The 57,671-nt window shown below is 34.4% G+C and carries 53 protein-coding genes (2 of these 53 running past the window's edge); 20 read left to right on the forward strand and 33 right to left on the reverse strand.

Features of this window, described 5'->3' with window-relative positions:
- From ACNFIH_RS13095 to ACNFIH_RS13105, 3 genes are all read right to left on the reverse strand, one after another.
- On the reverse strand, nt 1-119 hold the start of the coding sequence (locus tag ACNFIH_RS13095) for a metal-dependent transcriptional regulator (protein ID WP_035652653.1). It extends 535 nt beyond the left edge of the window; 119 of the gene's 654 nt are visible here — the first part of the coding sequence; the start codon lies at nt 117-119; the stop codon falls past the left edge of the window.
- Nucleotides 120-230: 111 nt separating this feature from the next.
- Complete coding sequence (locus ACNFIH_RS13100) at nt 231-2,099, reverse strand: Nramp family divalent metal transporter (protein WP_426483486.1); 1,869 nt, start codon at nt 2,097-2,099, stop codon at nt 231-233.
- Nucleotides 2,100-2,173: 74 nt separating this feature from the next.
- Nucleotides 2,174-2,566 (reverse strand): Fur family transcriptional regulator, encoded by a 393-nt coding sequence (locus tag ACNFIH_RS13105; RefSeq protein WP_081909399.1) that lies wholly within the window; start codon nt 2,564-2,566, stop codon nt 2,174-2,176.
- A 94-nt stretch (nt 2,567-2,660) separates the two neighbouring features.
- Here ACNFIH_RS13105 and ACNFIH_RS13110 point away from each other — a divergent pair, with 94 nt between their 5' ends.
- The 7 genes from ACNFIH_RS13110 to ACNFIH_RS13140 all read left to right on the forward strand — a co-directional run bounded on the left by ACNFIH_RS13110 (nt 2,661) and on the right by ACNFIH_RS13140 (nt 9,692).
- Nucleotides 2,661-3,014: a MerC domain-containing protein gene (locus tag ACNFIH_RS13110; RefSeq protein ID WP_426483487.1), complete on the forward strand. Its 354-nt coding sequence runs from the start codon at nt 2,661-2,663 to the stop codon at nt 3,012-3,014.
- 10 nt (nt 3,015-3,024) lie between these two features.
- Complete coding sequence (locus ACNFIH_RS13115; RefSeq protein ID WP_426483488.1) at nt 3,025-3,930, forward strand: NAD(P)/FAD-dependent oxidoreductase; 906 nt, start codon at nt 3,025-3,027, stop codon at nt 3,928-3,930.
- A 247-nt stretch (nt 3,931-4,177) separates the two neighbouring features.
- Nucleotides 4,178-6,430: a TonB-dependent receptor gene (locus ACNFIH_RS13120; RefSeq protein WP_426483489.1), complete on the forward strand. Its 2,253-nt coding sequence runs from the start codon at nt 4,178-4,180 to the stop codon at nt 6,428-6,430.
- A 182-nt stretch (nt 6,431-6,612) separates the two neighbouring features.
- On the forward strand, nt 6,613-7,077 hold the full coding sequence (locus ACNFIH_RS13125; protein ID WP_035652668.1) for a thioredoxin family protein: 465 nt from the start codon (nt 6,613-6,615) through the stop codon (nt 7,075-7,077).
- 18 nt (nt 7,078-7,095) lie between these two features.
- On the forward strand, nt 7,096-8,265 hold the full coding sequence (locus ACNFIH_RS13130) for a lycopene cyclase family protein (protein ID WP_426483490.1): 1,170 nt from the start codon (nt 7,096-7,098) through the stop codon (nt 8,263-8,265).
- A 17-nt stretch (nt 8,266-8,282) separates the two neighbouring features.
- On the forward strand, nt 8,283-9,080 hold the full coding sequence (locus ACNFIH_RS13135) for a tetratricopeptide repeat protein (protein WP_426483491.1): 798 nt from the start codon (nt 8,283-8,285) through the stop codon (nt 9,078-9,080).
- Between the two features lie 201 nt (nt 9,081-9,281).
- Nucleotides 9,282-9,692 (forward strand): BrxA/BrxB family bacilliredoxin, encoded by a 411-nt coding sequence (locus tag ACNFIH_RS13140; RefSeq protein WP_035652677.1) that lies wholly within the window; start codon nt 9,282-9,284, stop codon nt 9,690-9,692.
- A 153-nt stretch (nt 9,693-9,845) separates the two neighbouring features.
- Here the strand turns inward: ACNFIH_RS13140 and ACNFIH_RS13145 are convergent, their stop codons facing one another.
- From ACNFIH_RS13145 to ACNFIH_RS13155, 3 genes are read right to left on the reverse strand one after another with little or no spacing between them, the layout of a single operon-like run.
- Nucleotides 9,846-11,213: an efflux transporter outer membrane subunit gene (locus ACNFIH_RS13145; RefSeq protein WP_426483492.1), complete on the reverse strand. Its 1,368-nt coding sequence runs from the start codon at nt 11,211-11,213 to the stop codon at nt 9,846-9,848.
- A complete protein-coding gene (locus tag ACNFIH_RS13150; protein WP_426483493.1) occupies nt 11,206-14,379 on the reverse strand; it encodes an efflux RND transporter permease subunit in 3,174 nt (1,057 codons plus the stop codon). The genes ACNFIH_RS13145 and ACNFIH_RS13150 overlap by 8 nt, the downstream gene beginning before the upstream one ends.
- Nucleotides 14,380-14,399: 20 nt before the next feature.
- Nucleotides 14,400-15,545 carry an efflux RND transporter periplasmic adaptor subunit gene (locus ACNFIH_RS13155; RefSeq protein ID WP_426483494.1) on the reverse strand — a complete coding sequence of 382 codons (1,146 nt, stop codon included), beginning with the start codon at nt 15,543-15,545 and terminating at the stop codon, nt 14,400-14,402.
- Nucleotides 15,546-15,793: 248 nt separating this feature from the next.
- Here ACNFIH_RS13155 and ACNFIH_RS13160 point away from each other — a divergent pair, with 248 nt between their 5' ends.
- Together ACNFIH_RS13160 and ACNFIH_RS13165 are read left to right on the forward strand one after the other, a co-directional pair.
- Nucleotides 15,794-16,753, forward strand: coding sequence for a polyphosphate kinase 2 family protein (locus tag ACNFIH_RS13160; protein WP_426483495.1), 960 nt, complete (start codon nt 15,794-15,796; stop codon nt 16,751-16,753).
- Between the two features lie 108 nt (nt 16,754-16,861).
- The gene (locus tag ACNFIH_RS13165) at nt 16,862-18,220 is read left to right on the forward strand and encodes a rhodanese-related sulfurtransferase (protein WP_426483496.1); all 1,359 of its coding nucleotides are present in this window, start codon (nt 16,862-16,864) and stop codon (nt 18,218-18,220) included.
- Nucleotides 18,221-18,280: 60 nt separating this feature from the next.
- Here the strand turns inward: ACNFIH_RS13165 and ACNFIH_RS13170 are convergent, their stop codons facing one another.
- Entirely contained in the window at nt 18,281-19,717 is a 1,437-nt protein-coding gene (locus tag ACNFIH_RS13170; protein WP_426483497.1) for a hypothetical protein, read from the reverse strand.
- 226 nt (nt 19,718-19,943) lie between these two features.
- Between ACNFIH_RS13170 and ACNFIH_RS13175 the strand changes: the two genes are divergently transcribed.
- From ACNFIH_RS13175 to ACNFIH_RS13195, 5 genes are all read left to right on the forward strand, one after another.
- Nucleotides 19,944-21,296 carry a PSP1 domain-containing protein gene (locus ACNFIH_RS13175; protein ID WP_035652688.1) on the forward strand — a complete coding sequence of 451 codons (1,353 nt, stop codon included), beginning with the start codon at nt 19,944-19,946 and terminating at the stop codon, nt 21,294-21,296.
- The gene (locus tag ACNFIH_RS13180; RefSeq protein ID WP_142451367.1) at nt 21,280-21,759 is read left to right on the forward strand and encodes a gliding motility lipoprotein GldH; all 480 of its coding nucleotides are present in this window, start codon (nt 21,280-21,282) and stop codon (nt 21,757-21,759) included. Before ACNFIH_RS13175 ends, ACNFIH_RS13180 begins: the two co-directional genes overlap by 17 nt.
- Nucleotides 21,760-21,767: 8 nt before the next feature.
- Nucleotides 21,768-24,074, forward strand: coding sequence for a penicillin-binding protein 1A (locus ACNFIH_RS13185; protein WP_426483498.1), 2,307 nt, complete (start codon nt 21,768-21,770; stop codon nt 24,072-24,074).
- A gap of 166 nt (nt 24,075-24,240) precedes the next feature.
- A complete protein-coding gene (locus ACNFIH_RS13190) occupies nt 24,241-24,942 on the forward strand; it encodes a CoA transferase subunit A (protein ID WP_426483499.1) in 702 nt (233 codons plus the stop codon).
- A gap of 82 nt (nt 24,943-25,024) precedes the next feature.
- Nucleotides 25,025-25,681 carry a 3-oxoacid CoA-transferase subunit B gene (locus ACNFIH_RS13195; protein ID WP_426483500.1) on the forward strand — a complete coding sequence of 219 codons (657 nt, stop codon included), beginning with the start codon at nt 25,025-25,027 and terminating at the stop codon, nt 25,679-25,681.
- 133 nt (nt 25,682-25,814) lie between these two features.
- On the opposite strand, the gene ACNFIH_RS13200 is transcribed toward ACNFIH_RS13195, so the two are convergent.
- Both ACNFIH_RS13200 and ACNFIH_RS13205 read right to left on the reverse strand, forming a co-directional pair.
- A complete protein-coding gene (locus ACNFIH_RS13200; RefSeq protein WP_035652704.1) occupies nt 25,815-26,345 on the reverse strand; it encodes a DUF6646 family protein in 531 nt (176 codons plus the stop codon).
- Between the two features lie 47 nt (nt 26,346-26,392).
- Nucleotides 26,393-27,127 carry a metallophosphoesterase family protein gene (locus ACNFIH_RS13205; RefSeq protein ID WP_426483501.1) on the reverse strand — a complete coding sequence of 245 codons (735 nt, stop codon included), beginning with the start codon at nt 27,125-27,127 and terminating at the stop codon, nt 26,393-26,395.
- Nucleotides 27,128-27,266: 139 nt separating this feature from the next.
- On the opposite strand from ACNFIH_RS13205, the gene dinB reads away from it, so the two are divergent.
- Both dinB and ACNFIH_RS13215 read left to right on the forward strand, forming a co-directional pair.
- Nucleotides 27,267-28,349, forward strand: a complete 1,083-nt coding sequence (gene dinB / locus ACNFIH_RS13210) for a DNA polymerase IV (RefSeq protein ID WP_142451372.1) — start codon at nt 27,267-27,269, stop codon at nt 28,347-28,349.
- A 97-nt stretch (nt 28,350-28,446) separates the two neighbouring features.
- On the forward strand, nt 28,447-28,947 hold the full coding sequence (locus tag ACNFIH_RS13215) for a PAS domain-containing protein (protein WP_426483502.1): 501 nt from the start codon (nt 28,447-28,449) through the stop codon (nt 28,945-28,947).
- A 106-nt stretch (nt 28,948-29,053) separates the two neighbouring features.
- Here ACNFIH_RS13215 and ACNFIH_RS13220 read toward each other — a convergent pair whose 3' ends face one another.
- From ACNFIH_RS13220 to ACNFIH_RS13265, 10 genes are all read right to left on the reverse strand, one after another.
- The gene (locus tag ACNFIH_RS13220) at nt 29,054-30,658 is read right to left on the reverse strand and encodes a fumarate hydratase (protein ID WP_426483503.1); all 1,605 of its coding nucleotides are present in this window, start codon (nt 30,656-30,658) and stop codon (nt 29,054-29,056) included.
- Between the two features lie 234 nt (nt 30,659-30,892).
- Nucleotides 30,893-31,354, reverse strand: coding sequence for an IS200/IS605 family transposase (gene tnpA / locus ACNFIH_RS13225; protein WP_426483504.1), 462 nt, complete (start codon nt 31,352-31,354; stop codon nt 30,893-30,895).
- A gap of 209 nt (nt 31,355-31,563) precedes the next feature.
- Nucleotides 31,564-33,003 (reverse strand): nucleoside recognition domain-containing protein, encoded by a 1,440-nt coding sequence (locus ACNFIH_RS13230; protein WP_426483505.1) that lies wholly within the window; start codon nt 33,001-33,003, stop codon nt 31,564-31,566.
- A 110-nt stretch (nt 33,004-33,113) separates the two neighbouring features.
- Nucleotides 33,114-34,187: a winged helix DNA-binding domain-containing protein gene (locus ACNFIH_RS13235; RefSeq protein WP_426483506.1), complete on the reverse strand. Its 1,074-nt coding sequence runs from the start codon at nt 34,185-34,187 to the stop codon at nt 33,114-33,116.
- A gap of 107 nt (nt 34,188-34,294) precedes the next feature.
- Complete coding sequence (locus ACNFIH_RS13240; RefSeq protein WP_426483507.1) at nt 34,295-35,008, reverse strand: 3'-5' exonuclease; 714 nt, start codon at nt 35,006-35,008, stop codon at nt 34,295-34,297.
- A gap of 90 nt (nt 35,009-35,098) precedes the next feature.
- Nucleotides 35,099-35,575, reverse strand: a complete 477-nt coding sequence (locus ACNFIH_RS13245) for a methylated-DNA--[protein]-cysteine S-methyltransferase (protein WP_426483508.1) — start codon at nt 35,573-35,575, stop codon at nt 35,099-35,101.
- Nucleotides 35,576-35,656: 81 nt separating this feature from the next.
- On the reverse strand, nt 35,657-37,534 hold the full coding sequence (locus ACNFIH_RS13250) for a DUF2207 domain-containing protein (RefSeq protein ID WP_426483509.1): 1,878 nt from the start codon (nt 37,532-37,534) through the stop codon (nt 35,657-35,659).
- A 67-nt stretch (nt 37,535-37,601) separates the two neighbouring features.
- On the reverse strand, nt 37,602-38,417 hold the full coding sequence (locus ACNFIH_RS13255; protein ID WP_426483510.1) for an SDR family NAD(P)-dependent oxidoreductase: 816 nt from the start codon (nt 38,415-38,417) through the stop codon (nt 37,602-37,604).
- Between the two features lie 108 nt (nt 38,418-38,525).
- Nucleotides 38,526-38,975, reverse strand: coding sequence for an N-acetyltransferase family protein (locus ACNFIH_RS13260; protein ID WP_426483511.1), 450 nt, complete (start codon nt 38,973-38,975; stop codon nt 38,526-38,528).
- The gene (locus ACNFIH_RS13265; RefSeq protein WP_426483512.1) at nt 38,963-39,862 is read right to left on the reverse strand and encodes a LysR family transcriptional regulator; all 900 of its coding nucleotides are present in this window, start codon (nt 39,860-39,862) and stop codon (nt 38,963-38,965) included. The genes ACNFIH_RS13260 and ACNFIH_RS13265 overlap by 13 nt, the downstream gene beginning before the upstream one ends.
- A 147-nt stretch (nt 39,863-40,009) precedes the next feature.
- Between ACNFIH_RS13265 and ACNFIH_RS13270 the strand changes: the two genes are divergently transcribed.
- Nucleotides 40,010-40,405 carry a rhodanese-like domain-containing protein gene (locus ACNFIH_RS13270; protein ID WP_426486725.1) on the forward strand — a complete coding sequence of 132 codons (396 nt, stop codon included), beginning with the start codon at nt 40,010-40,012 and terminating at the stop codon, nt 40,403-40,405.
- 138 nt (nt 40,406-40,543) lie between these two features.
- Here the strand turns inward: ACNFIH_RS13270 and ACNFIH_RS13275 are convergent, their stop codons facing one another.
- From ACNFIH_RS13275 to ACNFIH_RS13300, 6 genes are all read right to left on the reverse strand, one after another.
- The gene (locus ACNFIH_RS13275; protein WP_426483513.1) at nt 40,544-40,963 is read right to left on the reverse strand and encodes an SRPBCC family protein; all 420 of its coding nucleotides are present in this window, start codon (nt 40,961-40,963) and stop codon (nt 40,544-40,546) included.
- A 1-nt stretch (nt 40,964) separates the two neighbouring features.
- Entirely contained in the window at nt 40,965-41,603 is a 639-nt protein-coding gene (locus ACNFIH_RS13280) for a tetratricopeptide repeat protein (protein WP_426483514.1), read from the reverse strand.
- 66 nt (nt 41,604-41,669) lie between these two features.
- Nucleotides 41,670-41,834 (reverse strand): hypothetical protein, encoded by a 165-nt coding sequence (locus ACNFIH_RS13285; RefSeq protein WP_426483515.1) that lies wholly within the window; start codon nt 41,832-41,834, stop codon nt 41,670-41,672.
- 32 nt (nt 41,835-41,866) lie between these two features.
- Complete coding sequence (locus ACNFIH_RS13290; RefSeq protein ID WP_426483516.1) at nt 41,867-44,260, reverse strand: M28 family peptidase; 2,394 nt, start codon at nt 44,258-44,260, stop codon at nt 41,867-41,869.
- Between the two features lie 10 nt (nt 44,261-44,270).
- The gene (locus tag ACNFIH_RS13295; protein WP_035652746.1) at nt 44,271-44,618 is read right to left on the reverse strand and encodes a hypothetical protein; all 348 of its coding nucleotides are present in this window, start codon (nt 44,616-44,618) and stop codon (nt 44,271-44,273) included.
- The gene (locus ACNFIH_RS13300; protein WP_035652749.1) at nt 44,615-46,144 is read right to left on the reverse strand and encodes a bifunctional GNAT family N-acetyltransferase/carbon-nitrogen hydrolase family protein; all 1,530 of its coding nucleotides are present in this window, start codon (nt 46,142-46,144) and stop codon (nt 44,615-44,617) included. The genes ACNFIH_RS13295 and ACNFIH_RS13300 overlap by 4 nt, the downstream gene beginning before the upstream one ends.
- A 184-nt stretch (nt 46,145-46,328) precedes the next feature.
- On the opposite strand from ACNFIH_RS13300, the gene ACNFIH_RS13305 reads away from it, so the two are divergent.
- Nucleotides 46,329-46,652: a single-stranded DNA-binding protein gene (locus ACNFIH_RS13305; protein ID WP_035653503.1), complete on the forward strand. Its 324-nt coding sequence runs from the start codon at nt 46,329-46,331 to the stop codon at nt 46,650-46,652.
- A 68-nt stretch (nt 46,653-46,720) separates the two neighbouring features.
- Here ACNFIH_RS13305 and ACNFIH_RS13310 read toward each other — a convergent pair whose 3' ends face one another.
- The 8 genes from ACNFIH_RS13310 to metG all read right to left on the reverse strand — a co-directional run bounded on the left by ACNFIH_RS13310 (nt 46,721) and on the right by metG (nt 55,927).
- Entirely contained in the window at nt 46,721-47,413 is a 693-nt protein-coding gene (locus ACNFIH_RS13310) for a DUF2461 domain-containing protein (RefSeq protein ID WP_426483517.1), read from the reverse strand.
- A gap of 352 nt (nt 47,414-47,765) precedes the next feature.
- Nucleotides 47,766-48,284 (reverse strand): ferritin, encoded by a 519-nt coding sequence (locus tag ACNFIH_RS13315; RefSeq protein ID WP_142451389.1) that lies wholly within the window; start codon nt 48,282-48,284, stop codon nt 47,766-47,768.
- 91 nt (nt 48,285-48,375) lie between these two features.
- Nucleotides 48,376-49,827 carry a hypothetical protein gene (locus ACNFIH_RS13320; protein ID WP_426483518.1) on the reverse strand — a complete coding sequence of 484 codons (1,452 nt, stop codon included), beginning with the start codon at nt 49,825-49,827 and terminating at the stop codon, nt 48,376-48,378.
- Nucleotides 49,828-49,982: 155 nt separating this feature from the next.
- Nucleotides 49,983-51,119, reverse strand: coding sequence for an OmpA family protein (locus ACNFIH_RS13325; protein WP_426483519.1), 1,137 nt, complete (start codon nt 51,117-51,119; stop codon nt 49,983-49,985).
- 107 nt (nt 51,120-51,226) lie between these two features.
- The gene (locus ACNFIH_RS13330; RefSeq protein WP_426483520.1) at nt 51,227-51,856 is read right to left on the reverse strand and encodes a CatA-like O-acetyltransferase; all 630 of its coding nucleotides are present in this window, start codon (nt 51,854-51,856) and stop codon (nt 51,227-51,229) included.
- A complete protein-coding gene (locus tag ACNFIH_RS13335; RefSeq protein WP_426483521.1) occupies nt 51,856-52,563 on the reverse strand; it encodes an HAD family hydrolase in 708 nt (235 codons plus the stop codon). The genes ACNFIH_RS13330 and ACNFIH_RS13335 overlap by 1 nt, the downstream gene beginning before the upstream one ends.
- Nucleotides 52,564-52,800: 237 nt before the next feature.
- Nucleotides 52,801-53,688, reverse strand: coding sequence for a DMT family transporter (locus tag ACNFIH_RS13340; protein WP_426483522.1), 888 nt, complete (start codon nt 53,686-53,688; stop codon nt 52,801-52,803).
- A gap of 103 nt (nt 53,689-53,791) precedes the next feature.
- Nucleotides 53,792-55,927 carry a methionine--tRNA ligase gene (gene metG, locus ACNFIH_RS13345; protein ID WP_426483523.1) on the reverse strand — a complete coding sequence of 712 codons (2,136 nt, stop codon included), beginning with the start codon at nt 55,925-55,927 and terminating at the stop codon, nt 53,792-53,794.
- A 346-nt stretch (nt 55,928-56,273) separates the two neighbouring features.
- On the opposite strand from metG, the gene ACNFIH_RS13350 reads away from it, so the two are divergent.
- Nucleotides 56,274-56,501: a CDGSH iron-sulfur domain-containing protein gene (locus tag ACNFIH_RS13350; RefSeq protein ID WP_142451396.1), complete on the forward strand. Its 228-nt coding sequence runs from the start codon at nt 56,274-56,276 to the stop codon at nt 56,499-56,501.
- Nucleotides 56,502-56,634: 133 nt separating this feature from the next.
- Nucleotides 56,635-57,671, forward strand: partial view of a DinB family protein gene (locus tag ACNFIH_RS13355; protein WP_426483524.1) — the 5' portion only. 91 nt of this gene lie beyond the right edge of the window; the window shows 1,037 of its 1,128 coding nt (coding positions 1-1,037); the start codon lies at nt 56,635-56,637; the stop codon falls past the right edge of the window.

The following is a 57,671-nucleotide window of genomic DNA, read 5'->3' on the forward strand; positions in this document are numbered from 1 at the left end:
GTTACAGAGGAAGCTTTTGTTTCCATGATTTCAGCAATAGCGTTAGTGCTGACTTCAGTTTCCAAAGCTGCTGTAAGGTGGTATATCGATTTTAAGTAGTTTTCTTCTGAAAAGGTCATTTTTTTAAGATTCTAAGGTTCTAAGATACTAAGGTTCTAAGATACTAAGGTTCTAAGTTTTAAGAATCCAAAAGAAAACCTCAGAATCTTAGTGTCTTAGAACCTTAGCAACTATTTTACTATCAACAAAGGTATTGAAATTTTATGTCTCAATTTATCTACCGTTGTGCCAAAAAGAATGTCTTTTAATCCTGTGTGGCCGTGGGTTCCCATTACTAAAATATCAAAGTTGCCTTCGTTTATTATTTTCGGAATTACTTTGTTTGGTTTTCCAAAACCAAGTTCAGTTTCAATATTGAATCCTTTTTCTGAAAGCATTTTTTTGTATTCTAAGAGAAGCTTTTCATCAATAGTGGTTTCGTGGTCATGTATATTCACACCGTACATTAAAGCGCCAACAGTTTCTACAATGTGAATAAGCGTGTATTTTGCGTCCATTCCGCCGAGTTCAAAAGCGCGATTGAGTGCGGCTTCATCGGCATTTGAGAAATCTACTGAAATAGCGATATTCTTTACAGCGTGGCTTTCCTGTGGCGTAAATTTTAATTTTAAATTGTGAGGCGAATGATTGATTGTCTTTAACTTCGCTTTTGCAATAAAAGGTTTAAAAACAATGTATAACAATAATCCAGCAAAAGCAAAAGCAAGCGGAACAACAGTTAACCAAAGAACTGTTGGATGGTTTGAACTTTCAAGCCATGAAGTAATTTCGTCGTAAACTAATTTTGCGTTTAAAGAAACAATGATTGCGGCGATAATCCAGGAAATGATCTGTGTGGTTTTTGAAATATGAAAACCATTCATTTTTGATTTATCACTCACGAAATGAATAAGCGGAATAATCGCAAATCCCAGCTGAAGACTCAGAATAACCTGGCTTAAAATCAATAATTTTCCCGTGACGCTTTCGCCATAAATGTAAATCACGATTAAAGCGGGAACAATTGCAATTAAACGTGTTATAATTCGGCGGACCCAAGGCTGAATGCGCAAATGCAAATAACCTTCCATAACAATTTGTCCGGCAAGCGTCCCGGTTACAGTCGAACTTTGTCCTGCGGCGATTAAGGCAATTGCAAATAGTCGAGGAGCCCATTTGTTTCCTAACAAAGGTTCCAGAAATTTATGTGCATCCTGAATTTCAGCGACTTCAAACATTCCGTTTTTGTGGAATGTTGCGGCGGCGAGAATTAAGATTGCGGCATTAACAAAGAATGCCAGGTTTAGCGCAATAGTTGAATCTATAAAATTGTATTTTAAGGCCTGTTTAATACCCGCTGGAGTTCGGTCAAATTTTCTGGTTTGCACCAAAGAAGAATGTAGATAAAGATTGTGAGGCATTACCGTTGCACCAATAATCCCGATTGCAATATATAAAGCAGCCGAATTTGGGATAGAAGGAATAAGTCCGGCTAGGATTTTTGGAACCTCAGGTTGTGCAAAAATCATTTCGAAAATAAAAGAAAAGCCAATAATTGCGACCAGTACAATTATAAACGCTTCCATCTTGCGAATTCCTTTGTTGATCAAGAATAAAAGAAGGAAAGTATCCAGAACGGTAATTAAAACACCTTCAAGCAACGGAATTCCAAATAAAAGATTAATTCCGATCGCCATTCCGAGAACTTCTGCCAAATCACAGGCAGCAATGGCAATTTCTGCCAAAAAATATAAGATGTAATTAATGTATTTCGAATAAGTCTCTCTCGAAGCTTGTGCCAAATCGCGTTGTGTGACAATTCCAAGTCTAGCACTTAAGCTCTGCAAAAGCAAAGCCATTAAATTACTCATTAATAAAACCCAGACAAGCGTATAACCAAACTGACTTCCTCCGGCGATATCTGTTGCCCAGTTTCCGGGATCCATATAACCAACGCTGACTAAATATGCGGGGCCTAAAAAGGCTAAAATTTTCCTGAATCCTGTTTTTTTATGTTCTGTAGCAACCGATTGGTTTACTTCTTCTAAAGATTTGGTCATTGTAGAAATGTTGTTTTAACAAATATATGTAAAAATTATATTCGCTGAACAATATTTTTAGGCGAGTCTAAAACTTAGATGTTAGAATTTAAACAATTTGGGCACAATCCAGATAATGTAAAATTGATTTCTTTCACTTTATAATTATGAGGCATAATATAACTCGGTTTTACATTTTCGAGACAGGTAATTTCATGACAGTTTTCACAACTAAAATGAGCATGATTATGTATGTGAACACGCTGATTAGAATGATTGCATTTTGCATATTTTACCGTTCCGTCAAGGTTCGAAATTTTGTGCACGATATCGTCGTTAACCAAACGGTCGAGGATTCTATAAATGGTGACGCGATCGCAAACATCATTCAATTGTTTTTGAATTTCGGTGTGCGAGAGCGCAGTTCTAGATTTCTCAAAAACCTCTAAAACCGCCGTCTTTGCTGTTGTGTTACGTGTAGTTTTCATTTTTTTTAAATTAAAAATTTTATCGCAACAATGTTGCAATTGATAAAATTGTGATATATTTGCAACTAAATTGCATTAAGCAAATCTACAAAATATGAAGAAAACGACACCATCTTTTTACGATATTTTAGGAATTTCAAGCGCGACATTTTGCCTCGTTCATTGTTTGATTTTTCCTGTTCTAACAATCCTTCCTTTAGGGCTAATTCATAACCCAATAATCGATTTGATTTTTGCTTCTTTTGGTTTATTTGCAATAATCAAAATTATGAAAAAATCGTCGCTTTTAGTGTCGTCAATTTTGGTTGTTTCGATGAGTTTAATTTGGATCAGTATTTTGAGTGAAATAGTTTTTGAAATGCATCTTGACTTAATTTACTTCGGCGGAATCGGAATGATAATCGGACATTTATTGAATTACAATTTACACAAGAAAGAAAATCATTAAAAATAACATTATGAAACAGAAAGATTTTGAAGTGATTATCATTGGCGGAAGCTATAGTGGACTTTCAGCTTCTATGAGTTTAGGACGTTCGCTTCGTCAGGTTTTGATTATTGACAGTGGTTTGCCTTGCAACAGACAAACACCACATTCTCATAATTTCATTACACAAGATGGTGAAAAGCCGGCTGTTATTTCGGCGAAAGCCAAATTACAAGTTGATCTTTATAAAACAATTCATTTTTATAACGGTCTTGCAGTAAAAGCAATCAAAAAAGAAAATGGATTTGAAGTTTCAACCGAATCTGGTGAAGTTTTTAATTCCAGAAAAATCTTGTTTGCAAGTGGCGTCAAAGATTTGTTTCCAGATATAAATGGTTTTGCAGATTGCTGGGGAATTTCGGTTTTGCATTGCCCGTATTGTCATGGTTATGAAGTGAAAAATGAGAAAACAGCGATTATTGCTAATGGCGAAATGGCTTATGAATACGCAAAATTAATTTCAAACTGGACAAAAGATCTTCGATTATGCACGAATGGAAAATCAACTTTGACTTTGGAACAAACCCAAATTCTCGAGAAAAAAGGGATTCAAATTTTCGAAGAAGAAATAGATTCGTTTGAACATAAAGACGGATATGTTTCAAATATTATTTTCAGAAATAAAGAAAAAATAGAAGTGAAGGCAATTTATAGCAAACCGCCATTTGAGCAACATTGCTCGTTGCTAGCCGATTTGGGTTGCAATATAAATGAACAAGGTTTAGTAAAAGTCGATGCGATGCAAAAAACGAATATCCCAGGAATTTATGCGAGTGGCGATTGTACAACACAAATGCGATCTGTTGCTATTGCGGTTTCTACCGGTTCTTTCGCCGGAGCTGTAATTAATAAAGATCTTATAGATGAAGATTTTTAGCAATGCGCTGAAAATCTCTCGCAAAGTCGCGAAGTCGCAAAGTGAAATTAGAAAAAAACTTCGCGTCTCTGCGTCTTTGCGAGATTAAATAATTAAAGCATTTAATAAAAACAACTTTGAGACTTTGTTTTGTGTGATAAAAACAAAAATCTAACACATTGAATTCAATCTGTTTAAAATTATTACAACTAGAAACAATATTTGTCGAATTTAATTTTTAGCTTTGTCTAAATTTAATTTTATAAGAATGAAATATTTATTTTTGACAATATTAATAATTTCTGCTACACGCCTTTATTCACAAAATATCACGGGAAAAATTGACGGATTAATTCCTGCTGGACAGGAAATTAATATCAGCCTATTAAATACAAACTTTAAAGCACAAACCGATTCAATCGGATTTTATAAATTAGAAAATGTCCCAAAAGGAAATTATAAAATTCACGTGACCTCGACTGGATTCAAACCAATAACCCAAAAAATTTCAGTTTTAGAAAATCAAAACCTAAATCTTGATTTTGAATTGAACGAAGACCAAAATGAATTGAACGAAGTTGTAGTTTCCGGAACTTTAAAACCTGTAAAACGTTTGGAAAGTGCCGTTCCGGTTGAGGTTTATTCGCCGGTTTTCTTCAAAAAAAATCCGACGCCAAGTATTTACGATGCGCTTCAAAATGTAAATGGCGTTCGGCCTCAGCTTAATTGCGGTGTCTGCAACACGGGCGATATTCATATAAACGGATTGGAAGGTCCTTATACTTTGATTTTAATTGACGGAATGCCAATTGTAAGTAGTCTTTCTACTGTTTATGGTTTGTCCGGAATTCCGAATTCTTTGGTCGAAAGAATCGAAATTGTAAAAGGTCCGGCGTCGTCTCTTTATGGAAGTGAAGCGGTTGGTGGTTTGATCAACATTATTACCAAAAACCCAACAAACGCTCCAATGTTTTCTGCCGATTATTTTACGACGACTTATTTGGAAAACAATCTTGATTTGGGAATGAAGTTTAATGTCGGGAAAAAAGCCAATGCGCTTTTGGGACTGAATTATTTCAATTACGATCAGGTTATTGATAAAGACAAAGACAATTTTACGGATGTGACGCTTTCTGACCGAATTTCGGTTTTTAATAAATGGAGTTTTCTGCGAAATAATAATCGCCTTTTTACAGTCGCGGTGCGTGGAATGTATGAAGATCGCTGGGGCGGAGATGTGCGCTGGGAAAAGAAATTCCGCGGAGGCGACGAAATTTACGGCGAAAGTATTTATACCAAAAGAGCTGAATTAATAGGGAGTTATCAATTGCCATTTGAAGAAAAACTGATGCTTTCTTTCTCTGGAAATGTGCATTATCAGGACAGCCGTTACGGAACGACTTCTTATATCGCAAATCAGAAAATTGGTTTTTTGCAATTGACCTGGGATAAAAAAATCGGAAGAAATGATTTATTGGCCGGAATCGCCAGCCGATATTCGTATTATGATGACAACACAACGGCAACCAAAGAAGCAGAAAGCACTTGGCTTCCGGGAATTTTTGTTCAGGACGAAATTACATTTTCGCCAAAAAGTCAAATTTTGCTCGGAATGCGTTATGACTATAATTCGATTCACGGTTCTATTTTTACGCCGAGATTTGCGTATCGATTCAAAGCCAATGAAAACACAATTTTCAGATTAAATGCCGGAACCGGATTTCGAGTTGTGAATTTATTTACCGAAGATCACGCCGCGTTAACAGGTTCAAGAGACGTTGTAATTGCGAATGATTTGAAACCGGAACAATCTGTAAATGTGAATTTGAATTATATTCAGAAAATTAATTTTAGCAACGGAACTTTTATGGGCATCGAAACAACGGCTTTTTACACCCGTTTTAGCAATAAAATCATTTCTGACTACGAAAGTGACCCAAACAAGATTATTTACGATAATATCGACGGATATGCTTTGAGTCAAGGAATAAGCACGAATGTCGATCTTAATTTTCCTTCCGGATTAAAGTTTATTGTCGGAGCAACGGTTTTAGATAATAAAAATGTCCAAAACGGAGTTTCTGAAAGACCTTTTCTGACAGAGAATTTTACGGCAACTTGGAGTGTTTCATACAAAATACAACCTTGGAATCTATTAGTTGATTATACTGGAAATGTTTATAGTCCTATGAAATTGCCTTTGCTGAGCGAAACAGATCCGCGAAGTCCAAATTCGCCTTGGTACAGCATTCAGAATATTCAGTTTACGTTTACGGGCTGGAAGAATTTTGAACTTTATGGCGGCATCAAAAATTTGCTGAATTTTACGCCAATGCAAAAGAATCCGTTTTTGATTTCGAGAACCAATGATCCTTTTGATAAAAATGTGCAATACGATTCGGCCGGAAAAGTTTTGGTAACGCCTGATAATCCTTATGGTTTGACTTTTGACACGACTTATGTTTATGGGCAAAACCAGACGATTCGTGGGTTTTTGGGATTGCGATATATTTTGAGGTAAATTTTATAGCCACAGATTTCACAGATTAAAAGGATTTTTTTGTGATTTGTCACCCTGAGCGAAGTCGAATGGCGCGCCAATTGGAACGGGGCTTCGACTTCGCTCAGCCTGACAATTGCAAATCAAGATCTAAAGAAAAATCCTTTTAATCTGTGAAATCTGTGGCAAAAAACAAAAAACAAATGAAAAAGCTATTTCTATTAATCTTCTTCTTCGGGATTTCAGCAACAGGTTTCTGTCAGCTGAAAAGCAATTCTTTTGAAGAAATTGATCGCTTACAGCAAATTCAAAAACGAAAAATAATCGTTTTCATCCATACCGATTGGTGTCAGTTTTGCCAAAGAATGAAAGCGACAACATTCAAAAATCAGGAAATCATTCAAAAATTAAATTCTGATTTCTATTTCATTGATTTTAATGCCGAGGAAAAACGAGATATTTCGTTTAATAATCACGTTTTTAAATTTCAGCCTTCCGGAAATAATGTCGGCGTTCATGAACTGGCTTTACAACTCGGAACAATTAATAATCAAATTACATATCCGACTTTATGTGTTTTGAATGAGAAAAACGAAATCATTTTTCAATATAATATCTATTTGAGTGCAAATGATTTTAAAATTCTTTTAGAAAAACTGGAAAAATAAAATTCCTTATTTTTGAGAATGAATTCTTCACAAATCAAACATTTCGATTACATTTTTACCGGCACAGGATTGGCTTCTTTAATGACCGTTTATAAAATGGTTTTATCGGGCAAATTCTCAGATAAGTCAATTTTATTGCTCGATAAAGATTCAAAGAAAACCAATGACAGAACTTGGAGTTTTTGGGAAAAAGAAGAATCCATTTGGAATTCGATTATCTCCAAAAAATGGGATTCGGCTCTGTTTGCCAATGAAAATTTCAAACGTGATTTAGAGCTAAAACCTTATTCATACAATAAAATCAATGGTTTAGATTTTTATAATTTCGTTTTTGAGAAGATTTCAAATCAGCCGAATATTACTTTTCTAAATGAAAAAGTAACCGATATCAATGAACTCGAAACCCATGTTTTTGTTGGAACAGAAGAAAATAGATATACTTGTAATTATTTATTCAACGGTATTTATACAAAGGCTTTCGCCGAAAGTCAAACGAAATATCCTGTTTTGCAACAACATTTTTTGGGTTGGTTTGTGAAAACGGAAATTGAGATTTTCAATCCGGAACAAGCCACTTTCATGGATTTTTCGGTAGAACAAAAAGGAAATACGAGATTTATGTATGTTTTGCCGATTTCTAAAACCGAAGCTTTGGTTGAATATACATTGTTTTCAGAAAAATTGCTTCCGAAAGAAGCATATGAAAATGAGATTCAAATTTATCTGGAGAAACTCGGAATAAATCAATTTGAAATTCTGGAAAAAGAGCAAGGAAGCATACCAATGACAAGTTATCCTTTTTGGAAAAAGAATACCAAAAGAGTTTTAAATATTGGAACTGCCGGCGGTTGGACAAAAGCCAGCACAGGTTATACATTTAAAAACTCAGATAAAAAATCTTCACAATTGGTTGAATTTCTTCAAAACGAAAGTTTGAAAATGAAGGATTTTCATAAAAAAAGTCGTTTTTGGTTTTATGATTTATTGCTTTTGGATATTCTGTATCGTCATAATGAATTGGGAAGTTCCATTTTTTCTTCCTTATTCAAAAAAGGAAATCCAGCTTTGATTTTTAAATTTTTGGATGAAGAAACTTCTTTAATTGAAGATTTTAAAGTAATCTTGAAATGTCCTAAAATTCCATTTATAAAATCGTTATTTAGGGTGATTTTCTTTCGAAATAAATAAACATAAAAACCACAATTTTGAAAAACACTATTCTTGGATTTAGTTTCCTTTTTACTTTTTTGTCATTTGGGCAAGTTTCTACTAATAAGGCACAAGACGCGATTATCGCCACATATTTGACGAAATGTGCTGAACAACATAATTATATTATTGAAATGACCGAATGGCAAGATTGTTTAGACCAAGGTTTGAAAAAAGACAGTACGGTTGCTTATTTGTGGCAACAGAAAGCGATGCCGTATTTTAAATGTAAAAAGTACGAAATTGGAATGCCTTATTTAGATAAAGCGGTGCTATATGACAAAAAAGAATGGTTGCCGTATCGTGGTTTTATGAAATGTATATTTTCTAAAAACTATAAGGAAGCCATCGTCGACTTGGAAGAATCTATCAAGCTTTACGGTAATAATTACAGAATGGATCATACCTATAGTTTTTATATCGCACTTTGTTATTTGCAACTTAATGAATATGAAAAAGCAGAAAAGCTTTTGGATGATTATGTCGCTGATATTTATAAAAACAGGCAACAATTAGAACATCCAACGGCTTATTTTTATCAGGGAATTGCTAAATATGAGCTTAAGAAATGGGATGTAGCAATTGCTATTTTTGATAAAGCTCTAAAAATCTATCCTGAATTTTCAGATGCAAAGTTTTATAAGGCAGTGTGTTGGCTAAAACAAGGGAAGACTAAAGAGGAAGTAATGGCTTTAATAAAAATTGCAAGAGAAGATGCTGCAAAAGGTTTTTCTATTAATGAGGACAATGCTTTTTATGAGACATATCCTTATCAAATGAAGTTTGGTAAATAATGTTGAGAAATAGATTTTTTGTTGGATTTTAATCCATAAAAAAGCAGCTTTTTTAAGATTTGATTTGACTTTCGACTTTATGACTTTCCAACTTTCGACTTTATCAATCGAACTATAACAAAAGTTTATACTTCAAATTAAAGAGTTGCGACTAAACTTTGTAACTTTGCAACTCAAAAGTTAATTTAAAAAAACAAGAATATGTATCCACTAGACATGGTAAGACCAATGGAAGCTGAATTGACTTCTGCAGGTTTTCAAGATTTACATAGTGCCGAAGCTGTTGAGAATGCTATCAAAGCTGAAGGTACCACTTTAGTTGTTGTAAACTCTGTTTGCGGTTGTGCTGCAAGAAATGCACGTCCGGGAGCAAAAATGAGTTTAGAAGGCGCTAAAAAACCAGATCACCTTATTACAGTTTTCGCTGGTGTTGATAAAGAAGCGGTTGATGCTGCAAGACAACATATGTTTCCTTTTCCTCCATCATCGCCATCTATGGCTTTGTTCAAAAACGGAGAATTGGTTCACATGTTAGAGCGTCACCACATCGAAGGACGTCCAGCTGAAATGATCGCTGAGAATTTGCAAGATGCGTTTAACGAGTTTTGCTAATTTTTGAAGATCCTAAGACTCTAAGTTTCTGAGATTCTAAGATTTTTAAGGAGCAAAGATTTAAAACAAAAAGCACTATTTTTATAGTGCTTTTTGTTGTTTTATGCATTTAGTAAAAAACTTAGTATCTTAGAATCTCAGCAACTTAGTATCTCACAGACTCCATCCCCCGCCAAGTGCTTTATATAACTCAACCATTGAGCTTAATTGTCTTTCAGATAATTGTGCCAGGCTTAATTGTGCATTGAACAAGTTGGTTTCGACATCCAAAACTTCTAAGTAAGAAACGTAACCGCTGTCATATCTTTCGCGGGAAAGTTTAAAGTTGATTAAAGCCGCCTGAACTTGTCTGTCGCGGGCTTTCCATTCTTCTTTGTATGTTTTGATGTTTTGAATAGATTGTTCGACTTCGGAAACGGCGCCAATATAGGTTTTTTGATAAATGAACTTAAATTGTTCCGCTTGTTGTCTGTTGATTTCGACTCTTCTTTTGTTTTTTCCGAAGGCAAATATTGGACCTGCAATTCCGGCTGATGCATTTTGCGAATACGAACTTCCCAAAAATAAATTGCTTAAATCGGCACTCGCGAAGCCGGCAATTGCGGCTAGATTTAGAGAAGGAAAACGCATCGCCTGCGCTGCGCCAATTCTTTCATTTGCTGCTTTGTATCTTAATTCGGCTGCTTTTACATCCGGTCTGTTTTCTAATAAAGCTGATGGAAGTGAAAGCGGAATTTCACTAACAATTCGTAATTCAGTATTGCTTTTTCCTCTCGGAATTTCAGTCGGAAGTTGTCCGGTAAGCAAAGCAATTGTATTTTCCTGATAGGTTATTTGTCTTTGAATGTTCGGAATCGCAGCTTCTGCAATTGCTACTTGCTGTTCAATTTGTACTTTATCAACTTCAGAGATATAACCGCTTTTAAATCTTTGATTTATAATTTCATAGTATTTCTCTCTTGTTTCAAGCGTTGATTTGGTAATTTCCAGTTGCTCATCCAGATTTCGCATTTGAAAATAGGCATATGCAATATTGCTGACGATATCGGAGAGTACCACTTTACGGGCTTCTTCAGTAGCTAAGAGTTCGGCTTGTACAGCATTATTTTCATGACGGTATTTTCCCCAAAAATCAAGTTCCCAAGACATACTTGCTCCGGCAGTTGAAGGCGTAAAGTTTTTATCGTTACTGTTTATTGTTGCTCCGTATTGAAAACTTGGAAATAAATCGGCTTTTGCATAACCTAATTGAGCACGAAGCTGATCGATTCTGGAAACTGCGATTTTTAAATCGTAATTGTTTTCCAATCCTTTTTTAATCAGATCTTTCAAAACGTCATCATTAAAAAGATCAAACCATTTTAAATTGGTTACGTTCGCCAGACTGTCTAAGTTTCTTTCGTTTTTATACGAATCTGACTTTTGTTGTTCTGGTTTGCTATATTTTGGTCCAACCATACAGCCCAATGGAAATAGTATCAGGATAAATATAACAACGATTATTTTATGTCTCTTAATCATGGTCTGTAGTATTTGGTTCCACATTATCTTCCGTAGATACGACTGCATCATCTTTCTTTTTTCCGATGTTTTCAATCATTACAAATAGACCAGGTACAATTAATACACCCAAAACCGTGGCGATTAACATACCGCTGAATACCGCCATTCCCATTACAATACGAGCTTGCGAACCCGCACCAGTTGCTGTCAATAACGGAACTACTCCGAGAATGAATGCAAAAGCCGTCATTAAAATTGGACGGAAACGGAGTTTCGCCGCCACCATCGCCGATTCGTACAGCGGTTTTCCTTTTTCATATTCTTCTTTGGCAAACTCCACAATCAGAATGGCATTTTTGGCGACTAATCCAATTAATAATACGAGTCCAATCTGGGCAAATACATTGTTGACGTAGGCATCGCTTCCAAATCTGGCGAGCATTAATCCTAAAAAGGCACCAAATACAGCAAAAGGAGCTCCAAGCAATACACTAAAAGGCAGTTTCCAGCTTTCATATTGTGCAGCAAGAATTAAGAACACAAAGACTAATGCCATTATGAAAACCGAACCTCCTCCCGGTGAATGTTTTTCTTGATAAGACAAGTTGATGTAGTCGAAACTCATGTCTGCGGGTAAAGTTTGTTTGGCGACTTCTTCGAGCGCTGTCAAGGCTTGCGCACTACTATATCCGTCATTTGGGCTTCCACCGATTTCTGCCGATCGGAATAGATTTAAACGATTGGTAAAATCGGGACCTGTTACTTTTGTTGCTGTGACGAGTGTTGATATTGGCAACATATCGCCAGCATTATTTTTGACATAAATTAAATTTAAATCTTCTGGTCGTACGCGATCAGCCGCTTCACCTTGAAGATAAACTTTATATTGACGACCAAATCGGTTGAAGTCGTTTACATAACTTCCTCCCAAAAAGGCTCCCAATGCTTCTGTAACTTTAGAAACCGGAATGCCTAATTTCATTGCTTTGTCATTGTCAATATCTAATTTAACCTGCGGTGTTCCGGCATTAAAAGTGGTGTAAATTCGTTTTATTTCTGGGCGTTGTTGTGCGGCGGCGATAAAAGCCTGAGTTTGTTCCGCAAGATATTGAGGCGTATTTCCACCTCTGTCCTGCAACATTAAACTAAAACCTGCCGATGCACCTAAACCTTGAATTGCGGGAGGACCAAATGAAAAACAGGTTGCCGTTGTAATTTGAGTGGCAAGTTTCATGTTAAATCTGTCCACAAATTGTTTGGCCGTTTCTTCTCTGTCTTCCCAAGGTTTTAATGAGATGAAAATAAAAGCGTTGTTAGGTTGATAAGAGTTAGTAAGCATACTAAATCCGTTTATCGTGGTATAAGACAAAATAGATTTTTCTTCTTTTAGGAAACTGTCTACTTTTTTAGAGATTTCATCAGTTCGCTGTAATGAAGATGCTGGAGGTAATGCAATATTTACCAAAACATAACCCTGATCTTCTTCAGGAATAAAACCTAACGGAATTTTCTTTCCTAAAAATGCGGTAGCTACTAATATTACTACTAATAAAAGGACAATTCGAATTGCTTTTTTAGCAAAAAATGTTGCTCCGCTGATGTACTTTCCGGTAACTTTTTCGAAGATTCTATTAAATCCGGCAAAGAATTTCGCAAGCCATCCCGTTTGTTCTTCAATTGGTTTTGTTGGTTTTAATAACATGGCGCAAAGGGCGGGACTTAGAGACAATGCACTAAAGGCCGAGAACGCGACCGAGACGGCAATCGTTATGGCAAACTGCTGATAAAAACGTCCGGTAATTCCTGGTGTCATCGCAACCGGAATAAACACAGCGCATAAAATCAAGGCAATCGCAATTACAGGACCAGATACTTCTCGCATCGCCTGAACGGTGGCATCTTTCGGACTTTTGCCATGTTCAATATGATGAATAACGGCTTCCACAACCACAATCGCATCATCGACCACAATTCCAATTGCAAGTACTAATCCTAAAAGTGATAATGTATTGATGGAAAATCCTAATAACGGAAAAACCGCAATGGTTCCGATAAGTGAAACCGGAACGGTAATCAACGGAATTAAAGTAGCACGCCAGTTTTGAAGAAAAATGAATACTACTAAAATTACTAATATAATGGCTTCAAAAAGTGTGTGAACAATATCATCAACTCCCGCGGTAATCGCTAAAGTGGTATCTAAAGATTCCTGATATTCGATATCTTTTGGAAACTTCTCAGACAAAAGCTTCATGGTGCTTTTTGCAGTTTCAGCTACATCAAGAGCATTACTTCCGGGCATTTGGTACACTGCTACAACGGCACTTGGCGAACTGTTTCTTCGGGCGGTTGAACTGTAATTTTCTGTTCCCAATTCAATTCGGGCAATATCCCCCATTAAAACTTGTGCTCCATCTTCCTTGCTTCGAACTACGATATTTCCAAATTCTTTTTCGGTAACTAATCGGTCCTGAAGTGTTACACCGTATGTGAATTCGGTATTAGCAGGAGCTGGTTCAGCGCCAAATTTTCCTCCGGGGCTAATCATATTCTGGGCATTCAATGCATTTTTTACATCTTCAACTGTAATGCCGAGTTTGCTCATCATATCGGCTTTAAGCCAAATTCTCATTGAATAATCACTTCCTCCAAACAGCGTAACTTCTCCAACTCCTTTGATACGAGCCAATTGATCTACAATATTAATGCTCGCATAATTGTTCAAAAATTTGGCATCATATTTTGGATTGGTTGAGGTAACCGTAAACAACATCATCGGGAAAGACAAAGATTTTTTTACCACAACCCCTTGTTGTTTTACGCTCGAAGGCATAAAAGGAGCCGATTGGTTTTGTCTATTTTGGGTAAGCATATTGGCATTATCCAGATTGGTTCCTACATCAAAAGTTACCTCAATGGTACAAGCTCCATCAGAAGTGTTGATGGATTTCATGTACAACATGTTTTCAACACCGTTTACTTTTTGCTCAATTGGTGTTGCAACTGCCTGCTCAACATTCAGCGCATTTGCTCCTGTAAAAGAAGTTGTAATTTTTACAACAGGAGGATTAATATCCGGATATTGCGAAATAGGCGTTTTTTGTAAAGCCAGTAATCCAAGTATCACAATAATAATACTGATTACAATAGCAACGATTGGTCTTCGAACGAAAAATTCTCCCATAATACTATGTATCTAGATTATTATTTAGTAACTGCAGTTTCTGTATCGCCTAATTGCCACTGTGTGACTTTTGGTGTAATAACGCTTCCATTTTTCAATAGTGAAGTACCTCCCATGGCTATCTTGTCGCCAGGTTTTAAACCTTCTTCAATAATATATCCATTTTGAACCGCCGGTCCTGGTTTTACAATTTGCATTTGTACTTTGTTGTCATTTCCTAAAACATAAACCTGATAAATACCTTGTACTTCTATAACAGCACGCTGCGGAATTACAATGGCATCTTTTCGAATGTCGGTAAGCAATGCAATTTTTGCATATTGTCCCGGACGAAGTAATTTATCGGGATTTGGAAATGCGGCTTCAAATGTGATGGCGCCGGTTGCGGGATCTATTTGTCTGTCGGTAAAACTTACTTTTCCCGTTTGAGGATAAATCGAACCATCCGACAATTTTAAAGTTACGGATGCTCCGGAACCTTTTAAAGCCGAATTCGGTTTATTGAATTCTCTGTAAAGACGTAAAAATTCCTGCTCACTCATGGTGAAACGAACTCTGACATCTCCTAAATCTGAAATAGTATTTAAAATTGAAGCTGCACCGGGACGTACATAATCGCCAACTCTCACTTTCGAAATTCCGATTAATCCGGAAATTGGTGCAACGATTCGGCAATAGCCTAATTCAATTTTTGCATTTTGTACTGATGCATCAGACGCTTTGATTTGAGCGACAGAAGCAGTGTATGCTGATTTAGCCGAAACTAATTCTCTTTGGCTGACTGCATTCATTTTTGCCAATGGAGCAATCATGTCCAGATCTGATTTGGTTTTTGATAATCGTGCCTGCGATTCTGCGGCGCCACCTTCAGCTTCATTAAGTTTGGCTCTGTATGGCAGTGCATCGATGGTATATAAAAGCTGTCCTTTGGTAACAAAACTTCCTTCCTTAAAATTTATACTTTCGATAAGGCCATCAACGCGAGGGTTAATTTGAATATCGGATTGACCAAAAGTTTGTCCAGTATATTCAGATTCTATTTTGACATCTTGCTGTAAAACGGTCGTAACTGAAATCTCAAGTGGCTTGGGTTGTGGTGGGGCTTCTTTTTTGCAGGATAACAATAAAAAAAGTAAGAAAATTGCTGGAGGGTAGATTTTGTTCATTTTTAATTTTTTATTAAATTTCATTAAAACTCAACTAACTAAAAACCAAATAATTCCTTAGCTAAGTTAGCATTTTTTTAATTAAGATTTGAAATATTATTTTCATTTTGATTTTTTATTAAATTTATATCTAATTGATATTCAAATGTTAATAAAACCGACCAAATGATGTAAAACATCGCTAAACTGCACTTTTTGTAAGAATGAATTTTTATAGTGTCCAGTTTTAATTCTAAAAAGCTCCTATTATGTCAAAAAAAAATAAAATAAAATCGAAGAATTTGAATAGCGCTTCAAGCGATCTAAAAGCATTAAGTAAAAAGGAATTACTTCATAAGGCCAAGAAGTTTTCAGAGCAATTTTGTGTAGGTGACGATAAAAATTTTACATTAAAGGACAAACCGACTTCTTATTTTGGTGATGAATCGAAATCAGCGATAAAAGAAGCTTTGCAAATGGGAGTAAAAGCATTGGCCGCAATGCAGGACACTCTATATGCGCAGGATAAATGGTCGGTTCTGATAATATTTCAGGCAATGGATGCGGCGGGAAAAGACGGCGCCATTAAACATGTAATGTCTGGTATCAATCCGCAGGGCTGTCAGGTTTCTTCTTTTAAAGGTCCAAGTTCTGAAGAATTAGATCATGATTATCTTTGGCGTTGCCAAAAACATTTGCCGGAAAGAGGTCGCATCGGAATTTTTAATCGCTCTTATTATGAAGAAGTATTGGTAGTTCGCGTACATGAGCAAATTTTAAGAGGACAAAAAATCCCTGAAAAATTGATTACCGAAGATATTTGGGACGAGCGTTTTCAGGATATTCGAAACTTTGAAAAATATTTAAACAGAAATGGAACGGTTGTAATCAAGTTTTTTTTAAATCTTTCGAAAGAAGAACAAAAGAAAAGATTTATCGAAAGAGTTGATAATCCTGATAAAAATTGGAAATTCAGCGCCGCCGATGCCAAAGAAAGAGGCTATTGGAACGATTATATGTTCGCTTATGAAGAGTTAATCAAAAATACTTCAACCAAAAAATCACCTTGGTATGTAATTCCAGCTGATAATAAATATTATGCCCGAATTGCCATTGCTTCAGCCATTATTCACGCTTTGGATGAAATGGATTTGGAATATCCAAAAGTAAGCGAAGAAAAAATCGCGGAATTAAATACAGTCAAACAAGCATTGCTTAATGAAGAATAAATGTCTTATTATGTCAAACCTTTGTCGCTTTGTGCCTTTGGAACTATGAACCTTTTTCCGTATTTTTGCCGCTCAAAAAAATATTCTTAACTTAAAACTGTTTATAGCATGCAACTGTATAACACTTTGAGCGCAGAAGAAAGAGCCATCATGATCGATGATGCTGGACAACAACGACTAACGTTGTCTTTCTATGCGTATGCCAAAATTGAAGATCCTAAAAAATTTCGCGATGATTTATTTGTAGCCTGGAATGCTCTTGATGCATTAGGCCGAATTTATGTTGCCAACGAAGGAATAAATGCTCAAATGAGTATTCCTGAAGAAAATTTGGAAGCTTTTAGAGCAACTCTTGAAGTTTATGATTTCATGAAAGGCATTCGTTTAAATGAAGCTGTAGAACATGATGATCATTCCTTTTTAAAATTAACTATTAAAGTGCGTCACAAAATCGTTGCCGACGGTTTGAATGACGAAACTTTTGATGTAACTAATATTGGGGTTCACTTGAAAGCCAAAGAATTCAATGAGATTCTTGACGATCCAAACACAATTGTAGTTGATTTTAGAAATCACTACGAAAGTGAAGTTGGACATTTTAAAAATGCGATTACGCCAGATGTTGAAACTTTCAGAGAGAGTTTACCAATCATCAACGAACAGCTTCAAAATCATAAAGAAGATAAAAATCTGGTAATGTATTGTACCGGAGGAATTCGTTGCGAGAAAGCAAGTGCTTATTTTAAACACCAAGGTTTTAAAAATGTTTATCAATTAGAAGGTGGAATCATCAACTATGCGAAACAATTAAAAGAAGAAGGTTTAGAAAGCAAATTCATTGGTAAAAACTTTGTATTTGATAATCGTCTAGGCGAAAGAATCACAGATGATATTGTTTCACAATGCCACCAATGTGGAAAACCTTGCGATAATCACACCAACTGTGAAAATGATGGATGTCATTTATTGTTTATTCAATGTGATGAATGTAAAGCCGCAATGGAAAACTGCTGTTCTACAGAATGTTTAGAAATCATTCACATGCCTTTGGTTGACCAGGTTCGTTTGAGAACTGGGAAACAAGTTGGAAATAAAGTTTTCAGAAAAGGAAAATCGGAAAACTTGAAATTCAAACATTCAGGTGAATTGCCAGAAACTGCTTTGGGCACAGCACAAAAGCCAGCGGATATTCGTCAGAAAATAAAAGTAAAGAAAGTACTTCTTGGAAAAGCGGAACATTATTATGTAAAAGCGCAAGTGGGACAATTCACAATAGAAAATCACGAATTAAAAAGCGGTGATAAAATCCTTATTTCTGGCCCAACAACAGGAGAGCAAGAATTGATTTTGGATAAAATTATTGTTGATGGTGCAGAAACCCAATCTGCAAAGATTGGTGATAAGGTTACTTTTGAGGTTCCATTCAGAATTAGATTATCTGATAAAGTATATAAGATTTTAGAATAGTTCCATCATATATAATCGAACATAAAATAAAAAGAGTCGCAATTGCGACTCTTTTTATTTTTAAACTTCTTGAATATTTTCAGGTATTATGTTTTCTTCGATTTCACCCCATTCTTTGGCTGTCCAAAATAAAGCAATGTGTAGATTGTATAAGCCGATAGCACCATAAAGCAATATGCAAGTGTAATACAAACCGGTTTCCATATCTTGAAATAAAAAGAATAGTATCGCTATACCTACTAATGCAAAAGCAATCCAAATACCAAATCTAAAATATAATATAAAAACATACAGTAAGACAGCAGGTAAAACTAGGCAAATTAAGTATTCGCGACTTAATCCTATCTTAGCAATCGTGTGTATCGCATATATGGTTGCTAAAAATAAAATAAAGAACTGAAGCAAAGATCTATTTTGCTGATCTTTATTCTGCACTTCAAAATATTGAGTATCAGTTAAGGGAATACTTTTACGAAAAAATAGAAATAGCGGAATCAAATTAATTACCGGGATAAAACTAAAAAAGTAAATCCATAAAGGTTTTCTTCGTAGTGCACTCAATTGCAATAACAATAACTGAGAGAATAATAAATATACAAATGCAATTTGTAAAATAATGCGAAAAAACGTTAATAAAGTATATAAAATAGTCGAAAAAGTAGGGTCTACAACTGCAAATGCATATTGTGATACGTTTTCCGTCAAGTTCAAATGAAGAGCAAACAAAGAAGTGAATAAAATTATAAAGTGTGCTGTAAAATTTTTGTTTGTTAATAATGAAGTAGCAGGCATTTTTATAAAATTCTTAAAAGAGATTCCAGAATCTGATAGAAATATAAAATAGAAAAAAGATAATGGTATAAAAACTTTTATAAGCGCATTTCCATATGAGTAAAGAGAAGTAAGGAAATCGTTAATCAGTATCACGGATCCAATTTTCTGATATATTGTACTTATGCTTATTACGGTAATCATTCCAATCAAATATCCCATCAGACTTAATTTTTCCCCATAAAGTATTTTTCTTCTAAACACACCATATAATGAATAGGTAGGGAAAAAATTCATAATAAAATAAATAGAATAAAGCGAGTTTAAAAATTCTAATCTATTAAGGCCTGCATACATATAAACTATATCCAAAACTGTAGATGGCAAGAAGAGTAAAAGAATAAATTTAATTTTATTATACTTTTTTTCATAGACTGCTTCCCAACAAAGTACAACTACCATAATCAGAATATCGATAATTTTGTTTATGATTTCTGCCCAAACAGGTAGTTCTTTCGCAGAATTAATAGTATCAATTAAATCAAGTATTCCTGGACCTCTCACTGACTGTGAAATGTAAAAATTGTTAGTAATAAATTGCTTGATGATAAAAAGGAACGCAACAATAGCTAGAGGATAAAGAATCTTTTTAAACTTTGAAAAATTAAAATTATAAAAGTAGTTTGTTTCGTCTTTTGGTTTGTCTAATAAAATTTCAGTATTCATTTAGTGGCTGAGGTTTGTTTTTGGGTTGGTTTAAATTATTTTTTTTGTACTAGTAAACTTAACAAATTTTAGTTCTCTTTCAGAATTATTTAAAGACAGAAAATTTCTTTTTTTATTTAACAAACCATTAGTTTTAATCAATATATAGCAGAATAAAAAAAATACTATCTTTACCGATTAAACGTTTATGAACTTAAGTTGCTTTTGCAACACTACATATATAATTATGGCATGTACAAGTTGTTCAACCTCAGATGGTGGCGCACCAAAGGGTTGTAAAAATAATGGGACTTGCGGCACCGATAGCTGCAATAAATTGACTGTTTTTGACTGGCTTTCAAACATGAGTCCGTCTAATGGAGAGGCAATTTTTGATTGTGTTGAGGTTCGTTTCAAAAACGGACGCAAAGAATTTTTTAGAAATTCTGAGAAACTAACTTTAAGTATTGGTGATATTGTAGCAACTGTTGCTTCACCAGGACATGATATTGGAATTGTAACTCTTACAGGTGAATTGGTAAAAATTCAAATGAAGAAAAAAGGAGTAAATCATGAAAGTAATGAAGTTCCAAAAATTTACAGAAAAGCATCTCAAAAAGATATTGATATTTGGTCTGTAGCGCGTGATCGCGAGGAACCAATGAAAGTTCGTGCACGTGAATTGGCAATTCAGCATAAATTAGAAATGAAAATTTCTGATATCGAATTTCAGGGTGACGGATCAAAAGCAACGTTTTATTATACGGCAAATGATCGTGTCGATTTTAGAATGCTGATTAAGGATTTTGCAAAAGAATTCAGCACCAGAGTCGAAATGAAACAAGTTGGTTTCCGTCAGGAAGCAGCGCGTTTAGGTGGAGTTGGTTCTTGCGGACGTGAACTTTGTTGTTCTACCTGGTTAACTGATTTTAGAAGTGTAAATACTTCTGCTGCACGTTATCAGCAGTTATCTCTAAATCCGCAGAAATTGGCTGGACAATGTGGTAAACTTAAATGTTGTCTTAACTATGAGTTAGATACTTACATGGATGCCTTAAAAGATTTCCCAGATTATGATACTAAATTAGTAACCGAAAAAGGAGATGCTGTTTGCCAAAAACAAGATATTTTTAAAGGATTAATGTGGTTCGCTTATACCAATAATTTTGCAAACTGGCATGTTTTAAAAATTGATCAGGTAAAAGAAATTATTGCCGAGAATAAACAGAAAAACAAAGTTTCTTCGTTAGAAGATTTTGCAATTGAAGTAACTTCAGAACCTGAAAAGGATTTTAATAATGCAATGGGTCAGGAAAGTTTAACTCGTTTTGACCAACCAAAAAGAAAGAAAAAACCAAATCGCAAACGCAAACCAAATGCTGAAAATGCAGTAGTTGCCGCGGCACCGAGCAAACCACAGCAAGGAAATAATAACAACAATAATAAGCAAGGCGGAGGAAATCCGAATAAATCGAATAAACCTCACAACAAGCAAAATCATTCTAATAAAAATAAACCAAATGAAAATAAACAGAATGAAAACAAGCCTGCTGAGCCTAGAAAACCAATAATTATTACTAAAAATGAGAATAAAAAATAGCGGAATTCTTCTTTTGGTTGCAATACTACTCTTCTCTTGTGATAAAAAAAGAGTGTTTGATGAGTACAAATCCGTTGGGAGTGCATGGCACAAAGACAGCGTTGTTACTTTTGATTTGCCTGTTTTAGATTCTACCAAAAAATACAACTTATTTGTAAATTTGAGAGATAACAACAATTATCCTTTTAATAATTTGTTTTTGATTGTTGCTATTGAAACGCCAAGCGGTTTTACAAAAGTAGATACGTTAGAATATCAAATGGCAAATCCAGACGGAACTTTGTTAGGAAACGGTTTTACAGACATAAAAGAAAGCAAGCTGTTTTATAAAGAAGATGTGAAGTTTAAAGGAAAATATAAAGTTCATATTAAACAAGCTGTTAGAGAATCAGGCAAAATTCCTGGTGTTGAAGCTTTAGAAGGTATTACAGACGTAGGTTTTAGAATAGAACAAAAAGATTAGAAATAATTATGGCAGCTAAGAAAAACAATCAATCAAATAGCGTTAAAGATATTAATTACTATAAAAAGAAGTTCTGGCGGGTTTTTGCTTATACTTTGCTAGGTATTTTGGCTTTCTTTTTATTTGCCTCTTGGGGATTATTCGGTTCAATGCCATCTTTTGAAGATTTGGAAAATCCGGATTCAAATTTAGCTACTGAAATTATTTCTTCTGATGGAGTTGTAATTGGTAAATATTTCAAAACCAATAGATCTCAGTTGAAATATTCTGATTTGCCAAAAAGTTTGGTTGAAGCATTAGTTGCGACAGAAGATGCACGTTTTTATGAACATTCTGGAATTGATGGACGTGGAACTTTAAGAGCCGTTTTTACTTTGGGAACAAATGGTGGTGCGAGTACTTTAACACAACAGCTTGCAAAACAATTATTTCACGGTGAAGGTTCTAAATTTTTGCCTTTTAGAATTGTTCAGAAAATAAAAGAATGGATTATTGCGATTCGTCTGGAAAGACAATATACCAAAAACGAAATTCTGGCCATGTATTGCAATGTCTACGATTTCGGAAATTATTCTGTTGGAGTAAGTTCGGCAGCGCAGACTTATTTCTCTAAAGATCCAAAAGATTTAACAATGGATGAATCGGCTATTTTAGTCGGAATGTTCAAAAACTCTGGATTATACAATCCAGTTCGTAACCCACAAGGTGTGAAAAATCGTCGTAATGTGGTGCTTTCGCAGATGGAAAAAGCAAAGATGATTACCACTGCAGAAAAATTGAGATTACAGGCTTTGCCAATTACATTGAAGTTCAAGCTTGAAAGTCACCGTGAAGGAACGGCTACTTATTTCAGAGAATACCTTCGTGATTACATGAAAAAATGGGTCGCTGAAAATAAAAAACCAGATGGTTCTGATTATGATATCTACAAAGATGGTTTGAAAATTTATACGACTATCGATTCAAGAATGCAGCTTTATGCAGAAGAAGCAGTTTCTGAACACATGAAAAATCTTCAACAGCAATTTTTTATTGAAATGAAAACCAATAAAAATGCGCCTTTCGTAAATATCACTCAGGCTGAAACAGATAGAATCATGATGCAGGCAATGAAAAATTCTTCGCGCTGGGCTATTATGAAAGATATGGACAAAAGCGAAGATGATATTATCGCATCATTCAAAGTAAAAACGCAAATGCGAATTTTTACTTGGAAGGGAGAGCGTGACACCATCATGACACCATTAGATTCTATTCGTTACTACAAACACTTTTTACAGTCTGGTTTGATGGCAATGGAACCTCAAACAGGAAATATCAAAGCATGGGTTGGAGGTATCAATTATAAATATTTTCAATACGATCACGTTGGTCAGGGTGCAAGACAAGTTGGTTCTACTTTCAAACCATTTGTTTATGCAACTGCTATTGAACAACTTAATATGTCTCCATGCGATTCTATTCTTGATGGACCTTTTATGATTCATAAAGGACGTCATCACGTAACAGAAGATTGGGAACCAAGAAACTCTGATAACAGATATCGTGGAATGGTAACATTAAAACAAGGTTTGGCGAATTCTATTAATACGGTTTCTGCTAAATTAATTGACAGAACTGGCCCTGAAGCTGTTGTTGAATTGACAAAAAAATTAGGTGTTAAAACTGAAATCCCGGTTCAGCCTTCAATTGCTCTTGGAGCCGTTGATATTACAGTTGAAGATATGGTTGCGGCATATAGTACATTTGCAAATCAGGGAGTTTATGTAAAACCACAATTTTTAAGCAGAATTGAGAACAAAAGCGGTGAGGTTATTTATGAACCAATTCCGGAATCTCATGATGTTTTAAATAAGGATATCGCTTTTGCGGTAATTAAATTGTTAGAAGGTGTTACTGAAACTGGTTCTGGAGCACGTTTACGTACACAAGGCGGTGGAAGCGGTGATAATCGTTGGACAGGATATCCATATATGTTCAAAAATCCAATTGCGGGTAAAACCGGAACAACGCAAAACCAGTCAGACGGTTGGTTTATGGGAATGGTTCCAAATTTAGTAACCGGAGTTTGGGTTGGTTGTGAAGACCGTTCAGCGCGTTTCAAAAGTTTGACTTACGGACAAGGTGCTACAGCAGCATTGCCGGTTTGGGCTTATTTTATGAAAAAATGCTACGCTGATGAAGCACTTCAGGTTTCAAAATCGGAATTTGAGCGTCCGGCTAACCTTTCGATAAAAGTGGATTGTTATCAAAGACCTGCAGTAGTAAAAGATACAACAGAGACAGATCAAAATACAGACGAATTTGAGTTGTAAACTTAATTTGGCTTTAAAATAAATTTATCCTTTTGAAATCTTCTAAAGTTAGAAGAGGACAAAAGGATATTTTTTTACGGGATATTTTATTTTTTACGAAATCGATATAATTCAATCTAAAAATCTTATTTTTATCAAAAATATATAGTAATAAAGACACTTTGTTATGATAACAAAAAAAGTAAATAATGTTCATGATGCAATTCAAGGAATTGAAAGCAGTATGACAATAATGTTTGGCGGTTTTGGTTTATGTGGAATTCCTGAAAATACTATTGCCGCATTGGTTAATACTTCGATTTCAGATTTAACCTGTATTTCTAATAATGCAGGAGTTGATGATTTTGGTTTGGGATTGCTTTTGCAAAAGAAACAAATCAAGAAAATGATTTCCTCTTATGTTGGCGAAAATGCGGAGTTTGAACGCCAGATGCTTTCAGGTGAACTAGAAGTTGAACTTACACCTCAAGGAACTTTAGCAGAACGTTGTCGCGCAGCTCAAGCGGGAATTCCTGCTTTTTTTACTCCGGCAGGTTACGGAACAGAAGTTGCCGAAGGAAAAGAATCTCGTGAATTCAATGGCAAAATGCACATTATGGAGGAAGCCTTCAAAGCCGATTTTGCAATTGTTAAAGCATGGAAAGGCGATGAAGCCGGGAATCTTATTTTTAAAGGAACTGCCCGAAACTTTAATGCGTGTATGGCCGGTGCAGGAAAAATTACCATTGCTGAGGTTGAAGAACTGGTTCCTGTCGGGACTTTGGATCCAAATCAAATTCACATTCCAGGAATTATGGTACAACGTATTTTTCAGGGAGAAAAATTTGAGAAACGTATTGAGCAAAGAACCGTTAGAGTTAAGAATTAGATAATTGAGATAATGCGACAATTAGATAATTGTTTTTTTGAATTATCTAATTATCAAATTCTCTAATTGACACATTATAAATATGGCACTTAGTAAAGAAGATATAGCAAAACGAATTGCAAAAGAAGTTAAAGACAGGTATTTTGTGAACCTTGGAATCGGAATTCCGACATTGGTTGCGAATTATGTTAGAGAAGATATTGCAGTAGAATTTCAAAGTGAAAATGGTGTCCTCGGAATGGGGCCATTTCCTTTTGCAGGCGAAGAAGATGCCGATATTATTAACGCAGGAAAACAAACTATTACAACGCTTCCGGGAGCAAGTTTCTTTGATTCTGCTTTTAGTTTCGGAATGATTCGCAGCCAAAAAGTCGATTTGACAATTCTGGGTGCAATGGAAGTTTCTGAAAACGGCGATATTGCCAATTGGAAGATTCCGGGAAAAATGGTAAAAGGAATGGGAGGTGCAATGGATTTAGTAGCTTCTGCCGAAAATATTATTGTTGCGATGATGCATGTGAACAAAGCAGGTGAATCTAAAATCTTAAAAAAATGCACTTTGCCATTAACGGGTGTAGGATGCGTTAAAAAGATCGTAACTGAGCTTGCAGTTCTCGAAGTAACTAAAAATGGTTTTAAGCTCTTAGAAAGAGCGCCAGAAGTTTCTGTCGAGCATATCATCGCATCAACTGAAGCTGATTTGATTATTGAAGGAGAAATTCCTGAAATGATTTTTTAAGTAAGGCTCAAAGTTGCAAAGGTTCAAAGGCACAAAGTGATTTATAATAAAAATAAAAAAACCGCCCATAAGGCGGTTTTTCTATTTAAAAACTTTGTTCCTCTGTACCTATGAGCCTTTGGAACTTAAAAGTTTAATTTAAATTAAATGAAGCTCCTAAACTGAAAGTAGCTTGATTGTTTAAGTGATCAAATACATCATTATCACTGCTATATTTTGCAATTGGAAAACCAATTTCCGTGAAAACACCAAATCCGTCAGTAAAGAAATAACGACCTCCGATGTGACCTCCAAAATTTTTCAAACCTAAACTTAAACCTGGGTAAACATCTAATTGCTCTACTCCAATAACACTGCTTAAGTTAGCATTAATTCTTGCTTTTGCATCAAAACGATCTTTGAATTCTGGTTTGTAATCATTGTATGGAGTTGGGTGATCACCATAAATTCCGTTAAAATTGTTTACACCAAGTAAATAATTTGAAACAAAACCAAAAGAGAAATTTTCTCCTAAACCAAAATCAACAGAACCCTGAATTCCAGAACCACCATCTTGTAGGTTAGCACCAACATTTACTCTGATATCTCCCTTGCCTGTAAAAGCTTTTTGAGCATTAACAAATCCGAATGATACTAAAAACAAGAGTGTAATAACTTTTTTCATAAAATTAAATATTAATTATTTTGCGGTGCAAATGTATATTTAATATTTTAATTCCTACCTTTTTCGTCAGGATATAATTCATTTAACGGTTCACTTTGCCAGAACTCCTTTGTATCCACATTCATAATCGTCAAAGGCCCTTTAAAAGCAGCGCCTGTATCAACATTCCAAACACAAGCTTTGTTTATAGGAACCGTTTCTCCAATTCGCGTAACAGGAGTGTGTCCAATGTAAATTTCTTTATAAACCGTAAAACGTTTTGGATAATATAAATCATCGGGTGTTAAAGCTGGGTTCAAAGCAAGTGCCGATTCCCAAAGAGTTCTGTCCCAATAAAATAATTTCGGAAAATATTCCCAGACCACACCATTTAAATTGGTAAATCCGGCGTGAACAAATAGACGGTTTTCATCATCCAGATAATAGTCTTTCAGAGATTCTAAAAAAGCAATATGAGTTTTCTTCTTTTCCTCAGAAAGTTTAGAATATCCTTCAACAGTAGCTTTTCCGCCATGTTTGTACCACATTTCTTCATCAAAATCTTCATGCCTGTTTTCAAGCCAGTCTAGTGCCAGCTGATCATGATTTCCTCTGATGCAAATGCATTTTTGTTTGCTTTTAAGGTCAATTAAAAAATCGATGACTTCAGCAGACTGACTCCAGCCGTCTACATAATCACCTAGAAAAATAAGAGTATCTTCGGTAGTAACTTTGGCTTTATTCAACACTTGCTCAAGTGCGCGTAATCCTCCGTGTATGTCGCCTATAACAAATGTTCGCATTATTTAAATTTTCGAGTAGAAGAACAAAAATAGAAAGAATAATTGGTTTCAACTCAATGATTTTTTATTCTTTAAAGATTGGTATTATTTATAACTATTTGCAGTGACTTTTTATTGCTTTACTTTTTAAATTTGCAATATGTCAGAAGTGCCAACATATCGAAAAATTATTCATATTGACATGGATGCTTTTTATGCTTCTGTCGAGCAGATGGATAATCCTGCTTTGCGAGGAAAACCTGTCGCAGTTGGTGGTTCTGAAAATCGGGGAGTAGTTTCGGCAGCAAGTTACGAAGCCAGGAAATTTGGTGTTCGAAGTGCTATCAGCGGAGTTTTGGCCAAGAAATACTGTCCTGAAATCATTTTTGTTCGTCCGAGGTTTGACCGCTACAAAGAGATTTCTTCCAAAATCCATAAAATTTTTCATGAATATACTGATTTGGTTGAACCGCTTTCGCTTGACGAGGCTTATCTTGATGTAACGCAAAATAAAAAAGGAAATCCAAGTGCGAGTTTGCTTGCACAGGAAATTAGATTACGAATTCTCAATGAAGTTGGACTTACGGCATCTGCCGGAATTTCAGTAAACAAATTTGTTGCTAAAATTGCCAGCGATGTAAATAAACCTAACGGACAAAAAACGGTAAATCCAGATGAGATTTTAGCTTTTTTAGAAGAACTGCCAATTCGGAAATTTTATGGCGTTGGGAAAGTAACCACCGAAAAAATGTATCAACTTGGAATTTTTACCGGAGCCGATTTAAAAAGTAAAACAATAGAATTTCTGGAAAAACATTTCGGGAAATCTGGCGCTTTTTATTATAAAGTAGTTCGTGGAATTCATAATAGCGAAGTAAAAGCACATCGGATAACAAAATCAGTTGCAGCTGAACATACTTTTGATGTTAATTTATCTTCTGAAATTTTTATGCTTGAGCAGCTTGATAGAATTGCAGCTTCATTAGAAAAACGGTTGAAAAAGCACAAAATTTCAGGTAAAACTGTTACTCTTAAAATAAAATACAGTGATTTTACACAACAAACCCGAAGCAAAACACTTCCTTATTTTATTTCAGATAAAAGTCTGATTTTAGAAATTGTGGAAGAATTATTGTATCAAGAACGAATGAAAGATTCTGTACGATTGCTCGGAATTTCGCTAAGTAACTTAAATACAGAGGAAAAGAAAGCAGTTGTTGTGCAATTGAAATTTTCTTTTTGATTTGTTATAATCTTTGAAATTACGGTTTCACGTAAAGAAAGTTCAAATTTTCATCTTATCTTTGAGAGAATAGTCATCTAATTTAAATCGCTCCAATATGAAAAACGCTAACCCTGAAGAAGCATCTTATCGTTATTCGGTTCCAATCTTGGCTTGGGATTTTCACTATGAATATATAAATGAATTGAAAGCCATGACTGCTGATTTGAAAAGGTTGCATACGATTTCATCTCAATATGCATGGAATGAAAGAGAACTTAAAATAGAAGAACGAATTAAAAACGAAGTAATTGTAATAACCGATTTGAATTTAAAAATCGTTTTTGCCTCCAGTAAAATTAAAAGAATGACGGGTTATACCGAAGCGGAAATTTTAGGAAACACACCCAAAATGTTTCAAGGCCCGGAAACGTGCCCGTATGTTTTGCAAGAAATTAGAGAAGCAATTCATTCAAAAATTTCGTTTGAAAAGACAATTGAAAACTACAAAAAAAACGGAAAGGTATACAGTTGTCACATCAACGGTTTTCCTGTTTATAATTCGAAAGGAGAAGTTTCGCATTTTATAGCATTTGAGAAAAATGCGCTTAGTGCATAATATTTAAAGCAAAAAATATATAAATATAAAAACCGCCCAAAAGGCGGTTTTTATATTTATAAAGAAAACTTAGAATCTCAGTATCTTAGAACCTTAGTGTCTTAGACTATAAATTCTCGAAGAAATCATTTCCTTTATCATCAGTAATGATAAAAGCAGGGAAATCTTTCACAGTAATTTTACGAACAGCTTCCATTCCTAATTCTTCAAAATCAACAACTTCAACTTTCAAAATATTGTCTTGGGCCAAAATAGCAGCCGGACCTCCGATAGAACCCAAATAGAATCCTCCGTATTTGTTGCAGGCATCCGTAACTTGTTTCGTGCGATTTCCTTTAGCAAGCATCACCATACTTCCACCATTTTTCTGGAATTCATCCACATAAACGTCCATACGTCCAGCCGTTGTTGGTCCAAAACTTCCTGAAGCCATTCCTTCCGGAGTTTTAGCCGGACCAGCGTAATAAACCGGGTGATTTTTGAAATATTCCGGCATTGGTTTTCCGGCATCCAATAATTCTTTAATTTTTGCGTGTGCAATATCTCTTGCAACGATAACAGTTCCGTTTAATTTCAAACGGGTTTTGATAGGGTATTGAGATAATTTTGCTAAAATATCTGCCATTGGCTGATCTAAATCAACTTCAACCGGAGCTTCTAAATGTGGCGCTGTTTCCGGTAAAAATTGTTTCGGATTTACTTCTAATTGCTCAACGAAGATTCCGTCTTTTGTAATTTTTCCTTTGATGTTTCTATCCGCAGAACAAGAAACGCCTAATCCAACTGGACAAGAAGCTGCGTGACGAGGCAAACGAATTACACGAACATCATGCGTGAAATATTTTCCACCAAACTGAGCGCCAATTTCACTTTCCTGACAGATTTTTTGAACTTTTTCTTCCCACTCTAAATCACGAAACGCCTGACCAGCCATGTTTCCCGAAGTTGGCAAATGATCATAATATCCTGCAGATGCTTTTTTAACAGCGCTTAGATTCGCTTCCGCAGAAGTTCCACCAATAACCAAAGCCAAGTGATAAGGAGGACAAGCCGAAGTTCCTAAATCTTTGATTTTTGCTCTAATAAATGCATCTAAAGATTTATCATTCAATAATGATTTTGTTTGCTGATATAAATAAGTCTTATTTGCGGATCCTCCGCCTTTTGCCATAAACAAGAATTCGTACGAAGTTCCTTTTTTAGCATAAATATCAATTTGAGCCGGAAGATTTGAACCTGAATTCTTTTCTTCAAACATCGAAATCGGAACGATTTGAGAATAACGTAAATTACGTTTTTGGTACGTATTGAAAATTCCTTTGCTTAACCATTCTGCATCATCAACACCCGTGAAAATACTTTCACCTTTTTTCGCCATTACAATTGCCGTTCCGGTATCCTGACAGCTTGGTAATTGGCCTTCGGCAGCGACAGAAGCATTTTGAAGCAAATTGTAAGCAACAAAACGATCATTGTCTGTAGCTTCAGGATCGTCAAGAATGTTTCTTAATTTTTGTAAATGCGTCGTTCTAAGCATGAACGAAACATCTGTTAAGGCTTCTTCAGCCAATAATTCTAAACCTTTTGGATCTACTGTTAAAACCTCACGTTCTCCAAATTTTTCAACTTTTACAAAATCAGAGGTGATTTTGCGGTATTGTGTCTCATCCTTTAAAATTGGATAAGGATCTTGGTATATAAAATCAATCATTGTTTTGTTTTTTTACAAAGTTAGAAATTATTTACCTAAGAAAGAATTTGAATTAGGGGCGTTTGTGAGATATAGATAATTAAAATTGTTATTTCATTCAAACTGGACTGAAGTCCAGCTCTACAAAATAAATCGTTCCTCCGGAACTTTAAAAAAAGAGCCAGCGGCTCGGCCCATATTGTAGGGCTGGACTTCAGTCCAGTTTGAACGTAATAAATTTAATATGGTGTAATGTTATATTAGATTTTCAAAAACACATCTTTCGTCAAATTTGACATTATATTTATTTAAGAAAGAGAAGTATTCGTCTCTGAAATTTTGTTTTTTGTGATGTTCTTCTTGATTCGCAATATATTTATAAACAGCATCAATATGAGATTTGCTGTATGAAAAAACACCATAACCTTCCTGCCATTCAAATTTGTATTTAGTCAATTGATGATCATTGATGAATTTTGATGATTTTCCTTTTACAATTTTCATTAAATCTGAAATGGAAATAGTTGGTTTAAGTGCTAAAAGACAGTGAACATGATCTTCGGTTCCATTTACTATAATCGTTTTGCATCCGGTTTCATTAATCAAATTTCCAATTACGCTTAAGATTTTAGATTTGCATTCTGGAGTAATTAATGCTTCTCGGTATTTGACTGCAAAAACGGCTTGGATATAAACTTGATGAAAGGTGTTTGACATTTTGTAATAAACTTAAAAGATTGAATTTTAATCTCAAAATTACAAAATAATCTTACAAATAAATATAATCAAATCATTTATATGGTTAAACTGGACTGAAGTCCAGCTCTACAATATAGTTCGAGCTGCTGGCTCTTTATAAAGTTCCGGAGGAACGATTTATTTTGTAGGGCTGGACTTCAGTCCAGTTTAATGTATATGTTAATGTTCTAAAAAAACCAAGTCGCCACAAAAATTGCCGTAATCACACAAATCAAATCGACCAAAAGCATAGTTCCCAAAGCGTAGCGCGTATTTTTGATATTCACAGAACCAAAATAAACCGCAATTACATAAAACGTACTTTCAGCACTGCATTGAAAAATACTACTCAATCGCGCTGTTAAAGAATCGGCGCCAAAAGTATTCATCGAATCAATTAAAAATCCTCTTGATCCTGCAGAACTAAACGGACGTAGCATCGCAACTGGCAACGCATTTGTGATCTCCTGGCTTACACCTAAATTTGAAAATACAAATCCGATTCCGTCACTGATGATTTCGAATAATCCGCTGTTTCTGAATAATGAAATTGCCACCAACATTCCTAAAACATAAGGAAAAATAGTAACTCCGGTTTTAACTCCGTTGTTTGCTCCAACAACAAAAGTGTCGAAAACAGTAGTATCGGCTTCTTTGAATTTTTTCTCGTGTGTGAAAGAGAAAATCAAAGTAAAAAGAACAATTGTAAGTAAAATTAAACCTGAAAGATTAGAAGTAAAGTAATTTTTTCCAATTAAATCCAAATGATTCACATACATCAGTAAACCTACAATTGCAGCAATCATTGTAATTAAGCCAATTACAAGTGAAGCACTTTTAAAATTAATTTTTTGTTTGATTCCAACAATAAGGAAAGCGGCAATTGTACCAATAAACGAAGTAATAACACAAGGAAGAATTACATCGGCTGGATTTGTTGCGTTTGCGGCAGCGCGATATCCAATAATTGAAGTCGCAATCAAAGTCAAACCAGAAGCATGCAGACACATAAACATGATTTGTGCATCGCTGGCTTTATCTTTTTCGGGATTTATTTCCTGTAAACTTTCCATTGCTTTTAATCCAAATGGTGTTGCAGCCGAATCTAATCCGAGGAAATTGGCAGCAAAGTTTAATGTCATATAGGAAATCGATGGGTGATTTTTAGGAATACTTGGAAACACTTTTACAAAAACCGGACTTAAGGTTTTAGCTAATTTTCCAGATGCTCCAGAAATAATTAAAAGCTCCATTAATCCACAGAAAAAGGCTAAATAGGCAATAAGGGGAAGAATTAAATCAACCAAAGTGCTTTTGCAAGTTGGCAATAAACCATCAGATTTTTGCAGACCACTGTAAATTTTTACCGTTTTATTTTTGTAAACATAAGTCGTGTCGGCATTTAGCGTATCACGATTGATAATCATGGTTTGATCTTTCGCTTTTGAAATACTGTCTTTGATGAAAGCAGGAAGTTCTTCAATGTATTTTTCAGAAACTAAAATTGGGTCGTCTTTTTTTCCATTCAATACAGAATCAATAGTGTAAGTATTGGCAGTGAATAAACTGACTACAATAAAGAGAATAGAAGAAATAAAAATCGCTAACCAAAATCTGCTTAATACCATAATTGTAATTTTTTGTAAATGTAATTATTTAGCAATAATAAGCATAAAGATTTAAGTAGCGAAACAAGAAGTAATCGCTAAAAAGAACAATTCTTTACTTAAAATCCTATTTATTCGATAATAACTTTCGTTTCCAAATACTTTTCAAAAGATTTAATTTCTTCGAAAAGAAGCTGTTTTTTGCTTGATTCAGTTTCATCGAAAAATTCAGCTTCGATTCTGACGTGATCTTTTTTAATCGTTCTTTTCCAGATTCCGATTACTTTTCCGTTTTCTAAAATTATTGGTTTGAAAATGCCATTATTGGTAAAAACCTTTGATTGATTTTGTGCTAAAAAGGAAGCTTCACGAGTTTTGTATGAAATTAAAATTTCATCAAAAGCAGGAAGAAAGTGAATGCTTTCCTTGAAGTTAATGTTTTCAATTTCTTGATTAACAAAATAATAATTTTGATTTTCGATTTCTATACTATTTAATTGCAACATAATTGCATCAATAGTTTTTTTGCAAATAGTAGGCGGAAAACCAGACCACCACGAAAAATCAAGAACTGTTGCTGGACCATGACTTTCAAAATATCTTAGAGCAAGTTTTGCTAAAGCTTCTTCTTTCGTTAATTTGTTTTTTGGCTTCGGAACTCTTTCTTCAAGTAAAGCATAAGTGATTTGTTTGCCTTTCATTTTTCCGTTACAAACCAAACCATCCAATTCGGCATTCATCATAATGGCGGCACTTAAAAAATCAGCGCTTGAAGTTTTTTTGATATTGAGTTCCTGCATGATTTCCTCACGCGTTAAATGATTATTTCCTGATAAAAGTTTTTCAATTGCAACATTTGCCTGATTTAGTTTTTTGTCGTCATAATCAAATTTTTTGGCTGCAGAAGCTGTAAAACGTTTCACTTGTGGCGCAGAAAGATCCAACATCCAATAAATATCTTCAGCGGAAACAAAATGCCAGGTTGGACGCAAAATATGTGTCCGAATAATTTTGGCCGAATTCACAGCTTTTTCAATCTCTTTTTCGCTAGCATCGCAACGAGAACCAATCGCCCATTTTGCCATTGCATAATCCTGCGCCTGCATTGCTCCAAAATGATAAACAACTTCTTGCGGAGAGCAATTGGTCTCTTTGTACAATTTTTGAGCAACCAAACGATGGTGTGAAATTTCAGAATGAATCATTTTTAAAACTTTTTATTAAACCATATAAGTGATATAAGTTCATGATAAGAAACCTCAGTATCTTAGCAACTTAGTCCCGAAGCCTCGGGATATCATCTTAAAAAAAATCAGACATGAATAATTTCGTCATCAATCAATAAATCTTCACGACGCAAACGAAGAAAAATTTGAGCAACGGCAATCGTGTCTTTTTCGCAATAAGTAATAATGCGGTCAATGTCTTTTTCGACATAAAAAACATGTGCCACCTGACTTCCGTCGATATCGCCTTTTGGAGAAGGAACTCCAAGAATTTTTGTCAATAATTTTAAAGAAGTAAAATGCTTGTAATCACCAAACTTCCATAATTCTAAAGTATCCAAATGTGGAATTTCCCAAGGTTTTTTCCCAAATAAATTCAGTTTATCCGGAATTGCAATTTGGTTGATGATCATTCGGCGGGCAATAAACGGAATATCGAATTCCTTTGCATTATGTCCGCACAAAAGATGTTGTGGCTGATTGAAATGATTGTTCAGAAGATTATTAAAGTCTTTCAGAATCTTTTTCTCATCGCCAAAAAACGATGTCACTCTAAAATTTCGAATATCCCCTTTGATGGTGAAAAAGCCAACTGAAATACAGATAATCTTGCCAAACTCCGCCCAAATTCCTGCGCGATCATAAAATTCTTCAGGTGTAAAATCGTCTTTTCGCTGATATTGTGTTTTTAAATCCCAAAGCGATTGCATTTCCGCGTCAAGCGAATTGAAGTTTTCTTCTTCCGGAACGGTTTCAATATCAAGAAATAAAATGTTATTGAGGTTTATTTTTTCAATCATTATTTAGACATCTTAGATGTTAGATTTTTAGACTCCTTAGATTTATAAAGGTACGAAAAACCAATCTTTACATAAGAATTAACTTATTTTTTAAAACAAACTTTGCTGTTTACTTGGACTTTCATGTTCCAAAAGCCATTTTTTACGAGACAATCCGCCGGCGTATCCGGTTAAAGATCCATTTGTCCCGATAACGCGATGACAAGGAACAACAATCCAAAGCGGATTTTTTCCATTTGCCGATGCCACTGCGCGAATTGCTTTTATATCGCCTAATTTTTTTGTCTGATCCATGTAACTTATTGTTTTTCCATACGGAATTTCCAATAATGCTTTCCAGGCTTTTTGTTGAAATTCGGTTCCTTGTGGATTCAGTTTTAAGTCGAAATCGGTTCTTTTGCCTTCAAAATATTCATTTAATTGAGAAACAGCATCTTTTAAAACTTTTGGGATTTTTTTAGAAACTTCATTTGTGCCAACATCAGAAACAGAAATCACGGCAATACCATTTTCATCTCCAACAATTTTGGTGATTCCTAAAGGCGAGTTGATGTAAGCTGTTTGCATTTTTTTAATTTAATCACAAAGTTCGCGAATATTTTTGAATCCTATCTGTTGTATAGGTTCATTTGCAATTTAAGGCAGATTTTACCAGCCGCCGCCTCCGCCACCGCCGCCACCTCCACCGGAGCTTCCTCCGCCAGAACTTCCACTGCTTGAGCTGCTTGAAAATGTATTGTAGGTAGAACTAAAATGTGTCATCATTTTAATCGAAAATCCCGAAGAACCTTCAGAGGTTCTTATCCAATTATTGGTGTAGTTCAGTTTTTTTAAAATAGTAGTGAATTTTAGAGTCCATTTGTCTTCAATTCCTAATGCAAAGGCATAAGGCAGATTTTCTTCATAAATGTGTATTGAAGTTGTGTTTTCTTCGGGTTTGTAATCTAATAAATACTGTTTCAGTTTTTTGATTTGAAATTTTGTTTCAATTCCGAGTTGGGTATAAACGCTTATCAAACTTAAATAGATACTAAATCCGAAAATTATTAGAAAGAGAACCAACAAATTCAGGACAGAATAGCTTTTGTCTACATTGCTTGCAAAAAATGATGCAAAGCAAAAAACGCCCGAAAAGATTGACAGGAAAAAACACAAGAAACTGGAGCCGTAGTCTTGTTTAATAATTGTTTGTATCATGCCTCTGAGAAGCAAGATAGTAAATATTAGAAGCGTAAAACCAAAAATAGCGGCCCCAAAAATGGTTCCTTTTGCAACGTAACAATATCCCAATAATGCCGGAATTGTAATTGCAAAACCTATTAAAATTTGTTTGTAATTGCTCGAAAAATAATCTTTTAAATTGTATTGGCTTTCGAGCGATTTCTCAAGTGCCTCTTTGGCTTTATCAAAGATTAAATAGGTTTTTTTATCAATTTCAAAAGAATCATTTTCTTCGAATAAAGCTTCTAAAACTGCATTTTCTTCTTTGGATAAATCGGTCGTTATACTTCCTTTTTTAAGGGAATATTGAAACTCATCCGCCCAATTTTCTTTTCCGTTATCGGAAATTTCAATAGCCCCTTTTTTTGAAAGATTAATTATCGCAATCAAAAGCGTTTGCGAACTGACATATCTTTCTTTTATGTAATGTAATGAAGTTGCAGAATAGAGATTTTTCAGATCGATTTTGCTGTTTTCATTTTTTAACAACGGATCTTCGCCATATCTTTTCCACGAAAAATAATAAAATGCAAAGCAAATCGAAACCACACCGATTGCAAGTAGCATTTTATCTAGCGCTAAGAATTCCTCCATTTTATAATGAGGAGAGAAAAATGGCTGATGAACAATTCCTTTTGGAAAGCCTGCTGCAATAGTAAAACCTTCTTCTTTTTTTAGATTTTTGGAAGTAAAATAGATACAATTGTCAACTATTTTAGAGTTGCATTCATGTGCTTTCGAACCTAAAATTCCGGTATAACAAGATGTTTGAAAAGCTTTAGCAGATTTTGGTAAAATTATTTTTGCGGTAACATTTTCAATTTCAAACTGCCAGTAGTTTCCGGTAACATTCCAATAAATTTCGTCAAATTCATCATAAGAATGTGTTTGCGCTTCAACTTCATAAGTCACTTTGTAAGTGTAAGTTCCTTCTGGAAGAGAATAATCTTTGTCGCCAATATAGATTTTAAATGTTTCACTATCTTCATCGATATGATACAACTCTTTGAGACCGTCGCGGGTAACATTTAAAACGGTGTAAAAATTATTTTTAGAAACTTTTGGCGAATCAGTCATCAATGGAAGTTCTCTAAATATACCATGATCGATTTGCTCACCTTTAGCATAAACTTTAATCGTTTCTGTAACGATAATATTTCCATTTTCTTTTAAGAGAATGTCTGCATGAAATTGTTTTATTTTTTCGGGATTTTCACCAGAAGAATAAGCTTCGTCCTGAGCGTAACTTTGGAAAAATGAAAGTAATAAAAAGCAAATTGAAAATAGAAAGCGGAGTTTTTTCATGTTGAAAAACAATTATTTTATGAAGGAAAAATAGTGTTTTTATTTTAAAATCTGTGAATTGTAAGTTTTAATAATCAGCCAATCCAAATTTATAATCTAAAACATTTTCAATTTTTTCGCTTGAAATAACCTTTTTAATATTCGATTTTTCAGAACTGAATTTGGGCAAAACCAGATTTTGTTTTGTTGCTTTTTGGGTATAATATTCCTCTCTTGTTGGATGAAAAGGTGCAACGGCATTGAAAATTTCGTTCCATTTTGATTGGTTTATGATTTCTTCAATAATACCGATGCAGTCATTTTGATGAATTAGATTTACTGGGGCATCTGGATTTTCAAGGTTTTCTTTTCCTGATAAATGTTTTACCGGATGACGGTCTTCGCCGATTAATCCGCCGAAACGTAAAATCGTTGTTTGGAAGTTTTTGTTTTCAAGAAGAATATTTTCAGCCAAAAACAATTGTTTGCCGCTTTCTGTTTCAGGATTAGGAGCGGTTTCTTCGTTTATGAAATCATTTTCATCGCTGTAAACAGAAGTTGAACTCACAAAAAGTACTTTCTCAACAGATGATTTCTCTATAAACGGAATTAGATTCTTGATTTTTTCGACAAAAACTTTCTTTTCAGCGTTTGGATCGACCGCTCTCAATTTTGGAGGAATATCTATAATTAAGATTTCACTTTCGGATAAAAAAGCATTTATACTTTCTGAAATACTTTCGCTTTCCAGCGCAACCAAAAACGGATTTATTGCCGAATCTTTTAAAATAGATAGTTTATTTTCTGAAGTTGTTGAGCCGTTTATCGAATTTCCTTTTTCAATCAGTTTTTTTGCCAAAGGAAATCCTAGCCAGCCACAACCAAGTATACTTATTTTTGTCATTTTTGTTTGCTTTGAGTAATAATCTCGCAAAGTTGCTAAGACGCCAAGTTTAATTTTCTTTGCGACTCTGCGACTTTGCAAGATTAAATAGCTTCAGTTTTATTTATATTACAAAGTTAGCGTAAATCGGACTTTATCTTTTCCTTTTGCACCAATTCTCTTGTAAAATTTGATTGCTCGTTCATTGAATTCTGGAGTCTGCCATTGAATATTTACGCAATTGTTTTGAGTTCCGATTTCCTTGAGCTTCTCAATTAAAACTTCTCCAATTCCAAAACTTCGTGCGTTTTCTTCTAAAAACAAACAATCCATGTATAAAAATGTTGAGGCATCCCAGGTCGAAAAATCAAAAGTATACGAAACATAACCAACAATTGTTTCTTTTGTGGCAACAACCAAACAGAATAATTTGGGTTTTTCGCTGAATAAAGCTTTCTTTAGATTCTCTTCTTTTCTTTCAGATGAAAATTCGGCTTTTTCGAATTCTGCATGTTTTTGAAGCAAAACTAAGAGTTTAGGTAAATCTGTGATTTCACAATTTCGGATTAAATATTCCATTGTAAATTAATTTCGGTTTGAAGAAAATTGATGAAATGATGAAAATAATCCGGATAATTTTCATTCGCGCGGGTTGCAATGAAATGTTTTCGCTTCAAACCATTTTTCCCGACTTTGATTGCTCTTATCGGGCTGGTTTTTAAATGTGGCTGAAGCGCCCATTTTGCCATTGACATTACGCCCATATCAGCTTTTACCATTTCCAGAGATGCTTCTGTTAGCGGCATCGGTGTAATTTTCTTTGGTGAAACTTTGGCTGGAGCCAAAAGAAATTGGTGAATAGTCACGGTTTCCATCGGAAGTGAATGAATAATCAAATGTTCATTTACAAAATCCTCTGCAACAACATATTTTTTATCAGCCCACGGATGATTTTCAGAAACCGCCATTACAACTTCGTCTTGAAAAAGCTCGGTGTATTTAATGTTATTGTCTTTAATCGTATCGCTTACAACGGCAATATCGATAGTATTATCCAAAAGTTTTTGAAGCGGAATATGAGTCGCTTCGGCAACAATTTTCAATTCGACATTAGGATACAGCAAATGAAATTGTTTCATAACCGATGGAAGCCAGTGGTAACTGGAAAAACATTCGGTGCTGATTCGGATTTCACCATATTCTCCAAAAACCATTTGTTTGATTTGCGTTTGGGTTTCGGTGAGTTTGTCTAGGATTTCATTAGCTAAATCATAGATTTTTTCGCCCGCTTTTGTTAAAACCAATTTTTTGTTGGTTCGCAAAAAAATGGCCGTACCCAATTGATATTCCGCTTCTTTGAGTTGATGACTCAATGCCGATTGTGTCAAATGAAGTTTGTCGATTGCTTTTGTGATGCTTCCTTCTTCAACAATTGCTTTTATCAATTTTAAGTGGCGTATTTCCATTTTTAGACTATTAATACACAAAGTAACAAAATTTTAGAGTGGCTTTTGTATGAAAAAAAGTAATGTTCTGCATGAATTCTTTTCGTTTTTATGAAAGCTGAAACCGTTTTACTTTTGGAAAAACAAAAACCTTTAAAACAACAAACTATGGAAGCGCAAATCAAACATTACGAAAATAAACTGGCCTTTGAAATGGATCCTTCTGATTTATTTGAAGCTTTAAATAATGGTGAAAAAGTAATTGCACTTGATGCCAGAAAAGCTTTTGGATTTGAAGCAGAACATATTCCGAATGCGATTAATATTCCGCATCGAGAAATGAATTTAGAAACAACACAACATTTAGACCGAGACGTTTTGTATGTTACGTATTGCGACGGAATTGGCTGCAATGCTTCAACAAAAGGCGCTTTGAATATGACAAAATTAGGATTTAAAGTGAAAGAACTAATTGGGGGAATCGAGTGGTGGAAGTTTGACGGTTATGCAACAGAAGGCACAAAAGGAGTGAAGGAAGGATTGAAAATTGAATGTGCATGTTAAGCCTTTAAAGGTTCTAAGATGCTAAGATTCTAAGGTGCTAAGTTTTTTAGCAAACAAGCAAAATAACAAAAAGCACTATTTTCATAGTGCTTTTTTAAATCTTTGTCACTTTGTAACTCTGTTTCTTTGTACCTAATTTTAAGCCTCAATTAAAGCTTTTAAACCTTGTAAAATTGGATTTTCTTCGCCTTGTGATTCTTCCTGAACGGCTCCCGGACGATTGTCTTCCTGGATTATTTCGAGTTTTACTTTTTGATTTTCTTCAGATAAAACATAATTCATGATGAAATAGTTCTCTGGTTTATCTTCTAATCCCGGTCTTGGGAAAAATAAAGAGTAACTAATTTTCTGATTTGGAATAACTTCTAAAACCGTTCCCCATTGTTCGAAAACTTGGCCTTCCCATTCATTTCTAAATCGTATTTCAGTGCCTTTCTCCCAGTTTGTGACGAGGTTACTTCCGTATTGCCATTGTTTCACCAATTCTGGTTTTGTCAAGGCATTCCATACTTTTTCGATTGGGGCATTCAGAACGATTGTAGAAATATTTGTTGCCATTTTATTCTATTTTAACATTGTTTTTCTCTGCAATTTTTTTGAATAAATCTTCTTTGTTTTCCGATTTCATCTTCTGATAAATAGCACCCAGCATTTGCTCAGAATCTTTCTGATAATCTGAATTTTCATTCGTATAAATAATATGCGCCATAAAAATATTGTCCAATGCCTTTTCATCATCTTTCATCAGAAAATAGTTCTTTCCGGCGCCAAAGTATCCTTCAGCATTATTTGGATGATATTGAATCAGTTTTTCATAATAGCTGATCGCAGTTTTATAATCGGATTTAAAAGTATAAACAACGCCAATATTCATCAAAGCAAAATTCCCTTCGGGATAAACTTCTAATGATTTCTTATAATATTTTATCGCGTTATCGTAATCATTCAATTGTCGGTAGGAAACTGCGATATCATCAAGCGCAAGAACAAAATTTGGATCTTCATTTAAAGCCAGTAAAAAACTTTCAATAGCCAGTTTGTAATTGTTCTTTTGCATAAAATCTTTCGCAATTACATAAAAATTCTGCGCTTTTTTATTTTTTGATTCGCCGTAAAAAACATCGTCTTTGTTTTCCGTTAAACTCGGAACCAAGTTGGGACATTTTTTAGAAACGACACCTTGAATTTTAAGAATCATGGTTTTAATTCCATCAACTGTATTTATCGATTCTCGGACTTTTGGGTCTTTATCTGTTAAAATCAGTTAGGCCATTGGTTTTGTGAGACAATCTCTGTAAACATCTTCTGTAATTTTTGAACTTTTTTCCAAACACTCACAGGATTTTGCTGCGATTTTTTCTTCGACCGTTTGTGCTTGAAGTGCTGAAAGACTTGTAAAAGTTAAAAAAAGCAAGAAGTTTTTTTTCATCTTAAATAATTAAAATTAGGCTGAATTTGTTTTTATTCTGGTTTAATAACTGTTGGTTTTAAACTGTCTTTCACAACGGCCAAACTGTCTGTTACCGGAGCAACAGGCAGTTGAGGCACAGGTGCTGTGTATCTTTTTATTTTTTGCTGAACTAAAACAGCGTCATTCAATACAAATGGAGTTGGCATCATCCAATCGCTTCTTGGTTTGACTTTAAGCAATGGATTAGTCATTAAATCGAAAGAGCTTTCAATTAAATCCATATCAAAAACCGATGATTTGTTAATGTAGAATTCCATTTCAAGAGGTTCGTTTCCAACAACATAATAACATAATATTTTTGCACCTTCACGCTCAAGTTTATTGGTTTTTTCGCCTGATGTTGCAACACCGTTTGCCTTAAAGTTATAAAATGTCATTTTTGGATTGGCAAAAATGTCATAACGGTTTACTTTTCGGTTTGGCGTTATTCTGATTTTTAGAAATCTTTTGTTGCCTATTACGCTGTCTCTAAGGAAAGAAATTGTTGGTTTTGGAACATCAACAACAGGAGCAATCGCGCTATAAGTAAAGCCAGAATTGTATTTGCTGGCAAGCGGAAGACTATTTAATCCAACTGCTTTTTGATTTTTTTCACCCAAATATGATTTTGTCCAATCGTCTAAATTAACATCATAAGTTGTCCATACAGCCGAATTGTTGTTTGCATTATAAACATATAACAAACTGTTTGATTTTGCTTTTCCGTGCTCGTATCCAGAATGATAGCCCGCATAGATGAAAAAACCAATTGAAATGGCAAAGAAGAACATCGTCCAAACTCCTTTTTTAATAAAAGAGCCAAATACCGGAAGAAGTAAGCCAAATGCAAGAACGGTTAGGATGGCACTTCCAAAAAGAATTTTTAATCCCAAACCAATTGGAAACATTACAATAAATGGCGCAATGATGATTAAAGCCGGTATAGAAAACAATAAATTTAATGCTAAACTATTGTGTCCGGTAAGAACATAAATTCCGAATAAAATTATACCAAAATAAACCGGAACAATTAAGAAACCTGCTCCAACCAAACTATTGGCAATAAAACCATTTATGATAATCCAAAGCAGCAATGCAGTCGCAAAATGATTCATAGATGATTTTGGTTCAGAAAAATGATGATAGAATGCAAAACAAATAGCTATGCTTAGCGTAACAAATGCGCCAATATAAGCGTGGCCGTTATAAGTGAATCCGTTTAGTAAATCAGAATATTGCGGATAAATTTCTAAAACAATTTTCCATCCTAAAAAAGTTACTAATCCAGCAATGACTACAGCTCCAATAAGTGGTACAAAGCCTTTGAAAATTTCTCTGAAGCTGATGATATGTTTGGCTTTTCCAATAAAAATAAAAAGGATAAGTAATCCTAAAGCGATCAGCGTCATTGGTGTTACCCACGAAAAAGGATAACTGATAAAAGAAAATGGAACACTGAAATAAACATCGTCTTCTGTAGAGTCAGTAGCGTTTAAATCGGTATTTGATAAATATTTTAATAAGGGCATCAAGTAAGATCCTTGATGTGCCAGGGTAGTTTTATTCAAATGTTGTACGTCGTCTTGCTGTGTGTGATAATTGTAATGTCCGTCGATAAAAGCAAAATTAAAACCCTGAATTTTGCCTTGTTCTCTAAAAACAGTTAAATCGGTATCATTTGGAAGCATTTTGTAAATGCTGTACATCAACGAATTAGAAACTGGATAAGCTGTTTTTGCATTTGCAAATTCCTTTACAAGAGCTTTGTTTCCTTTGTTGGTTTCCATCAACATGTAACTCGGACCAGATGATCCTCTTGCTTCGAAGTTTAGTACTAAACCAACATCTTTTGCCCATGGATGTTTGTTTACAAAAAGTGCTGCACCATTTAAACCTAATTCTTCAGCATCAGAAAAAAGAATTATAATGTCATTTTTTTGAGGCTGTTTAGCATATAAAAAAGCACGAATTCCTTCAAGAATTGTTGCAACTCCTGATGCGTCGTCGCTGGCACCTTTTGAAAAAGAATGGGGAGCACTGTCGTAATGTGAAAGAAGTAAAAGCGCTTTTGAATTATTAGTTCCTTTGATGCGCGCCAGAATATTTTTAGATTTTACCAAAAGACCTCTGTCATTAAGTGTAAATCCTTCCTGAACGGAAGTTTCTAATCCAATTCTATTTAGTTCGAGTATTAGATAATTTGCTACTAATTCATGATTGGTCGACCCTACATAATGCGGTTTTTGCGCAATTATTTCTACCTGATTCAAGGCTCTTTCCGTCGAGAATTCAGCGAGTGCTTCTTCTTCCCGAGAAATATATTGTGGCATCATTGTGGCATAAATAATGCCCAAAATGCCTAATACACAAAGAAATCCAAGAATTGAGGTGGGGTTTTTTTTCATGATGAATAGTCTATATTTCTTTTTTAACTAGCATAAAATAATCGTTATCCAAAGATCGATATCCTTGGTCATACAAGAAATAGTAGGTATTTCCTGTTTTGGTCTGCAAGATATTGGTAAAGAAATCAAAATCAAAACCTTTATTTATCATTTTTTCCCTCGTTGCTTTCGATTTCCCTTCGGTATTTAACTCAGCCAAAATACGGTAATTTTTGCGTAATTTATTGTTTACATTTCGCATAAAATTAGTGCTGTCTTTATTTATTTTGTTGTTGTAGGCATTTCGGCAGCTGTCTGAGCAAAATTTTTTGTCTTCTCTGCCAACAATTTTTTCGGAACATTCGAGGCAAGTCTTCATGAATTTAGTTTTTTAATTTCATATAAATCTGTTCTTCTGTCTTTTAAAGTGTGGACACTCCCATGTTCGTGAAGTTCTTTTAATAAATTTAAATCGACGTCGACAATTAATGTCATTTCTGTATTTGGAGTCGCTTCTGCCTTAATTCCATTGCTTGGAAAAGCAAAATCCGAAGGTGTAAAAACAGATGCCTGCGCATATTGAATGTCCATATTATTCACTTTCGGAAGATTCCCAACGCAACCAGCAATCGCAACATAACATTCATTTTCGATTGCTCGAGCCTGTGAGCAATGTTTTACGCGCGTATAACCATTTTGGGTATCGGTTAGAAATGGAACAAAAAGGATATTCATTCCTTCATCGGCCAATAATCTTGAAAGCTCTGGAAATTCGACATCATAACAGATTAAAATTCCAATTTTGCCACAATCGGTATCAAAAGTTTTGAATTCTGAACCGCCTTTCATTCCCCAATGCACCACTTCATTTGGCGTGATATGAATTTTAGTATACATTTCCGAAGTTCCGTCTCGTTTGCATAAAAAACCAACATTATACAAATTGCCATTTTCCATAAGAGGCATGCTTCCGGTTATAATGTTGATATTGTATGAAATGGAAAATTCCTGGAAACGTTTTCTGATTGGGTCCGAATATCGGGCGAGTTCCCGAATTGCTTCTGCTTCAGATAAATGATTATAATCGGCCATCAAAGGCGCAATGAAAAGTTCTGGAAATAAGGCAAAATCGCTTCCATAACCAGAAACTACATCAATAAAAAACTCTGCTTGTTCAAAAAATTCTTCCAGATTATTCAATTGACGCATCTGCCATTGAATCAACCCCAATCTGATGACGCTTTTTTCAAGATTGATTAGTTTCGGACTTTCGTCATAATAAATATTATTCCATTCCAGTAAAACCGCAAATTCTTTTGATTCTTCATCGCCTTCCAGATAATTTTTGATGATTCTCAAAACATGAAAATCATTGCTTAGCTGAAAAGAAAGCACTGGATCATAAAGTTCTTTATGCTTTACTTTTTCGATATAATTTTTTGGAGTTAATTTTTTAGAATGTTGTGCATAATTCGGAATTCTTCCTGCAAATACGATCGCTTTTAAATTCAGCTGTTCGCAAAGTTCTTTTCGTGCATCATATAAACGTCGGCCCAAGCGCAGACCGCGGTAATTTGGATGAATAAAAACATCAATTCCGTATAAGATTTCTCCATCAATATTGTGTGTGGAGAATGTATAGTTGCCCAGAATCTGACTGTAATTGTGTCTTTTGTCAACGAGTTTTTCATCAACAATAAGCGATAATGCCGATCCTACCACTATGCCGTCTACTAAAATGACCAATTGACCTTCTGGAAAAATGGCTAATAGTTTTTCGATTTCTTTCGATTCCCAATATGAATTTGCCATTTCAGGATAAGATTGAATCATCGAATTTTTTAATTGCTTATAGTCTTCGATCTCTAAATTACGAAGCTCAACTTTATTGATTTTTGTCTGCATATCGTAGGATTTCTCTCAAATATACAAAAATATTTCCATTTACAAACGCTTACAAATAGTTACAATCGAAAGTAAATAGTTTCCTACCGACTAATTTTTGGTAGCGAAAACATCTTTGCATCGTTGAATTTGAAAAACAGATTCACATTTATAAAAACATTAAAAAGTATAAGCCATGAATGAAATGAAAAACAGAGTACAATTAATTGGGAACGTAGGCGGTGAACCAGAAATCAGAACTTTAGAAACAGGAAAAAAGGTTGCGCATTTGACCATCGCAACAAATGATTATTACAAAAATGACAAAGGTGAAAAAGTGCAGCAAACAGAATGGCATCGCGTAACCGCTTGGGGAAAAGTTGCTGAAATTATTGAAAAATATGTAGTAAAAGGAAAAGAAATCGCTGTTGAAGGCAAATTAACGCACAGAAGTTATGATGATAAAAACGGCGAAAAAAGATATGTTACAGAAGTAATTGTAAATGATATTTTATTGCTCAGTAAATAATTTTTGATTGAGTACAGCAAACCCGACAGATTTCAAAAACCTGTCGGGTTTAATTTTGTGCCGAATATTTATAAAACAGAAGCGCCGTTTATATCAGTTGTAAGTACTTCACTCATATAATCAAAAAAAGGTCTCATATTTTTGAAAGCGTCTAAAGCCATTTCCAAAAATTGCGGACTCAATACTTCTTCGTCAGTAAAACGTTTTATAACCAAAAATTGTTTGAAACGCAGTAAATCAATTGCCGGATGATCAACATCAAAGCCTTTTGGTTTTGTTTTGAGTTGTTCGCCTTGTAAAGTTCCGAAGTTACTGACGAAAGATTTTGCATTCAATATTTTCTGAAAAGTCTCAGGATCTAGTGCAAACTCTGTTCTGATTCGTTTTAAATCTGCGGCATTTGGTCCCCAAAATCCTCCGGCAAAAAAACTATTTCCTTTTTCCAAATGGAAATAATATCCGCCGCGTCTGGCAGCAGTTGCGCGCGTGTAACTTCCTCCCCAAAAATGTTTAAAAGGAGTTTTATCTTTAGAAAAACGGATATCACGGTAAATTCTATAAACACTTTTTTTGCCTGAAGTATTTTCTAAAACATCGGTTTTGGAAAGTTCTTTTAGTAAAGCGCCAGCAAAATTCTCAATATGATTTAATTCGATTAAATATTGTGGTTTATTGGCTTCAAACCAAGGTTTGTTATTGTTTTCTTTGAGTTGAACCAAAAAATCAAGACTAGATTTTGGGATCGTAATATTGTTTTCCATAATTAAATTTAAATATCAGAAGCGGACTGCAATTTAAAACTAAAAAACCCACCAGAGAAATCTGATGGGTTTTGTTTTATATCGTTAAGCAGTTTTTTTGAATAAATCAAACATCGGACAACGCGAGCAACGCTTCTTTTCGCTTTTTTTATATTTCTCACAGCAAGAAGATTTACAGTTTTCCAACTTCTTAATGTTCTCAAGGATAACTTTATTCTTCTTTTTCTTTTTATCCTTTTTCTTGTCCTTGTCTTTTTCTTTCTTGCCCAATTTTCCTCTGTATTATAAAAACAGTGGCAAATATATAGCAAAAAAGTTATTTTTAAATGTTCTAAATAAACTTTAACTTTTTTTATTTTGGATTGATAGCGATTGAGCTTGTAACTGTTAATTGCTGAATATCACGGTCAAACAAGTAAAGTCCGCCTTTATCATCGCCAATCAAGTTGATTTTATCCAAAATAGATTTAGCTGTAGCTTCTTCTTCGATTTGTTCAGATACATACCATTGTAAGAAATTATGTGTTGCATAATCTTTTTCTTCAAAAGTAATGTGCACTAATTCATTGATAGATTTCGAAACAAAAAGTTCATGACTATAAAGCTCCTCAAACATTTCTTTAAAAGTAGAATAGCTTGTTTTTGGCGCTTTTAAATCGGTTATGTGAGCGTGTCCTCCGCGTTCGTTTACATACTTTATTAATTTAAGCATGTGTGCGCGCTCTTCATCTGACTGTGTGTACATAAATTGAGCGATTCCCTCTAATCCGTGTACTTCAGCCCAACAAGCCATAGAAAGATAAGTTTGCGAAGATTCTGCTTCTATGCGAATTTGCTTGTTTAAAGCTGTTTCAATATTTTTTGATAGCATAATGATGTCTTTTTTGTAAAATTAACGAAAATAATTCATTCCACTTTTTAGAAATGGCTAAAACAATGGACATTTGGATGGATTCTCAATATTAATTTCTGTTTAAAGGAATAGATTTTGAAAACATTGCTTTATTCATAATAGGATTTCCTGGGTTTTGATCCATAAAACCATCTGTAAATTTGCGCATAATATAGCTTTTTTCGACTGTGTCATAATAGCCTAAAATATAGAAATCGGTTAATTTTAGAACACTTACTAAAGAAATGTTTTTGCTTGTATTCATGAAATAGTTCAGATTGTCAATCGCCAAAGGATCTAAATTAGGATTGCTTACAAACTCAAAATTAGGATTTAATGCAGCATCAAAAAAGACCATTTTGCTTGCATCTTGTACGTTATTAAAACCGTCAAGGAAGCCATTTGGCCCATAATTTACGCTCAAAGATTGATAGGAAGCAAATCCGCCAAAAGTGACAAAAATATTTTGTTTGTTTTTAAACGCTGAAAGTGCTGCATTTACGGTGGATAACTGTTTTAGAAATTTGGCTGTTGTTTTTAATTTCTGAGGTTTTTCTCCGTTAATCTGCAAAAACATTGGTGAGTTTTTAAAAGTGATCGAATCATTTTTTGAGACTGAAATATTTTTGATGCTTTTACCCGAATTAAAATCTTTTATACTGAATAAAAGCTGTTCTGTATTTGCACTAATTTGATATAATTTATTCTCCAGGTAAAAAGAGTTTGTGATTTTCGATGATAGCTGAGTTTCTGGCGTGTCAAAGATTTTTTCTGTTACCTCATTTGTCTGAAAATCAAGATTAAAAACTTGTGTTTGTTTTGTATTATAATCAAAAGTCAGGATAATGCGATCATCCTGTACGTACATTTTGCTTTTTTTCTCGCTTTTGTCCAAAGAAGAAAAATCTTCGGATTCGATTTTTTCAATCGGATAATGATATTGAACAAGCGCACTAAATGAAACACCTTGTCCTTTTTCATTCTTAAAAGAAAAAGGAGTAAAATTGAACATTTTTATTTCGCATTTTTCATTTCGGAATTCAAACAAAAGCAAATGTTCCTGATCTTTTTCTTTAGAAAGAACATAAAAAGCATTGTTTTTTTGGAAAGAAGTTATAATGTTTCCAGTGTTTGCCGGAAAATCAAAACTTAAAGTGCTAGATGTTTTGGTTTCCAAATTGTATTTCACAATTCGGATATTTTTATGATTATCAGAACCCCAATATAGCGTTGGATTTTTGTCTTCTCCAAAACTGTAACCCATCAGGATTCGTTTTTGTTCACTTCGTAAAGTATCCTTGAATTGATTAGAAAGAAATAGTGATTTACTATATTTTAAAATATTGATAGTCTTATTATCAGAAGCAAAAACATATACTTCGTGGGTTTTGGTGTTTTCAGCATTTATAAGCTGACCATTTTCATAAGGCTTATTTAAATTTAAAACAGCAGAATTTAATATAGTTTGGCTCAACAATATTGATTGTGAAAGCAAAAGACCTAGAAGGAGTAATTTTTTCATTAGGATTTGGTGGATATATTTTCAAAATTAATGAAATAAAATGATTTTTTGCAAAGGAATATTTAAAGCTCTTAAAGATAATTCTTTGTTTTTTAATGATAAAAAAAGCCCTGTAGAACTTTCTACAGGGCTTAATTCATGGAATAGAAAAGTGACTATTTTATTCTAAAAGTAACTCTTCTTGCTAATCTTCTTGCTTCTTCAGACTCTTTCTGGATAGAATTGTCAGCTCCTTCAGAGATAACATTTAATCTTGAAGATGAAATACCAGCTTTTTCTAAAATGGTTTTAACATTTGTTGCTCTGGCATTTGCTAACTTGTTGTTATATTCAGAACTTCCAACTTGATCTGCATGACCAACAATATCAATTGATGCCGATGGATTTTTTCTTAAATAAGATAAAATAACATCAATTGCAGATGTAGAATTTTCGATTGGCGTTGATTTGTTGAAATCAAAATAAACACTGTAGTATTTATCGTTGATCATTTCTTTAACAACATCTTTGTCTGAAACAACAGTATTGCTTACCGGTTTTTCAACAATAATTTGTTTTTCCGGAGCTTTTTTAATTTGCTCTTCAAGTCCAGCTACTTTATTTTCTAAAGCGGCAATATCAGCATTATTAGACATTACAACCCAATCAGCATGTTTTGTGTTTTTACCTAAGTAAACTTGTAAACCAACAGTTCCGTTAAAAAGTAAACCTGAGAAACCTCTGTTTCCTGTTGCTCCGGCTCCGTCAAAAGTACGATCTTGGTATGCATTTAAGATTGTACTCATATCTGCTGTTAAAGCAACTCTATCAGTTAATCTTACTTGTCCTGTCAAACCAGCAATTGCGTTTCCAATTCTGTCTCTAACATGGTAGTCTTTGTTTTCTAACTGAGCAACTCCAAAACCGGCGTGTGCTAATAAACCAAACGTATTAGTCCATGTTTCAAAATTCATGATACGGCCTAAGTTTGCTACTGCCTGCAAGTCAACTCTGTAATATTTTGAATCAAAAGGAAGTGAGCTGTTTTTTTGCTCTGTTAATTCATTGTATCCAAAATCAGCTTTTAAACCAAACTTATTGTTAAGCATATATCTTACTCCTAAATCAGCAGTAAAAGGACTGATTCGTGAGCTGTAATAGTTACTTGAAGTAAATGGACGCTGTGCTTTGTTAAAACCGCCATCAAGTTCTACGGACCATTTATTAAAATTATCCGCCACTTTCGTTTCTGTTTGTGCACTTACACGCATAATGCTTAATGCAAATGCCAGAGTAATTACAATTTTTTTCATTGTTATTTGAGATTTTAAATTTGCCCCAAAAAAACAATGTATTGTAGGAATTGTTACCCAGTAAAAGCCAAAATTATAACATTATAAGGTTAATCGAAAAACAGATATTATTTGTTCATTAATTCCTGAAAGAAATCTACAAATTGTCCCATATGCAATCCATCCATTAATCCATGATGAACATATACGGCCATTGAGATAGTTCTTTTGCCCGTTTCTGAAACCATCATTTTTCCGAAAGAAACTTTAGGACAACTGTCAGGAAAAGTAAAGCTTCTCGCATGTGTAAGCGATGTAAAGTTTAACCAAGGAATTGCTGAAAAATGAATCAGATTATCGTCATTAAATTCTCTTGTAAAAAGTCCGCTTGTGTTTTGAATTCGTTCGATTTCTGCTAAAGCATTTTTTTCGAAGATTTTAAAATCGGGATTGTATTCAATTAAAGAAAATCCGAAAGTTCCGTCTTCACGACCAATTGTTGCTGAAGCATCAATACGATCGTTGATGTATATTTTATCTTCTGAAATTCGGTATTTAAAATTTTCGACCGAATTTACAGCGACCAATGTTTTATGCAGGTAATAAATAAAAAAAGAAACATTCAGTTCTTTTGCGTTTTGATACGCTTTTGTACAGTCAATTTCGACAGTCGCACCAAAAAAAGGTTCTTCCATTTGTCTGAAATGGGCAAAATGCTCTTTTCTGTTCCAGTTTTCTAAATCTAAAAGTGTTTTCATTATAATAAATTCGGAACCACTTCTGCAATAGTTTCAAATGAACTAAAATGCTCGTGTTCTATAGTATGATTAATTTTTTCGTGTTCCCAAGTGGTGTGAAACGGAATATGAACGGCGTAACCGCCAATTCCTAAAACAGGAAGAACATCAGATTTTAATGAATTCCCGATCATCAAAAATTCATGTGCCTGAATATCCAAACGGGCAAGTAGTTTTTGATAATCAATTTCTTGTTTGTCTGACATTACTTCAATATGGTGAAAATAATGTCCCAAACCTGAGCGGTGTAATTTACTGTGCTGGTCTTTTAAATCACCTTTTGTAGCCACAACCAATTTGTATTTGCCTTTTAAAGCTTCAAGAGTTTCTTCGATTCCGTCAAGAAGTTCGATTGGTTTTTCGAGTAATTCTTTTCCGTACTGAATAATTTTTTCAATTACTTCAATCGGAATTGTGTTATTTGAAATGTTCATCGCTGCTTCAATCATCGAAAGAATATAACCTTTGATTCCGTAACCGTATAAAGGCAGATTGGCGATTTCAATTTTGAATAATTCCTGAGAAATACCCTGATGCGAAAGATAATCTTCCATCAAAGCACAGAATTTATGTTCGGTTTCCTGAAAATAGGGTTCGTTTACAAATAAAGTATCATCAGCATCAAATGCGATTACTTTTAAGTTTGGAATTTTAGTTTTATGTAACATAATGTTTTTTTGTTTAAAGTTTCAGGTTTCCTTTGTTTCAGGTTTTTTGCCACAGATTATTTAGATTAAAATGATTTTATCTGCTTGATCTGCAAAATCTGCGTGAGGCTTTTTGCCACGACCCGAGCGATAGCGAACAGGCGAAGCAATTCACGAATTAAACTAATTTTTATCTGCTTGATCTGTAAAATTTACTATGAATTACACAAATTATCTGCGTCATCAGCGTGCCATTTTTCAATCCGTAGAAAAAAGTTTTTTTAAAGAAATAGTTTTATCGTAAAAAGTAATTCGGATTCCGAAAAGCAAAATGATTCCACCGAAAACCATTTGTAAAGTTATTTTTTCTTCCAAAAACAACCAAGCCAAAATGGATGTAATTACTGCCTGACTTAATAAACTCAACGAAACTCTTGTTGCGCGCATATGTTGTGTTGCATAACTAATGGAAAGCCATGCACATAATTGGCAAATTACCGCCTGTAAAACCAATACAAACCAGCCTGTATTTGAAAATCCTGTAAAAGGTTCGTTTAAAGAATAACAAAGAATTCCTAAATAAAGGCTTGATGATAATAAACTGATGGTCATAAATGATAAAACATCAACTTCTGAAAGTACATTTTTGCTGACCAAAAGATAAATAGAATATAAGATTCCGGATAAAACGGCAAACAGGAATGCTTTATCGAAGTTTAAATCTATAAAAAACTCAAAACCAACTAAAGTCACCATTCCGAATAAAGCGACCAATGTTCCGATCCAGAAATTCGTTGCAGGTTTTGCTTTCAGAAAAAAGAAAGAACCTACACCAACCCAAACTGGAGACAAATTTGTCAATAGTGAAGCTTGTGTTGCGCTTGATTCCTGAATTGCGATATTCCAAACTGCAACATCAGATGAGAATAAAACACCGCAAAGTATTGCCAAAAGCGTAAATTTTAGACTTGGAAGTTTAAAGTTTTTGCTCAACAATGTATAAGGCAAAAGCAAAATAACAGCAAAGAACATTCGGTAAAAAGCCGAAATTAATCCTGGTGTTAAACGTAGTTTTACCAATATGGGAAAAATCGAAATGCAGAGTATACCGCAGATTAAGGCTAATCTTGGTTTGGTGAGTTTCATTTTAGTTTATTTTTCAAGTTTTTTGGCGTATAGTTTAAAAAGAAAATTGCGTGAATCAATTAAGAATAATCGACTCACGCAATTTATATAACGATATAAATCTTTAGTTTACAGTCGATCCGTTTGGAGCGTCAGCATCTGGATTTACAAATACTAATTTCCCTTCGGCATTAGTTGTCATCAGGATCATTCCCTGACTTTCAACACCACGTAGAGCTCTTGGAGCCAAATTTGCTAACACAGAAACACGTTTTCCAATGATTTCTTCTGGAGAAAAACTTTCAGCAATTCCCGAAACAATTGTGCGAACATCAATTCCTGTATCAACTTTTAATACTAAAAGTTTGTTCGCTTTTGGCATTTTTTCAGCCTCAAGAATAGTTCCGATACGAATATCCATTTTCGCAAAATCCTCAAACTGAATTAAGTCTTTTTGTGGTTCTGGTTGTTTGCTTTCAGCAAGATTTGCTGTTTTTGTTGCTTCCAATTTATCTATTTGTTTTTGTATTTCTTCGTCTTCAATTTTTGCGAAAAGCAATTCTGCTTCGCCAATTTTATGTCCAGCCGGAATTAAATCTGAGTTTTCAGAAATGTCATTCCAACCCAAAGTTTTGTCAATAACAATGTCTTTTGCATCGCGATCTTTCTCTTTTAAGAATTTACTAAATCCTGCAAAATGTTCTTTAAGATCATTTAAATTCAAGATTTTAGAAAGTTTAGCCGCTGTAAAAGGTAAAAACGGTTCAGCCAAAACGCTTAAAGCAGCAGCAATTTGCAACGCCACATACATTTGCGTTTTTACACGCTCCGGATTGTCTTTCATTACTTTCCAAGGCTCTTCGTCTGCAAGATATTTGTTTCCTAAACGGGCAACATTCATTAATTCGCCTAAAGCTTCACGGAATCTGTAACGCTCAACTGAACTTGAAATTACGGCTGGATACGCTTTTAATTCAGCTAAAGTTTGTTCATCAACTTCTGTAAATTCATTTGGAGTTGGGATTACACCATCGTAATATTTGTTGGTTAAAACTACAACACGATTCACAAAGTTTCCGAAAACAGCAACTAATTCGTTATTGTTTCTAGCTTGGAAATCTTTCCACGTAAAATCATTATCTTTTGTTTCCGGTGCGTTTGATGTTAAAGCATAACGCAAAACATCTTGCTTATCTGGAAACTCTTCTAAATATTCGTGTAACCAAACTGCCCAGTTTTTAGAAGTTGAAAGTTTGTTTCCTTCCAAATTCAAGAACTCATTTGCCGGAACATTATCTGGTAAAATATAACTTCCTTCAGCTTTTAGCATTGCCGGGAAAATGATACAGTGAAAAACAATATTGTCTTTTCCGATGAAGTGAACCAACTTGGTTTCTTCATCTTTCCAATATGGTTCCCAGTCTTTTCCTTCGCGCGCTGCCCATTCTTTTGTAGAAGAAATATATCCGATAGGCGCATCAAACCAAACGTATAATTTTTTTCCTTCCGCACCTTCAACCGGAACGTCAATTCCCCAATCAAGATCACGCGTTACGGCACGAGGCTCTAATCCAGCGTCGATCCAGGATTTAACTTGTCCGTAAACATTCGTTTTCCAGTCGTTTTTATGACCTTCTAAAATCCATTTGGTTAAGAAATCAGAATATCTGTCTAAAGGTAAAAACCAGTGTTTTGTTTCTTTTAAAACTGGAGTTTCACCAGTAATTGTTGATTTTGGATTAATCAAATCAGTCGCGTTCAAAGTCGATCCGCATTTTTCACACTGATCGCCGTAAGCTTCCGGATTGTCACATTTTGGACAAGTTCCAACAACAAAACGGTCTGCTAAAAACTGATTTGCTTTTGCATCGTACAATTGTTCTGTAACTTCTTCAATAAAATCGCCTTTATCATACAAAGTTCTAAAGAATTCTGAAGCCGTATCATGATGAATTTTTGCCGAAGTTCTAGAATAATTGTTGAATGAAATTCCAAAATCAGAAAACGATTTGCGGATAATTCCGTCATATTTATCAATAACTTCTTGTGGTGTAATTCCTTCTTTTTTGGCTTTCATCGAAATTGCAACGCCGTGTTCATCGCTTCCGCAAATAAATGCAACATCTTTTCCCTGCAAACGCAAGTATCTCGAATAGATATCTGCAGGCACGTAAACCCCCGCCAAATGCCCAATGTGGATTGGTCCATTAGTGTAAGGCAATGCTGCTGTGATGGTATATCTTTTTGGATTCTGTGTCATAACTCAATTTTATTGAGTGCAAAAATAAGCAATAGAATTGAGATTTTGTTATTACGCAGAGATTCGCTGAGGTTTTTGTTGAGTTTTGAATCTCGCAAAGACGCAGAGACGCAAAGTTTTGTAAGCAATCTTGTCATTTCGAGGAACGAGAAATCTCCACAAGTAGCTCGACAAAGATTGGTGACTTTAGGAATAGAGTTTACTGCGAAGATTTCTCGTTCCTCGAAATGACAAGATTAGATGAATTGTTTGTAAAATAGAACCAGTTTAAACTAGCATTCACAGTAAAATCTTCAGGATTTATTTCGCAATCTTTGCCCTTCGAAAAAAAACAAAAAACAAGTTTATGAGCAAGACAAAATTAATTATCAATAAAAACGGATCAATCAAAATCGAAGGTGATTTTGAAATCATGGATCCAGAAGGAACAGTTTACGGATTACAAGGAAGACAAGCACTAGGTCTTTGCCGTTGCGGATTATCAAACAATAAACCATTTTGCGATGGTGGACACAGAAACAATTTTGAACACGATTCTGTTGCGTTTGATTTACCTCCGATGAAAACTAACTAATTTTTTTTTTTAGTTTACAATATCTCGAAACTGCATTCCCTTGAATGCGGTTTTTTTATGTAGTTTTTTGAAAAAGTAAGTTATTACTTAGAAAACAATATTACATTTACTGCAACTTAATAATTTCCAAAAAATGAAAAAACTAATAATACCACTATTGTTTTTTGTTGCAAGTTATGCCCAGACACAAAAAACAGTCTCAAGTGATTGGACTTCTATCAATCAAACAATTGATATTAAAACTTCTGTCAAGAAAAAATTTAGAGTAATTGCTTTAGTAAAAGTTGAAACTAATGAGCCAAAAGCCTGGGCAGGGGTGTGGGCGCGTGTTGATACTAAAAATGATGAAGACGGCTTTTTTGACAATATGAGGGATAGACCTATAAAATCAAATGAGTGGCAGTCTTATACGGTTGAAGGAACAATAGATCAAAATAGTAAATCCTTAAATTTTGGAGGTTTGTGTTTGTATGACGGGAAATTTTATTTTGACAAATTTGAATTGTTTATTGAAAATGACAAAGGTATTTTTGAACCTGTAAATATTTTAAATTCAAGTTTTGAAACTCCTTTCAAAAATGGAGAAATTCCAAAATGGACACAAGGGATATCTAATGATGCTGTTGTTAAAGTTAAAGAGTATAAAATTAGTTCTGAGAAATCTAGTGTTGATGGCAAAAGCTGTATTGTAATTGAAGGAAGGGGAATAAAACCAAGATTAGAAGCTAGAATAGGAAATGTAGAAGGTGCTTCGCCGAAAATTGCGGATATGATTTCAATGCTTGAAGATCTTAAGTCCCGTGTTGAACGCACTGTTAAAAACATGAGTCAATATGAAATTGATTACCTTCATGATGCTGAAGCAAACCGAATAGGTGCCTTGGTTATGCATTTGGCTGCAGCTGAGAAGTATTATCAGGTTTTTACTTTTGAAAATAGAGAATTTAATGAAGAAGAAAAGAAAATGTGGGGTGCAGCATTAGATCTGGATCAGGCTGGAAGAGAAATAAAAGGGCATGATATTCAGTATTATTTGGATATTTATAATGAAGTAAGAGCAAAAACTATTTCAGAATTAAAAAAGAGAGATGATGCTTGGTTTGCTGAAGTACAAACAAGATATGATTGGACAAATCAGTATTGCTGGTTTCATGTTATGGAACATCAGTC

The organism is Flavobacterium sp. 2, from assembly GCF_049949195.1.
Lineage (GTDB): Bacteria > Bacteroidota > Bacteroidia > Flavobacteriales > Flavobacteriaceae > Flavobacterium.

Coding starts and splice junctions, on each gene's coding strand:
- ACNFIH_RS13165 (WP_426483496.1), top strand. CDS start 16,862: ATGCAACTGTATAACACTTTGAGCGCAGAAGAAAGAGCCATCATGATC.
- ACNFIH_RS13275 (WP_426483513.1), bottom strand. CDS start 40,963: ATGGCAACAAATATTTCTACAATCGTTCTGAATGCCCCAATCGAAAAA.
- ACNFIH_RS13330 (WP_426483520.1), bottom strand. CDS start 51,856: ATGAAAACACTTTTAGATTTAGAAAACTGGAACAGAAAAGAGCATTTT.
- ACNFIH_RS13350 (WP_142451396.1), top strand. CDS start 56,274: ATGAGCAAGACAAAATTAATTATCAATAAAAACGGATCAATCAAAATC.
- ACNFIH_RS13240 (WP_426483507.1), bottom strand. CDS start 35,008: ATGATTGAAAAAATAAACCTCAATAACATTTTATTTCTTGATATTGAA.
- ACNFIH_RS13315 (WP_142451389.1), bottom strand. CDS start 48,284: ATGCTATCAAAAAATATTGAAACAGCTTTAAACAAGCAAATTCGCATA.
- ACNFIH_RS13120 (WP_426483489.1), top strand. CDS start 4,178: ATGAAATATTTATTTTTGACAATATTAATAATTTCTGCTACACGCCTT.
- ACNFIH_RS13190 (WP_426483499.1), top strand. CDS start 24,241: ATGATAACAAAAAAAGTAAATAATGTTCATGATGCAATTCAAGGAATT.
- ACNFIH_RS13195 (WP_426483500.1), top strand. CDS start 25,025: ATGGCACTTAGTAAAGAAGATATAGCAAAACGAATTGCAAAAGAAGTT.
- ACNFIH_RS13325 (WP_426483519.1), bottom strand. CDS start 51,119: ATGAAAAAAATTGTAATTACTCTGGCATTTGCATTAAGCATTATGCGT.
- ACNFIH_RS13295 (WP_035652746.1), bottom strand. CDS start 44,618: ATGAAGACTTGCCTCGAATGTTCCGAAAAAATTGTTGGCAGAGAAGAC.
- ACNFIH_RS13110 (WP_426483487.1), top strand. CDS start 2,661: ATGAAGAAAACGACACCATCTTTTTACGATATTTTAGGAATTTCAAGC.
- ACNFIH_RS13155 (WP_426483494.1), bottom strand. CDS start 15,545: ATGAACAAAATCTACCCTCCAGCAATTTTCTTACTTTTTTTATTGTTA.
- metG (WP_426483523.1), bottom strand. CDS start 55,927: ATGACACAGAATCCAAAAAGATATACCATCACAGCAGCATTGCCTTAC.
- ACNFIH_RS13180 (WP_142451367.1), top strand. CDS start 21,280: ATGAGAATAAAAAATAGCGGAATTCTTCTTTTGGTTGCAATACTACTC.
- ACNFIH_RS13260 (WP_426483511.1), bottom strand. CDS start 38,975: ATGGAATATTTAATCCGAAATTGTGAAATCACAGATTTACCTAAACTC.
- ACNFIH_RS13145 (WP_426483492.1), bottom strand. CDS start 11,213: ATGATTAAGAGACATAAAATAATCGTTGTTATATTTATCCTGATACTA.
- ACNFIH_RS13255 (WP_426483510.1), bottom strand. CDS start 38,417: ATGACAAAAATAAGTATACTTGGTTGTGGCTGGCTAGGATTTCCTTTG.
- ACNFIH_RS13140 (WP_035652677.1), top strand. CDS start 9,282: ATGTATCCACTAGACATGGTAAGACCAATGGAAGCTGAATTGACTTCT.
- ACNFIH_RS13245 (WP_426483508.1), bottom strand. CDS start 35,575: ATGCAAACAGCTTACATCAACTCGCCTTTAGGAATCACCAAAATTGTT.
- ACNFIH_RS13185 (WP_426483498.1), top strand. CDS start 21,768: ATGGCAGCTAAGAAAAACAATCAATCAAATAGCGTTAAAGATATTAAT.
- ACNFIH_RS13150 (WP_426483493.1), bottom strand. CDS start 14,379: ATGGGAGAATTTTTCGTTCGAAGACCAATCGTTGCTATTGTAATCAGT.
- ACNFIH_RS13340 (WP_426483522.1), bottom strand. CDS start 53,688: ATGAAACTCACCAAACCAAGATTAGCCTTAATCTGCGGTATACTCTGC.
- ACNFIH_RS13230 (WP_426483505.1), bottom strand. CDS start 33,003: ATGGTATTAAGCAGATTTTGGTTAGCGATTTTTATTTCTTCTATTCTC.
- ACNFIH_RS13125 (WP_035652668.1), top strand. CDS start 6,613: ATGAAAAAGCTATTTCTATTAATCTTCTTCTTCGGGATTTCAGCAACA.
- ACNFIH_RS13290 (WP_426483516.1), bottom strand. CDS start 44,260: ATGAAAAAAAACCCCACCTCAATTCTTGGATTTCTTTGTGTATTAGGC.
- ACNFIH_RS13200 (WP_035652704.1), bottom strand. CDS start 26,345: ATGAAAAAAGTTATTACACTCTTGTTTTTAGTATCATTCGGATTTGTT.
- ACNFIH_RS13285 (WP_426483515.1), bottom strand. CDS start 41,834: ATGAAAAAAAACTTCTTGCTTTTTTTAACTTTTACAAGTCTTTCAGCA.
- ACNFIH_RS13310 (WP_426483517.1), bottom strand. CDS start 47,413: ATGGAAAACAATATTACGATCCCAAAATCTAGTCTTGATTTTTTGGTT.
- ACNFIH_RS13320 (WP_426483518.1), bottom strand. CDS start 49,827: ATGAAAAAATTACTCCTTCTAGGTCTTTTGCTTTCACAATCAATATTG.
- ACNFIH_RS13335 (WP_426483521.1), bottom strand. CDS start 52,563: ATGTTACATAAAACTAAAATTCCAAACTTAAAAGTAATCGCATTTGAT.
- ACNFIH_RS13170 (WP_426483497.1), bottom strand. CDS start 19,717: ATGAATACTGAAATTTTATTAGACAAACCAAAAGACGAAACAAACTAC.
- ACNFIH_RS13250 (WP_426483509.1), bottom strand. CDS start 37,534: ATGAAAAAACTCCGCTTTCTATTTTCAATTTGCTTTTTATTACTTTCA.
- ACNFIH_RS13300 (WP_035652749.1), bottom strand. CDS start 46,144: ATGCAGACAAAAATCAATAAAGTTGAGCTTCGTAATTTAGAGATCGAA.
- ACNFIH_RS13105 (WP_081909399.1), bottom strand. CDS start 2,566: ATGAAAACTACACGTAACACAACAGCAAAGACGGCGGTTTTAGAGGTT.
- ACNFIH_RS13115 (WP_426483488.1), top strand. CDS start 3,025: ATGAAACAGAAAGATTTTGAAGTGATTATCATTGGCGGAAGCTATAGT.
- ACNFIH_RS13100 (WP_426483486.1), bottom strand. CDS start 2,099: ATGACCAAATCTTTAGAAGAAGTAAACCAATCGGTTGCTACAGAACAT.
- ACNFIH_RS13220 (WP_426483503.1), bottom strand. CDS start 30,658: ATGATTGATTTTATATACCAAGATCCTTATCCAATTTTAAAGGATGAG.
- ACNFIH_RS13270 (WP_426486725.1), top strand. CDS start 40,010: ATGGAAGCGCAAATCAAACATTACGAAAATAAACTGGCCTTTGAAATG.
- ACNFIH_RS13265 (WP_426483512.1), bottom strand. CDS start 39,862: ATGGAAATACGCCACTTAAAATTGATAAAAGCAATTGTTGAAGAAGGA.
- ACNFIH_RS13305 (WP_035653503.1), top strand. CDS start 46,329: ATGAAAAACAGAGTACAATTAATTGGGAACGTAGGCGGTGAACCAGAA.
- ACNFIH_RS13205 (WP_426483501.1), bottom strand. CDS start 27,127: ATGCGAACATTTGTTATAGGCGACATACACGGAGGATTACGCGCACTT.
- dinB (WP_142451372.1), top strand. CDS start 27,267: ATGTCAGAAGTGCCAACATATCGAAAAATTATTCATATTGACATGGAT.
- ACNFIH_RS13280 (WP_426483514.1), bottom strand. CDS start 41,603: ATGATTCTTAAAATTCAAGGTGTCGTTTCTAAAAAATGTCCCAACTTG.
- ACNFIH_RS13160 (WP_426483495.1), top strand. CDS start 15,794: ATGTCAAAAAAAAATAAAATAAAATCGAAGAATTTGAATAGCGCTTCA.
- ACNFIH_RS13215 (WP_426483502.1), top strand. CDS start 28,447: ATGAAAAACGCTAACCCTGAAGAAGCATCTTATCGTTATTCGGTTCCA.
- tnpA (WP_426483504.1), bottom strand. CDS start 31,354: ATGTCAAACACCTTTCATCAAGTTTATATCCAAGCCGTTTTTGCAGTC.
- ACNFIH_RS13235 (WP_426483506.1), bottom strand. CDS start 34,187: ATGATTCATTCTGAAATTTCACACCATCGTTTGGTTGCTCAAAAATTG.
- ACNFIH_RS13175 (WP_035652688.1), top strand. CDS start 19,944: ATGGCATGTACAAGTTGTTCAACCTCAGATGGTGGCGCACCAAAGGGT.
- ACNFIH_RS13130 (WP_426483490.1), top strand. CDS start 7,096: ATGAATTCTTCACAAATCAAACATTTCGATTACATTTTTACCGGCACA.